Annotated in this window: 56 protein-coding genes, 1 tRNA gene and 1 riboswitch (2 of these 58 running past the window's edge); of the genes, 31 read left to right on the forward strand and 26 right to left on the reverse strand. The window is 72.0% G+C overall.

All coding sequences use genetic code 11. From position 1 onward, the window contains the following. A protein-coding gene (locus tag AUC44_RS13620; RefSeq protein ID WP_062159211.1) for an SLC13 family permease crosses the window boundary here: on the forward strand, positions 1-1,128 show its 3' portion. Its footprint begins 609 nt before the window's first position; only the last 1,128 of its 1,737 coding nucleotides appear in the window; its start codon lies beyond the left edge, outside the window; the stop codon is at positions 1,126-1,128. 64 nt (positions 1,129-1,192) lie between these two features. Here the strand turns inward: AUC44_RS13620 and AUC44_RS16870 are convergent, their stop codons facing one another. Both AUC44_RS16870 and AUC44_RS13625 read right to left on the reverse strand, forming a co-directional pair. After that, positions 1,193-1,351, reverse strand: coding sequence for a hypothetical protein (locus AUC44_RS16870; protein WP_189062537.1), 159 nt, complete (start codon positions 1,349-1,351; stop codon positions 1,193-1,195). Between the two features lie 82 nt (positions 1,352-1,433). Continuing rightward, positions 1,434-2,717 carry an MFS transporter gene (locus tag AUC44_RS13625; protein WP_062159212.1) on the reverse strand — a complete coding sequence of 428 codons (1,284 nt, stop codon included), beginning with the start codon at positions 2,715-2,717 and terminating at the stop codon, positions 1,434-1,436. A 176-nt stretch (positions 2,718-2,893) separates the two neighbouring features. On the opposite strand from AUC44_RS13625, the gene AUC44_RS13630 reads away from it, so the two are divergent. Beyond that, positions 2,894-3,895, forward strand: coding sequence for a C40 family peptidase (locus AUC44_RS13630; protein ID WP_082689074.1), 1,002 nt, complete (start codon positions 2,894-2,896; stop codon positions 3,893-3,895). A gap of 151 nt (positions 3,896-4,046) precedes the next feature. Here the strand turns inward: AUC44_RS13630 and AUC44_RS13635 are convergent, their stop codons facing one another. Continuing rightward, the gene (locus tag AUC44_RS13635; RefSeq protein WP_062159213.1) at positions 4,047-4,271 is read right to left on the reverse strand and encodes a hypothetical protein; all 225 of its coding nucleotides are present in this window, start codon (positions 4,269-4,271) and stop codon (positions 4,047-4,049) included. 281 nt (positions 4,272-4,552) lie between these two features. Between AUC44_RS13635 and murA the strand changes: the two genes are divergently transcribed. Beyond that, positions 4,553-5,836 (forward strand): UDP-N-acetylglucosamine 1-carboxyvinyltransferase, encoded by a 1,284-nt coding sequence (gene murA, locus AUC44_RS13640; protein ID WP_062159214.1) that lies wholly within the window; start codon positions 4,553-4,555, stop codon positions 5,834-5,836. A 139-nt stretch (positions 5,837-5,975) separates the two neighbouring features. Here the strand turns inward: murA and AUC44_RS13645 are convergent, their stop codons facing one another. Genes AUC44_RS13645 through AUC44_RS13660 form a run of 4 tightly spaced genes read right to left on the reverse strand, consistent with a single transcriptional unit; the run spans position 5,976 to position 9,189 of the window. Next, positions 5,976-6,989, reverse strand: coding sequence for a 4Fe-4S dicluster domain-containing protein (locus AUC44_RS13645; protein ID WP_062159215.1), 1,014 nt, complete (start codon positions 6,987-6,989; stop codon positions 5,976-5,978). A 9-nt stretch (positions 6,990-6,998) separates the two neighbouring features. Further along, the gene (locus tag AUC44_RS13650; protein WP_062159216.1) at positions 6,999-7,421 is read right to left on the reverse strand and encodes a YbaN family protein; all 423 of its coding nucleotides are present in this window, start codon (positions 7,419-7,421) and stop codon (positions 6,999-7,001) included. 41 nt (positions 7,422-7,462) lie between these two features. Further along, positions 7,463-7,993, reverse strand: a complete 531-nt coding sequence (gene rraA, locus AUC44_RS13655; protein ID WP_157445386.1) for a ribonuclease E activity regulator RraA — start codon at positions 7,991-7,993, stop codon at positions 7,463-7,465. Between the two features lie 35 nt (positions 7,994-8,028). Then, complete coding sequence (locus tag AUC44_RS13660) at positions 8,029-9,189, reverse strand: XdhC family protein (RefSeq protein WP_062159217.1); 1,161 nt, start codon at positions 9,187-9,189, stop codon at positions 8,029-8,031. Positions 9,190-9,297: 108 nt separating this feature from the next. On the opposite strand from AUC44_RS13660, the gene AUC44_RS13665 reads away from it, so the two are divergent. Beyond that, positions 9,298-10,002 (forward strand): hypothetical protein, encoded by a 705-nt coding sequence (locus tag AUC44_RS13665; protein ID WP_062159218.1) that lies wholly within the window; start codon positions 9,298-9,300, stop codon positions 10,000-10,002. Positions 10,003-10,061: 59 nt separating this feature from the next. Here the strand turns inward: AUC44_RS13665 and AUC44_RS13670 are convergent, their stop codons facing one another. Continuing rightward, a complete protein-coding gene (locus tag AUC44_RS13670) occupies positions 10,062-10,847 on the reverse strand; it encodes an enoyl-CoA hydratase-related protein (protein WP_062159219.1) in 786 nt (261 codons plus the stop codon). Positions 10,848-10,903: 56 nt separating this feature from the next. On the opposite strand from AUC44_RS13670, the gene ruvX reads away from it, so the two are divergent. The 3 genes from ruvX (at position 10,904) to AUC44_RS13685 (ending at position 14,418) form a co-directional block, all read left to right on the forward strand. Continuing rightward, positions 10,904-11,323 carry a Holliday junction resolvase RuvX gene (gene ruvX / locus AUC44_RS13675; RefSeq protein WP_058975067.1) on the forward strand — a complete coding sequence of 140 codons (420 nt, stop codon included), beginning with the start codon at positions 10,904-10,906 and terminating at the stop codon, positions 11,321-11,323. A gap of 238 nt (positions 11,324-11,561) precedes the next feature. Continuing rightward, positions 11,562-13,265, forward strand: coding sequence for a long-chain fatty acid--CoA ligase (locus AUC44_RS13680; protein ID WP_062159862.1), 1,704 nt, complete (start codon positions 11,562-11,564; stop codon positions 13,263-13,265). 148 nt (positions 13,266-13,413) lie between these two features. Beyond that, positions 13,414-14,418, forward strand: coding sequence for an alpha/beta hydrolase (locus tag AUC44_RS13685; protein WP_062159220.1), 1,005 nt, complete (start codon positions 13,414-13,416; stop codon positions 14,416-14,418). A gap of 63 nt (positions 14,419-14,481) precedes the next feature. Here AUC44_RS13685 and AUC44_RS13690 read toward each other — a convergent pair whose 3' ends face one another. The 3 genes from AUC44_RS13690 to AUC44_RS13700 form a co-directional block, all read right to left on the reverse strand. Then, positions 14,482-15,480, reverse strand: coding sequence for a TerC family protein (locus AUC44_RS13690; RefSeq protein ID WP_062159863.1), 999 nt, complete (start codon positions 15,478-15,480; stop codon positions 14,482-14,484). Positions 15,481-15,794: 314 nt separating this feature from the next. Then, entirely contained in the window at positions 15,795-16,463 is a 669-nt protein-coding gene (locus AUC44_RS13695; RefSeq protein ID WP_046843357.1) for a response regulator transcription factor, read from the reverse strand. 168 nt (positions 16,464-16,631) lie between these two features. Beyond that, positions 16,632-16,934: a hypothetical protein gene (locus AUC44_RS13700; protein WP_062159221.1), complete on the reverse strand. Its 303-nt coding sequence runs from the start codon at positions 16,932-16,934 to the stop codon at positions 16,632-16,634. Positions 16,935-17,021: 87 nt separating this feature from the next. Here AUC44_RS13700 and AUC44_RS13705 point away from each other — a divergent pair, with 87 nt between their 5' ends. The 4 genes from AUC44_RS13705 to AUC44_RS13720 all read left to right on the forward strand — a co-directional run bounded on the left by AUC44_RS13705 (position 17,022) and on the right by AUC44_RS13720 (position 20,215). Next, entirely contained in the window at positions 17,022-17,966 is a 945-nt protein-coding gene (locus AUC44_RS13705; protein ID WP_062159222.1) for an alpha/beta fold hydrolase, read from the forward strand. Positions 17,967-18,083: 117 nt separating this feature from the next. After that, complete coding sequence (locus AUC44_RS13710) at positions 18,084-19,121, forward strand: sugar phosphate nucleotidyltransferase (RefSeq protein WP_062159223.1); 1,038 nt, start codon at positions 18,084-18,086, stop codon at positions 19,119-19,121. Between the two features lie 83 nt (positions 19,122-19,204). Next, positions 19,205-19,402, forward strand: a complete 198-nt coding sequence (locus tag AUC44_RS13715; protein WP_062159224.1) for a hypothetical protein — start codon at positions 19,205-19,207, stop codon at positions 19,400-19,402. 84 nt (positions 19,403-19,486) lie between these two features. Next, positions 19,487-20,215 carry a YebC/PmpR family DNA-binding transcriptional regulator gene (locus AUC44_RS13720; protein ID WP_062159225.1) on the forward strand — a complete coding sequence of 243 codons (729 nt, stop codon included), beginning with the start codon at positions 19,487-19,489 and terminating at the stop codon, positions 20,213-20,215. A 67-nt stretch (positions 20,216-20,282) separates the two neighbouring features. On the opposite strand, the gene AUC44_RS13725 is transcribed toward AUC44_RS13720, so the two are convergent. Next, positions 20,283-21,791, reverse strand: coding sequence for an amidohydrolase (locus AUC44_RS13725; protein ID WP_062159226.1), 1,509 nt, complete (start codon positions 21,789-21,791; stop codon positions 20,283-20,285). Positions 21,792-21,879: 88 nt separating this feature from the next. On the opposite strand from AUC44_RS13725, the gene AUC44_RS13730 reads away from it, so the two are divergent. Both AUC44_RS13730 and alaS read left to right on the forward strand, forming a co-directional pair. Next, positions 21,880-22,914, forward strand: coding sequence for an AfsR/SARP family transcriptional regulator (locus tag AUC44_RS13730; RefSeq protein ID WP_062159227.1), 1,035 nt, complete (start codon positions 21,880-21,882; stop codon positions 22,912-22,914). A gap of 142 nt (positions 22,915-23,056) precedes the next feature. Continuing rightward, on the forward strand, positions 23,057-25,729 hold the full coding sequence (gene alaS, locus AUC44_RS13735) for an alanine--tRNA ligase (RefSeq protein WP_082689075.1): 2,673 nt from the start codon (positions 23,057-23,059) through the stop codon (positions 25,727-25,729). A 196-nt stretch (positions 25,730-25,925) separates the two neighbouring features. On the opposite strand, the gene AUC44_RS13740 is transcribed toward alaS, so the two are convergent. After that, positions 25,926-30,872, reverse strand: a complete 4,947-nt coding sequence (locus AUC44_RS13740) for a DUF5724 domain-containing protein (protein WP_062159228.1) — start codon at positions 30,870-30,872, stop codon at positions 25,926-25,928. Positions 30,873-30,874: 2 nt separating this feature from the next. Next, complete coding sequence (locus AUC44_RS13745) at positions 30,875-31,279, reverse strand: hypothetical protein (RefSeq protein ID WP_231724453.1); 405 nt, start codon at positions 31,277-31,279, stop codon at positions 30,875-30,877. Between the two features lie 192 nt (positions 31,280-31,471). On the opposite strand from AUC44_RS13745, the gene AUC44_RS13750 reads away from it, so the two are divergent. Further along, the gene (locus tag AUC44_RS13750; protein ID WP_082689076.1) at positions 31,472-32,515 is read left to right on the forward strand and encodes an extracellular catalytic domain type 1 short-chain-length polyhydroxyalkanoate depolymerase; all 1,044 of its coding nucleotides are present in this window, start codon (positions 31,472-31,474) and stop codon (positions 32,513-32,515) included. A gap of 36 nt (positions 32,516-32,551) precedes the next feature. Beyond that, the gene (locus tag AUC44_RS13755) at positions 32,552-33,433 is read left to right on the forward strand and encodes a carbohydrate kinase family protein (protein WP_062159229.1); all 882 of its coding nucleotides are present in this window, start codon (positions 32,552-32,554) and stop codon (positions 33,431-33,433) included. Here the strand turns inward: AUC44_RS13755 and AUC44_RS13760 are convergent. The 6 genes from AUC44_RS13760 to AUC44_RS13785 all read right to left on the reverse strand — a co-directional run bounded on the left by AUC44_RS13760 (position 33,415) and on the right by AUC44_RS13785 (position 37,171). Further along, positions 33,415-33,903, reverse strand: a complete 489-nt coding sequence (locus AUC44_RS13760) for a MerR family transcriptional regulator (RefSeq protein WP_062159230.1) — start codon at positions 33,901-33,903, stop codon at positions 33,415-33,417. The two genes, AUC44_RS13755 and AUC44_RS13760, sit on opposite strands and share 19 nt — an antisense overlap. A 78-nt stretch (positions 33,904-33,981) precedes the next feature. After that, positions 33,982-35,187, reverse strand: a complete 1,206-nt coding sequence (locus AUC44_RS13765; protein WP_082689077.1) for an MFS transporter — start codon at positions 35,185-35,187, stop codon at positions 33,982-33,984. A gap of 114 nt (positions 35,188-35,301) precedes the next feature. Beyond that, positions 35,302-35,871 (reverse strand): hypothetical protein, encoded by a 570-nt coding sequence (locus AUC44_RS13770; RefSeq protein WP_062159231.1) that lies wholly within the window; start codon positions 35,869-35,871, stop codon positions 35,302-35,304. Positions 35,872-35,956: 85 nt separating this feature from the next. Beyond that, the gene (locus tag AUC44_RS13775; protein ID WP_231724454.1) at positions 35,957-36,532 is read right to left on the reverse strand and encodes a methyltransferase domain-containing protein; all 576 of its coding nucleotides are present in this window, start codon (positions 36,530-36,532) and stop codon (positions 35,957-35,959) included. Beyond that, positions 36,529-36,897, reverse strand: a complete 369-nt coding sequence (locus AUC44_RS13780) for an MmcQ/YjbR family DNA-binding protein (protein WP_062159232.1) — start codon at positions 36,895-36,897, stop codon at positions 36,529-36,531. Before AUC44_RS13780 ends, AUC44_RS13775 begins: the two co-directional genes overlap by 4 nt. Before the next feature lie 16 nt (positions 36,898-36,913). Then, positions 36,914-37,171: a hypothetical protein gene (locus AUC44_RS13785; RefSeq protein WP_062159233.1), complete on the reverse strand. Its 258-nt coding sequence runs from the start codon at positions 37,169-37,171 to the stop codon at positions 36,914-36,916. A gap of 35 nt (positions 37,172-37,206) precedes the next feature. Here AUC44_RS13785 and AUC44_RS13790 point away from each other — a divergent pair, with 35 nt between their 5' ends. Then, on the forward strand, positions 37,207-38,217 hold the full coding sequence (locus tag AUC44_RS13790; RefSeq protein WP_231724455.1) for a metallophosphoesterase family protein: 1,011 nt from the start codon (positions 37,207-37,209) through the stop codon (positions 38,215-38,217). Positions 38,218-38,268: 51 nt separating this feature from the next. Here AUC44_RS13790 and AUC44_RS13795 read toward each other — a convergent pair whose 3' ends face one another. Then, on the reverse strand, positions 38,269-38,838 hold the full coding sequence (locus tag AUC44_RS13795; RefSeq protein ID WP_062159235.1) for a DinB family protein: 570 nt from the start codon (positions 38,836-38,838) through the stop codon (positions 38,269-38,271). After that, positions 38,835-39,839: a tRNA dihydrouridine synthase gene (locus AUC44_RS13800; RefSeq protein WP_062159236.1), complete on the reverse strand. Its 1,005-nt coding sequence runs from the start codon at positions 39,837-39,839 to the stop codon at positions 38,835-38,837. The genes AUC44_RS13795 and AUC44_RS13800 overlap by 4 nt, the downstream gene beginning before the upstream one ends. Before the next feature lie 170 nt (positions 39,840-40,009). Here AUC44_RS13800 and AUC44_RS13805 point away from each other — a divergent pair, with 170 nt between their 5' ends. The 8 genes from AUC44_RS13805 (at position 40,010) to sugE (ending at position 46,285) form a co-directional block, all read left to right on the forward strand. Then, on the forward strand, positions 40,010-40,513 hold the full coding sequence (locus tag AUC44_RS13805) for a GNAT family N-acetyltransferase (protein WP_062159237.1): 504 nt from the start codon (positions 40,010-40,012) through the stop codon (positions 40,511-40,513). Between the two features lie 105 nt (positions 40,514-40,618). After that, positions 40,619-40,693 (forward strand) — tRNA-Asn (locus tag AUC44_RS13810). Positions 40,694-41,012: 319 nt separating this feature from the next. Then, positions 41,013-42,149, forward strand: coding sequence for an ABC transporter substrate-binding protein (locus tag AUC44_RS13815; RefSeq protein WP_062159238.1), 1,137 nt, complete (start codon positions 41,013-41,015; stop codon positions 42,147-42,149). Between the two features lie 86 nt (positions 42,150-42,235). After that, positions 42,236-43,102 (forward strand): branched-chain amino acid ABC transporter permease, encoded by an 867-nt coding sequence (locus tag AUC44_RS13820; RefSeq protein ID WP_062159239.1) that lies wholly within the window; start codon positions 42,236-42,238, stop codon positions 43,100-43,102. Beyond that, positions 43,099-44,076, forward strand: coding sequence for a branched-chain amino acid ABC transporter permease (locus tag AUC44_RS13825; protein ID WP_062159240.1), 978 nt, complete (start codon positions 43,099-43,101; stop codon positions 44,074-44,076). The genes AUC44_RS13820 and AUC44_RS13825 overlap by 4 nt, the downstream gene beginning before the upstream one ends. Continuing rightward, complete coding sequence (locus AUC44_RS13830; RefSeq protein WP_062159241.1) at positions 44,069-44,875, forward strand: ABC transporter ATP-binding protein; 807 nt, start codon at positions 44,069-44,071, stop codon at positions 44,873-44,875. Before AUC44_RS13825 ends, AUC44_RS13830 begins: the two co-directional genes overlap by 8 nt. Next, entirely contained in the window at positions 44,868-45,575 is a 708-nt protein-coding gene (locus tag AUC44_RS13835; protein WP_062159242.1) for an ABC transporter ATP-binding protein, read from the forward strand. Before AUC44_RS13830 ends, AUC44_RS13835 begins: the two co-directional genes overlap by 8 nt. Before the next feature lie 303 nt (positions 45,576-45,878). Next, positions 45,879-45,947: riboswitch (guanidine-III (ykkC-III) riboswitch) on the forward strand. Positions 45,948-45,964: 17 nt separating this feature from the next. Beyond that, the gene (gene sugE, locus AUC44_RS13840) at positions 45,965-46,285 is read left to right on the forward strand and encodes a quaternary ammonium compound efflux SMR transporter SugE (RefSeq protein ID WP_062159243.1); all 321 of its coding nucleotides are present in this window, start codon (positions 45,965-45,967) and stop codon (positions 46,283-46,285) included. A 59-nt stretch (positions 46,286-46,344) separates the two neighbouring features. Here sugE and AUC44_RS13845 read toward each other — a convergent pair whose 3' ends face one another. Then, positions 46,345-47,430 carry a quinone-dependent dihydroorotate dehydrogenase gene (locus tag AUC44_RS13845; RefSeq protein ID WP_062159244.1) on the reverse strand — a complete coding sequence of 362 codons (1,086 nt, stop codon included), beginning with the start codon at positions 47,428-47,430 and terminating at the stop codon, positions 46,345-46,347. Between the two features lie 83 nt (positions 47,431-47,513). After that, positions 47,514-47,972: an RrF2 family transcriptional regulator gene (locus AUC44_RS13850; protein ID WP_062159245.1), complete on the reverse strand. Its 459-nt coding sequence runs from the start codon at positions 47,970-47,972 to the stop codon at positions 47,514-47,516. A gap of 95 nt (positions 47,973-48,067) precedes the next feature. On the opposite strand from AUC44_RS13850, the gene AUC44_RS13855 reads away from it, so the two are divergent. The 5 genes from AUC44_RS13855 (at position 48,068) to AUC44_RS13875 (ending at position 52,358) form a co-directional block, all read left to right on the forward strand. After that, on the forward strand, positions 48,068-48,547 hold the full coding sequence (locus AUC44_RS13855; protein ID WP_062159246.1) for a GNAT family N-acetyltransferase: 480 nt from the start codon (positions 48,068-48,070) through the stop codon (positions 48,545-48,547). Between the two features lie 73 nt (positions 48,548-48,620). Then, entirely contained in the window at positions 48,621-49,559 is a 939-nt protein-coding gene (locus AUC44_RS16875) for a hypothetical protein (protein WP_062159247.1), read from the forward strand. Next, a complete protein-coding gene (locus tag AUC44_RS16880; protein WP_062159248.1) occupies positions 49,535-49,744 on the forward strand; it encodes a hypothetical protein in 210 nt (69 codons plus the stop codon). The genes AUC44_RS16875 and AUC44_RS16880 overlap by 25 nt, the downstream gene beginning before the upstream one ends. Next, positions 49,741-51,648: a chorismate-binding protein gene (locus AUC44_RS13870; RefSeq protein WP_062159249.1), complete on the forward strand. Its 1,908-nt coding sequence runs from the start codon at positions 49,741-49,743 to the stop codon at positions 51,646-51,648. The genes AUC44_RS16880 and AUC44_RS13870 overlap by 4 nt, the downstream gene beginning before the upstream one ends. Then, on the forward strand, positions 51,645-52,358 hold the full coding sequence (locus AUC44_RS13875; RefSeq protein ID WP_231724456.1) for an aminotransferase class IV: 714 nt from the start codon (positions 51,645-51,647) through the stop codon (positions 52,356-52,358). Before AUC44_RS13870 ends, AUC44_RS13875 begins: the two co-directional genes overlap by 4 nt. A 57-nt stretch (positions 52,359-52,415) precedes the next feature. Here AUC44_RS13875 and AUC44_RS16885 read toward each other — a convergent pair whose 3' ends face one another. Together AUC44_RS16885 and AUC44_RS16890 are read right to left on the reverse strand one after the other, a co-directional pair. Continuing rightward, positions 52,416-52,568 (reverse strand): hypothetical protein, encoded by a 153-nt coding sequence (locus tag AUC44_RS16885; RefSeq protein WP_197408545.1) that lies wholly within the window; start codon positions 52,566-52,568, stop codon positions 52,416-52,418. A gap of 34 nt (positions 52,569-52,602) precedes the next feature. Next, entirely contained in the window at positions 52,603-52,782 is a 180-nt protein-coding gene (locus AUC44_RS16890; RefSeq protein WP_197408546.1) for a GNAT family N-acetyltransferase, read from the reverse strand. 262 nt (positions 52,783-53,044) lie between these two features. Here AUC44_RS16890 and AUC44_RS16895 point away from each other — a divergent pair, with 262 nt between their 5' ends. Continuing rightward, complete coding sequence (locus AUC44_RS16895) at positions 53,045-53,677, forward strand: hypothetical protein (RefSeq protein WP_062159252.1); 633 nt, start codon at positions 53,045-53,047, stop codon at positions 53,675-53,677. A 96-nt stretch (positions 53,678-53,773) separates the two neighbouring features. Beyond that, a protein-coding gene (locus AUC44_RS13890) for a phytoene desaturase family protein (RefSeq protein ID WP_062159253.1) crosses the window boundary here: on the forward strand, positions 53,774-53,884 show its 5' end (the start). It continues 1,425 nt past the right edge of the window; 111 of the gene's 1,536 nt are visible here — the first part of the coding sequence; its start codon is at positions 53,774-53,776; the stop codon falls past the right edge of the window.

Raw genomic sequence — 53,884 nt, forward strand, 5'->3', positions numbered from 1 at the left:
GCGCAGCTGGAGGACTCGCTGCGCGCGTACCTCGCCGACCTGACGGTCGCGCCCGGCAGCGCGCTGGAGGGCGTCACGCTGCGCGAGAGCGGGCTGGGCCGCGATCACGGCCTGACCGTCGTGGCGGTGCGCCGCGGCGAGGAGACCGTGTACGCCCCGCCCGCCAGCTTCCGGCTGCTGGAGGGCGACACCCTGACCGTCGAGGGGCCCACCGAACGCATCCTGGCCGGGAAGAACACGCTGGGCATCGTCAGCAAGAGCGAGCAGAAACTCCAGACCGGCGGGGACGTGCGGCTGGTCGAGGTGGTCGTGATGCCCGGGTCGCCGCTGCTGGGCCGTACGCTGCGTGAGGCGCGCTTCCGCGAGCGCTACGGCGCGTCCGTGCTGGCGCTGCACCGCCGCGCCCGGCAGGTCGAGCGGCTGGGCCGCCTGCGGGTGCAGGTGGGGGACGTGCTGCTCGTGCAGGGCGGCGCCGAACGCATCGACGCACTGGGCGACCATCTGGTCGTGCTGGGCGACCTGACCGAACGCCAGAGCGACCTGCGGCGCGCGCCGCTGGCCGTGCTGCTGTTCGCGGGCGCGGTCCTGCTGGGCGGCCTGGGCGTCGTGCCCCTGGGTGTGGCGGTCGTGGTGGCCGTCGCCCTGAGCCTCGCCCTGCGCCTGATCACCCCCGAGGAGGCGTACGGCGCGGTCGAGTGGCCCGTCATCGTGCTCGTGGCCTGCATGCTGGCCTTCGGCACGGCCTTCGAGGCGACCGGCGCGGCGAAAGTCCTGACCGGCGCGCTGTCCGGCGTGCTCGAACCGCTGGGGCCCTACGGGCTGCTCGCGGCACTGTTCGTGGTGACGGTCGCCCTGACGCAGCCCATGAGCAACCAGGCGGCGGCGCTCGTGATGCTGCCGCTCGCCATCGGCACCGCCAAGGCGCTCGGCTACGATCCCCGGCCGTTCATCATCGGGATCACGGTCGCGGCCAGCAACTCGTTCGTGACGCCGCTGGAGCCGTCCTGCATGCTGGTGTACGGCCCGGGCCGCTACACCTTCCTGGATTTCGTGCGGGTCGGCGCGGGCCTGACGGCAGTGACCTTCGTGGTGTCGCTGCTGATCATCCCGCGCATCTGGCCGTTCTAGCACCTGTGAAGGCCAGCGGGGCACCACCTCTGACGTAGAGGGGTGCCCCGTTCAGGTGCCGCGTTCAGATGAACAGCGGCGCGTCGGGATCGTCGGGCAGCGGGCGGTCCTTGCGGGCCAGCAGGGCGGCGGCGGTGCCAATCCCGATGATCGCGCCCAGGGCAATCACGATCAGCGCCCAGGTCAGCGCGTGCGATTGGTCAGGATTGCGGTCTGAAGCCATGCGCGCAGGATACCAGCCTCCCGCCGGCGCGGCCCTTACACCGCGTTCAGGGTTCCGCGTGGGCGGACGGCCGCGCCGGCGCTCAGTCGTCCCCGGCGGGTTGCTCCAGCCGGCGGGGCAGGCGGGTCCACAGGAGCAGCACAGCGATCAGGCCCAGACCCGCGAGGGTGATCAGGCCCAGGCGGGGGCCCAGCAGCCAGTCGCGGCTGATCAGGGTGCTGGCGATCAGCGCGCCGGGGGGGCCCATGCCGACGAGCACGAAGGAGTACAGGCTCATGACCCGCCCGCGCAGCTGATCGGGAATGGTGAGCTGCACGGTGCTGTTGGCGCTGACGAGCAGACTGAGCATGCCGAAGCCGCACGCGGCGAGAACCGGGAAGGCCAGCGTGGGGCCGGGCGTGAGGGCCAGCAGCACCGCGCTGACGATCAGGATGATCGCGCCGAGGCGCAGGTTGCGCAGCGGGTTGGGTTTGCTGGCCTGCCACAGCGCGCCGGCCATCGCGCCGATGCCGAACGCGGCCGACAGCGCCCCGAAGGTCGCCTCGCGCGCGCCGAACACCACGCGGGCGTAGTAGGGGATGATCACGTTGAAGTTCACGATGGTGAGGCTCAGCGCGCCCACGAGCAGCATGACGTTGCGCACGGCGGGTGTGGCGCGCACGTAGCGCAGCCCCTCCTGCACGTCGCCGAGCATGCTGCCGCGCGGCCCGAAGTCGCGGGCTGGGAAGGGCAGCGTGGCGATCACGTACAGCACCACGAAGAACGACGCGACGTTCAGGTAGAAGGGCAGCGCCAGCCGCGAGATGTTCTCGGCGTTCCCGCCGGCGAGGAGCGTCACGCCCAGCGCGGCGACCACGCCGAACAGCGCCTGCCCCAGCGTGCGGCTCACGTTGAACGACAGGCTGTTCAGCGCGACAGCGTTCGGGACGTCGCTCTTGGGCACGAAGTCCACGACCATGCTCTGGCGGGCGGGCATGTCGAAGGCGTTCGCGGTGCCGCTGATGAACGCGATCAGCATGACGAGCGGCAGGGTCACGACGCCCAGGTGCGTGGTGACGGCCAGCGCGGTCGCGGTGCCCAGCAGCGTGAGCTGCGTGGCGAGCAGCACGCGCCGGCGCGGCACGCGGTCAATGACCGCCCCCGCGAACAGCGAGAGCAGCAGGCTGGGCATGAACTGCGCGACGGTCACCCAGCCCAGCGCGGCGCTGCTGCCGCCCGAGAGTTCCAGCACGAGGTACTGCTGAGCGGTCGCCTGCATCCAGGACCCGACCAGCGAGAGCAGCTGCGAGAACCAGTAGCGGCGATAGGCGGGGTGGCGCAGGGCGCTGAAGGTGCGCGTGCCCCACGCGCGGGTGCGGACGATCACCCGCCCACCATACGCCCGCGTGCTGGCCGGGCCGTGTGAGCGTTCGTACCGGCGGGACTGCACGCGGCGGCCCCGGGGCCGGTGGGGGCGTTCTTGCACCGAAAGGGAACGCGTGTTACGGTGCGCGGTGACCCAGACTTCCTTCACCGCCTTCTCACGGTGAGGACCCTCCATTGATGCCTGAATCCCGTCTCCTGTCCGTCTGTCTGCTGCTCGGCGCGCTCCTCGTGGGCGGCGCGGGCGCCCAGACGGCCGCCGGTCCGGCCGGGCAGGTCAGCGTGACCGTGCAGCCCGGCGACACCGCCTTCAGCCTGGCGCGCCGCGCAGGACTGAGCGTGCAGGAACTGCTCACCCTGAATGGACTGAGCAGCCCGGACCTGCGGGTAGGGCAGGTCCTCACGCTGCGCGTGGTGCCGCTCACCTACGTGGCGCAGCCCGGCGACACGCTCTACGCCCTGGCCCGCCGCTTCGGCGTCAGGGTCGAGGCCCTGCTGGAGGCCAGCGCCCTGCCCCCCGGCGCGGTGCTGAAGGCCGGGCAGGTCCTGACCCTGCCGGTGGGCGCCACTATGCCGGTGGGAACAAGTGTGCCGGCGGGTGCGAGTGTGCCGGTGGCGCCGGTTCAGGCGCAGTCGTTCACCCCCCCGGCCCCGGCGGTCGGCGCAGCGGGGGCCGCGTCGCCCTTTCAGCCGCTGACGCCCACCCAGACCGCCCCGGTTCTCCAGCCCGGCAGCCCCATGCCGCGCTCGCAGACGACCGACACCCCGTCTCCCCTGGCGGGCGCGGGCGACTGGCGCGCCGCCGCCCTGAGCCTGCTGAACACGCCGTACGTGTTCGGGGGCACCACGCGCGCAGGCACGGACTGCAGCGGGCTGGTACTCCAGGTGTTCACGCCGCTGGGTGTGCCGCTGCCCCGCACGAGCGCCGAACAGGCCCGTGCGGGGCAGCCCGTGGCGCCCGAGGCGCTCGAGGCGGGCGACCTGGTGTTCTTCGACACCGAGGGCGCGGGGCGGGTCTCACACGTGGGCATCTACCTGGGCGAGGATCAGTTCATCAGCGCGAACTCGTACCAGGGCCGCGTGACCGTGGATCACCTGCGCGCCGACCGGTACTGGGGACCGCGCTTCGTGGGTGCCCGGCGCGTCCTGCCGGGCGCCGCCCCGCTGGCAGTCAACCGCTGACCTTCAGGCCCGGGCCGAATCCGGAGCGGCCCAGGCCCCCCGCTGGAGATCGGTGCGCGGGGGTGTCCGGGCTCCCCCGGCGGCTGCGCCCACCCCCCAGGCAGTAAGCAGCGCACCGGACGGCGGCGTCCGGTGCGGTCAGGGCTGAGGGTCAGGCGTCGTCAGCGACGGATTCGTGGTCGAGGATGGAGCGGTACTGTTCGAGGTTTTCGCCCTCGCCCAGTTCACGCGCGATCTTCTCGATGGCGAGGCGCACGACCTCGCTCTTGCTGATCAGGCGTTCGGGGCTGGACAGTTCGTAGGCGGTGCGGGTCAGCAGGGCGTCCTGCTCGTCGCTGATCACCACCTGGAGCCGTTTGCGTTCCTTCTTGGGCATGCCTCTCCTGAAACGGGGCCACGCCGCGCCGCGCGGGGGCAGTGGTGTGGCCGAGTCCGTGCAGGCAGCCTATCACGCCTCGGAGAAGCCCCTCAACATGAGCTGCACGTAACCCGGGGCCGCCCCCAGCGCTCATCCACCACGCCGGGGTGACCTGTATGGTCAGTATGGACGACCGGTGAGCACGATGTGTAACATGCACCCATGCCGCGCGTCGGTCGGCTCACCCCCCTCACCCACCCCGGCGTGGCCCGCCCGCCCCGCCCGCTGAAAGGAACCCCATGCACCTGACCCCACTGCACGTCCAGGGCGGCCGCCCGCTGAGCGGCCAGATCACCGTTCAGGGCAGCAAGAACGCCGCGCTGCCCGTCATCGTCGCCACCCTGCTGACCCGCGAGAAAGTCACGCTGCACGGCATTCCCCGCCTGAGCGACGTCCGCACCATCCTGGACCTGATGGCGCACCTGGGGACCCAGCACGCCTGGGTGGGCGAGAACAGTCTGGAACTGCACACCCCGGAGATCCTGCACACCGACGCGCCCTACGCGCTGGTCAGCAAGATGCGCGCCAGCTTCATCGTGATGGGCGCCATCCTGGCCCGCACCGGGCGCGCGACCGTGTCCATGCCCGGCGGCTGCGCCTGGGGGCCGCGCCCGGTCGACCAGCACGTCAAGGCCCTGCGCGCCCTGGGTGTGGACGTCCATGAGGACAACGGCAACTTCGACGCCCAGCGCAGCGGCAGCCTGAATGGGCAGTTCATCTTCGAGCTGCTCACCGTGGGCGGCACGCACAACGCCATCCTGGCCGCCACCCTCGGGGACGGCGTGGTCACGCTGGAAAACGCCAGCATCGACACGGACGTCGTGGAACTCATCGAGTTCCTGAACCACCTGGGGGCCGACATCCAGGGTGCCGGCACCCACACCCTGACCATCCGGGGCGTCGCGTCGCTGCGCGGCGGGGAGTACCGCGTGATTCCCGACCGCATCGAGGCCGGGACGTTCATGCTGCTGGCCGCCGCGACCCGCAGCCGCTTCACCGTGAACAACGTCCGCACGGATCACCTGCGCGCCGTGATCGGCAAACTTCAGGAGATCGGCGCCGACGTCAGCGAGGACGGTCTGAGCGTCACGGTGGACGCCACCAACCGTGACCTGAAGCCCGTGAACATCACCACCCAGAGCTACCCGGGCTTCCCCACCGACCTGCAACCCCAGATGAGCGCGCTGCTCGCCACGATTCCCGGCACCAGCGTCGTGCAGGACCCCGTGTACCCCGACCGCCTGACGCACGTGGCCGAACTACACCGCATGGGCGCGACCATCACGGTCAGCGGGTACACGCAGATCATCCAGGGCGGCGCGCTGCGTTCCGCGCCCGTCAAGGCCGCCGACCTGCGCGCGGGCGCCGCGCTGTTCATCGCGGGCCTCACCTGCGAGGGCGATACCGTCATCGACGGCGTGCAGTACCTCAACCGCGGCTACGAGCGGCTGGCCGAACGCCTGCAGGGCCTCGGCGCGAACGTCACCCAGCGCGAACGCGAACTGGTCCCGGCGGCCGACTGAGGCCCGACTGAGACACAGCGGAGCACGCCGCCCCAGGTCAGCCGGGGCGGCGTGCTTCGTTGATGGGTCATGGCCGGCCGGTGGGCCGCGCTGAGGCCGCCCACGTCCGGGCACCCCCCATGCCGCCCAGCCTTTGCATCTACATGATCGTGTCGCTCTCACGCAGGAGCAGCGGCGCGCCGAACGCGGCGGGACGCCAGTGGGTCTGGGCGTGGATGGCCTGCGGCGGGCAGGAGTGCAGGCAGCCCATGCAGCCGGTGCAGGCACTGAGATTCAGCAGGAGTTTCACGCCGCCGTCGGGTTGCAGGTCGCGGGTGATGGCGTCGGTGGGGCAGACGTTGGTGCACACCGGGCAGTCAATGCAGGTGTCGTCCACGAGCGGCGCGGGCCAGGGGATCGCGGCGTCCTCGGGCGGGGTGGGTTTGAGGCTGCGGGCCCGCCACGTCCACTCCTGGGGGGTGCGGTCCTCGGGCACGCTCCAGTCCACGAAGGGCAGGGGGCTCTCGGGGATGCTCTGCGCGAGGTGCTGCTTGCCCACCCGGAACAGGGCGCCGAACGCGCCGCGCCGCGAGACGGTCAGGGAGCGGCTGGCGTCCTCCGGCGTGGCGGGGCGGACGGTGACCTGCGCGGGTTTGCCGGTGGGGGCGCGCAGGGCCTGCGCGGTGTCGAGTACGCGTTCCACCCGCTCGGGCACGTCGGGGGCGCCGACCGGGCACGCGGCGCAGTCCCCGTGGATGAGGGTCAGCGGCACCCCCCACGCGCCGGCCGCCGAGAGGAGCGCGGGGGTGACGCGGCCCAGGCACGGCAGGCTGGGCCCGCCCGCGCCGCTGCGGCTGCAGGTGAGGCTGGCGTCCGGCGCGGCGCGGCTCGCGGCGTCCTGCTGGTCGCGCACGCTCTGGAGGGCCGGTTCGAGGTTGTATTCGAGCGCCCCGCTGGGGCAGACCTGCACGCACAGGCCGCAGCCGGTGCAGAGGTCCGGGTCGATCTGGATGCTGTCACCCAGCATGCCGAGCGTGATGGCGCCGTGCGGGCAGGTTGCGTGGCAGGCGTCGCAGCCGCCCACCGCCTGCCGTTCGAGGAGGCAGCGGGGCGCGGTGAAGCGCGGTACGTGGTTCCCGGCGTCGTCCAGCCGGGCGAGGACACCCTGAAGCATGCGCGGAGTCTACGCGCCCGGCGTGGGCGGGCGCCGGGTGGGAATCTTCATTGTGATGTAGGCCACGCCCGCCAGCCCCACCAGCACCCACGCCACCTGCCCGATCAGGACGGGAATGCGCCCCACGCTGAAGGCCACCGCCGCCACGATGCACAGGCAGGCGATCCATTTGGCCCGCAGCGGCATGCCCAGCCCCGCGCGGTAGTCGCGCACCAGCGCGCCGACGACGGGCCGTGACAGCAGCCACGCCTCCCACCGGGGGTCGCCCCGGGAGAACGCGGCGGCGGCCAGCACGAACCACACCGTGCCGGGAAAGCCGGGCAGGATCAGGCCCAGCACGCCCAGTCCGGTCAGCAGGAACCCGGCGGCCACCCACAGCGGGCGGCGGCGGGGCGGCGCGTCGGGACGCGGGGCGGGGTCGGGGGCGGTCATGCCCGGCAGCGTACCGCGTGGCGCGCCCCCGGGTGTCCCCGTCAGGCCGGGAGGATCAGGATGCCGTCCTCGTCGGCGTGCACGGCGTCGCCGGGGTGGATGGTCACGCCCGCGAGGGTGACGGGCACGTCGCGTTCGCCGAGGCGCTCCTTGCCGCTGCGGCGCGGGTGGGCTGCCAGGGCGCGCACGCCGAGGTTCAGCTGGGCGAGTTCGCTGGTGTCGCGCACGCAGCCGTTCACGATCACGCCCGCCCAGCCCCCCGTGACGGCCAGTTCACCCAGTTCCCCGCCCAGCAGCGCGCAGTCCAGCGCCCCGCCGGCGTCCACGACGAGGACGCGGCCCTCGCCGGGCTGAGCGAGCACCTCGCGCACCAGCGGGTTGTGGCCGGGCACGCGCAGGGTCACGGCTGGGCCGTTGAAGCGCGGGCGGCCCCCGAATTCCCGGAACACGGGGGCGAGGATGGGCGCGTCGGGCCGCAGGTCGCTGAGGTCCGTGACGGGCAGGTCCTCGGTGGGCAGCGTCTCGGTGGGCAGGTCCAGCTCCGGGGTGGTGTCACTGGTTGTGCGGGTCATGCCGCAGTACAGCAGCCTCCCGGCAGGCGGGGTGTTTACCGCGTGGGGGACGTTCCCGCGCCGGTGACGGGTTCCGGCCCGGCATCCAGGGGCGGCGTGACCGGGTGGGTGGGTTCGTGGTGGATGCGGCCCGCGTGCCCGCTGAGGAACGACCCGTCGTACCCGCGCCGCCACGCCATGAGTTCCGCCAGGATGCTCAGCGCGACCTCCTCGGGGGCCTCGGCGCCCAGGCGCAGGCCGATCGGGGAGCGCAGGCGGGCCAGCTGCGCGGGCGTGAAGGTCACCCCCTCCTCCTGCAGGGCGTTCAGGAGGTCCAGCGCGCGGCTGCGCGGCCCCAGGACGCCCACGTACGGCGCGCCGGAATGCAGCGCGTGCGCCAGGCACACCCGGTCGCGGTCAATGTGGTGGTTCATGACGATCAGGTGCGCCCGCTCGCCCGGCGTGAATGCGCCCAGTTCCTCGGGGGCCAGGGCGTGCAGGGTCGCGCCGGGAAAGCGGCCCGGCGTGAGGTACGCGCCGCGCGGGTCGATGACGTGCACGTCGTAGCCCAGCGCGTGCGCCTGCGCCGAGAGCGGCATGGCGTCGTGCCCGGCGCCGTACAGCACGAGCTGCGGCGGCGGGGTGCTGACGTCCACGAACACCGCCGAGCCGTCGGGGGCGGTCAGGGTCGCGGCGCGCGGCTCCAGGTGCGTGAGGCGCTCGCGGGCGGCGGCCAGCGCGAAGGGCCGCAGGTCGGCCCGCAGGTCCCCCAGCGCCTCCCCGTCCGGCGTGACCAGCAGCCGCCCCGCGCCGGGGCGCAGGGGCACGATCAGCGCGGCCTTCTCCCCGGCCTCCAGCGCCGCGAGCCACGCGGCGGTCACCGGGTCGCCCGGGTCCACGCGTTCCACGCGCACGTCCACGCTGCCGCCGCAGCCGATCCCTAGGCCCCAGGTGGCGTCCTCGGAGAGGTCGTAGTGGGTCAGGGCGCTGTCCCCGGTGCGGATCACGTCCAGCGCGACCTCGACCACCTCGGCCTCCAGGCAGCCGCCGGAGAGCATGCACACCTGCGCGCCGTCGTCGAGGATCAGCATGCGGGTGCCCTCGCGGCGGTAGGCGCTGCCCCGCACGCCCACGACAGTGGCGATCGCGGCGCGCTGGCCCCGGGCGTGGGCGGCGCGCAGGGCGCCCAGCAGCGCTCTGGTCTCGGCAGCGTTCATGGTGAGGTCACTGTAGCAACGCGCAGGTTGGCAGAAGGTGGAGGGACACCCAGGGTTCCCTAAGCCGCGCCTCACGCCCCTGCCGGCCCGACCGTGCAGACTGGGGGCATGCTGGACAACATCCTGAACACCGTCAAGCGCGGCGCCGAACGCGTGCAGCGCCGGGGCGAGGAGGTCGCGTCCGCCACGCGGCTGCGCGTGGAGATCTTCAGCCTCAGCCGTGAGCTCGACGCGCTGTACGGGCGCTTGGGCCGCTCGTATCACGCCGGCGCCGACCGGGACGTCCTGAGTGGCGTGCAGGAGGACATCCGCCGCGTCGAGGAGGAGATCAAGGCCCGCGAGCGCCTGATTGAGGAACTGGGCGAGCACGAGGACGAGACCAGCGGGCCTGCCTCGTCCGCCGCGACCGCGCCGGCCAGCAGCGGCCCGTCTGGCGCGGCGCCAGCGGCCACGGGTGTCACGGCGCCCGCTCCCTCCAACAGCCCGGCGTTCACGTCCAGCCCGACCAGCCCGGCTCCGACGGCCCGCACGGAACCCACCGTGCCCGCCAGCGTCCCTCACCCCGGCCAGGAGGCCCGTATGCCCGACAACGATCCCTACCGCACGCCCGCCGACCAGACGCCCGACCAGCGCCCCGCCGGGACGCCCACCTCGCCCGACCCGACCGTGCAGCACAGCGACGAGCGGCTGCAGCCCGGCGACGACCGCGCGGGTGTGGCCCTGGAAGCCGAGCGCGACAAGGTCTTCCGCCATGACAACATGATCGAGGAAGGCAAGGCGGCCAGCCGCAACCCCGACCCCCTCGACAAGTAAGCCACTGAATCAAGCACGCGGGCAGCCCTGATCGGCCGCCCGCGTGCTCGTGCCGACTGTTACTCCCCGTCGCGGATGAACTGCGCGGGGCGCTTCTCCTTGAAGGCCGTGACGCCTTCCTCGTGTTCCCAGTGGTCCCCGGCGAGCTGTTGCAGCGCGGCCTCCTGATCCAGGGCCTCGTCCAGGGTGCTGGTCTGCGCGAACACCAGCGCCTGCTTGGTGAGTTTCAGGGCGTTCGCGGGGCGCGCGGCGAGCCGCTCGGCATAGGCCTGCACGTCCTGCGCGAAGGTCTCGTCGGGGAACACCTGCTCGCACAGGCCCAGGCGCAGGGCGTCGTCCGACCGGACCCGCTCGGCGAGCGCCATGAGCTCGAAGGCGCGGTGGTACCCGACGAGGCGCGGCAGGAACCACGTGCTGCCCGAGTCCGGCACCAGGGCGATGTTCGAGAACACCTCGATCAGGCTGGCGCCCTGCGCCCACAGCCGGATGTCCCCGGCGAGGGCGAGGCTGGCCCCGGCGCCCGCCGCGACGCCGTTCACGGCGCTGATCACGGGTTTGCCCAGGCTGCGGATGGTGCGGATCAGGGGGTTGTAGGTGTGGTTGAGGTGCTCGGTGAAGGTCATGTCGCGGCCCGACACGTCCCCGAGGTCCTGCCCGGCGCAGAAGCCCCGCCCGGCCCCGGTGATCACGACCACGCGCACGCTGTCGTCCGCGTCGGCGCGGCGCAGGGCGTCTGTCAGGGCCAGCAGCAGGGCGTCGTTCGCGGCGTTCAGTCGGTCCGGGCGGTTCAGGGTCAGGGTGCGCACCCCGGCCCGGGTGGTTTCGGTGATCACGGCTTCGCTCATGCCCATCAGCCTAACGCGCGTTTGGCCGCCGGGGGGCTTTTGCTACACTCCGGCGCATGAGCGCCCCCACCCCCGACGACGCGCAGGGTCCAGCGCCGACCACCGTGCCGGTCACGCTGGCGCTGGACGTCAGCAAGCACCGCATCGGCTTCGCGGTCAGCGCCGGGCGGCTCGCGTTCGGGCGCGGCAGCGTGGACCGCAAGCGCCTCCCACTGGACCTGAAGGCCGTGCGGCTGAAAGTCGAGGAGACCGGCGCGCAGCAGCTCGTGCTGGGGCTGCCGCTGCGGACCGACGGCGCGCAGAGTCCCAGCGCGGACCGCGTGCAGGCCTTCGGGCGCGTCCTGACCGAGAAGGGCTACCGCGTGATCTACCAGGACGAGCGCTTCACCACCCGCCGCGCCCGTGACCTCGGCGCGCAGGACGAGGACGAGGCGGCCGCCGTGCAGATCCTCGAACTGTACCTGCTGGGCCAGTAGCCCGAGAACGCCGACTCGGTGGTCCGGGCAGCGCCGCAGGGGCACCCTGGAGGCGGGGGGCCCGGGTACGGGTCACGGACATGGACGGTCGCCGGAGCCGCCGCCCCGTTCGTGGCACCCCGTGGGCCTGCTGACTGAGCCGGGTTCAATTTTGCCTATACTTCCGGCATTCACAGTGAACCGGTGGGCCCGGCGGTGAACCTGTCACCGCGTTCTCGGGCGCATCACGGAGGTGTTCATGCAGGGCAACATGATGGACGTTCAACTGACCGTGCCGACTATTCTGGAACGCATCCGCACGCAGTACGCCGGACGCGAGGTCGTCAGTCTCCTCGTGGCGGGGCGCGACGAGCAGGGCAACCCCGTGCCGCACAAGCACCGCACGACGTACGGGCAGGTCGCTGACCGCGCCCGGCGCCTCGCGGGGGGCCTGCTGGGCCTGGGCCTCGGGAAGGGGGAGCGGGTGGCGACGCTGGCCGTGAACTCCTTCCGGCACCTGGAGGCGTACCTGGGCGTGCCCAGCGCCGGGCTGGTGCTGCACACCGTGAACATCCGCCTGCACCCCGAGCAGATCGCCTGGATCCTGAACCACGCCGAGGACCGCGTGCTGCTCATCGAGAACGTGTTCGCCGCGATGATCCCCGCGCTCAAGTCCGCGTGCCCGCAGCTGGAGCACATCCTGGTGCTGGGGCCCACGCCGCAGCCCATCCCGCTGCCGGGCGTGCAGGACTACGACACCTTCGTGCAGGAGAGCGAGCCCCTGACCCGCTACCCCGACCTGGACGAGCGGGACGCGGCCGCCATGTGCTACACGAGCGGCACCACCGGCAACCCCAAGGGGGTCGTGTACACGCACCGCTCGACGGTGTTGCACTCGCTGGCCAGCGCGCCCAAGGACGCCCTAAACGTCGGCGAGGCCGACAGTGTCCTGCCCATCGTGCCGATGTTCCACGTGAACGCCTGGGGGCTGCCGTACACCTGCGCCATGTACGGCGCCAAGCAGGTGTACGCCGGGGTGTTCGCGGACGGCCGCAGCGTCGCCACGCTCCTTCAGGACGAGGCGGTGACGATCACGGCGGGCGTGCCCACCATCTGGATGGGCCTGCTGGCCGAACTCGACCGCGCCGCACAGGCCGGAGAGCCGTACCGGCTCGGCGGCCTGGAGCGCCTGATCGTGGGCGGCAGCGCCGCGCCCGAGGCGATGATCCGCGCCTTCCAGACCCGCCACAATCTGGCGCTGCTGCAGGCCTGGGGCATGACCGAGACGCACCCGCTGGGCACCGCCAGCGGCGTCCCGCACGGCGTGGACCCCGCCAGCGACGAGGGGTTCACCCTGCGCGCCAAGCAGGGCCGCACCGTGCCGCTGATCGAACTGGACGTCCTGGACGACCAGGGCCAGCGCCTTCCGCACGACGGGAAGACCATGGGCCGCCTGATCATCCGTGGGCCATGGGTGGCCAGCAGCTACTTCAAGGGCGAGGGTCAGAGCAACTTCTTCGACCTGGACGGCCAGCAGTGGTTCGACACGGGCGACATCGCCACGCTGGACGACCGCGGGTACATGCACATTCAGGACCGCGCCAAGGACCTCATCAAGAGCGGCGGCGAGTGGATCAGCTCGGTGGACCTGGAAAACGCGATCATGGCCCACCCGGCCGTGAACCTGTGCGCCGTGATCGCCATGGACGACCCCAAGTGGGACGAGCGGCCCCTGGCCGTCGTGACGCCCAAGCCCGGCCAGAGCGTCACGCACGACGAACTGATCAGCTTCATCGCGCCGCGCTTCGCGAAGTGGTGGCTGCCCGACGCGACCGTCCTGACCGACAGCATCCCCATCGGCGCGACCGGCAAGATCCTCAAGCGTGAACTGCGCGACCAGTACCGGGGCTACAGCAGCACCCAGGGCCTCGTGACGCCCGCCGCACCCGACCGGAGCGAATAAGTAGGGAGTGGGAAGTGGGCTGGCGTGCCGGGCACGTCGGCCCGCTTCCTTTGTTGTGCGAGTCAGGGGCGCCGCGTCACCTCCATCGCGTCCGAATCCACTGCTCACGACCCACTGCCCTCAACCCCCTCGCCGTACACTTGCGGGCATGGCTGTTTCGGTGGATGGGCAGTGGGTGACGTTCTCGCCTCCGGCGGGCGCCGTGGGGTTGATCGGGGACGTGACGGACTGGCGCAAGCGTGAGCCGATCCCGGTGATGGACGGCGCGCCGCTGCGCCTGAGGTTGCCGCGGGGGGCGTGGGTGGAGTACGCGTGGGTGGACGCGGCGGGTGAGGCGTTCGCGGACCCGGACAACGCGCAGCGGTCCCTGAATCCGTGGTGGCCGTACCCGCGCGCGGCGGTGGTGGGCGAGTACGCCCGGCACCCGCTGTGGCAGGCGCCGGACGCGACCCGGAAGGGCACGGCGCACCGCCTGACCTGGGAGGGGCAGGTGTTCCCGGGGACGCGGCGGGTGATCGTGTACACCCCGCACGGGTACGCGGGCGGGCCGCTGCCGGTGTACTACGTGCAGGACGGCGTGGCGTTCTACCGCACCGGGAAGCTGGGGGACGTGATGGACCGCGCCGTAGAGGCCGGGCTGGCGCCGGGCGCCGCGCTGGTGTTCGTGGAGCCGGGGGACCGGAACGAGGAGTACTACCTGAACCCCCGCTACCTGGAGTTCCTGACGACCGAGGTCATGCCACGCGTGGAGGGCGAACTGGTCACGGCGTCCGTGCGGGGGCTGTGGGGCGCGAGCCTGGGCGGATTGATCAGTCTGTTCCTGGGCGCGCGACACCCGGAGCTGTTCAGCCGCGTGGCCGCGCACAGCGGGGCGTTCATCGCGCGGCCCGGCGCGACCCGGGACGGCGTGATCGACACGACCACGGCCGGGGAGTGGCTGCTGGACGAAGTGCGCGCGAATCCGCCCACGCACCTCACGACCAGCCTGGATACCGGGACGCTGGAGTGGCTGACCGGCCCGAACCGCCGCATGGCGGGCCTGTTCGCGGACCTGGGCCTGGAGTACCAGTACCGCGAGTATCCCAGCGGGCACAACTGGGTGACGTGGCGCGAGGCGCTGCCCGAGGCGTTCCTGTACCTCCAGGGCGGGTGAGGGAAAACAGGAGCTGGAGGATGGATGCAGAGTCCATCCTCCAGCCCTGCTGTGCGGTCTGCGTCAGTCGGCGGCCTGGGCCGCGGTGCGGGTGCGCCACAGGCTGACGAGCACGCCGCCCGCGAGGATCGCCAGGGTCACGCCCAGGCTGACGGCCGGGTCGAGCTTGCCGTAGAACTGGCTGTAGAAGATCTTGCCGCCGATGAACACCAGCACCAGCGCCAGCGCGGGCTTCAGGGCGCTGAAGCGGTGAATCAGGGCGTCCAGCGCGAAGTACAGGGCGCGCAGGCCCAGGATGGCGAAGATATTGCTGGTGTACACGATGAACGGGTCCTGCGTGATCGCGAAGATCGCGGGGATGCTGTCCACCGCGAACACCAGATCCGCGAACTCGACCATCAGCAGGGCCAGCAGCAGCGGCGTGGCGTGTACCCGGACGCGGCCCTGCGCGTCGGGCTGGCGGGTCAGGAACTTCTGCCCGTCCAGGCGCGGGCTGATGGGCATGACGCGCCGCAGGGCCCGCACGACCGGGTGACGCTCTAGGTCGGGCGCCTGGTCGTGCCCGCCCTTCGTGAACAGCAGTTTCACCCCGGTCAGGAGCAGGAACGCGCCGAAGATCCACATGATCCAGTCGAACTGCGTGACGAGCGCCGCGCCCAGGCCGATCATGATGCCGCGCAGGACGATGACGCCCAGGATGCCCCAGAACAGCACGCGGTGCTGGAGGTGGCGGGGGATGGCCAGCGCGCCGAAGATGACGCTGATCACGAACACGTTGTCGAGCGCCAGGGCCTTCTCGACGGCGAAGCCGGTCAGGTACGCCATGCCGCTCTCGGCGCCGAGGGTGAACCAGATCCACCCTCCGAAGATCAGGGCCAGGGCGATGTAGAAGCCGCTCAGTTTCAGGCTGCTGGCCACGCTGATGGTCTGCTCCTCGCCCTGCGCGGCGGCGCGGCGGGCACGGCGGCGGGTCAGGACGCCCAAGTCGAAGGCCAGCAGCGCGGCCACGACGGTCAGGAACATCAGCCACATCCAGGCGGGCGTACCGAGCCAGGGGGTCATCAGGATCTCCACGGGGAACCTCCGGGGGCCACCCGTGCGGCGCGGCTCAATGCATGAAGACCGGCAGCGCGCACGTGGTGGCGACTGCCGGGTCTGGCCCTTTGCTGCTCCTGACCGGGTTCCCTTTGGGTTCCGGACTGACGATCAGGTGCTCCCTGTGCGGGCGGCGTACTCCCCCGGTATGACGATCAAGATGCCGCAGCCTCCCTCACAGGCTGATGAGGGCAGTGTCAGGGGACATTCATGATTCAGGCAAGACGGTGCCGGGCCCGCCTCCACGACTGGCGCAGAGACAGGCCCGGGACCTGAGAGGGTCAGGGCGTCTTCAGGGCGTACCCGATGCCGCGCACGGTGCGGATGATGCCGTACCCGTCGAGGTCGCGCAGCTTGGCGCGCATGTTCGCCATGTGCACGTCCACCACGTTGCTGTTGCTGGGCAGCTCGCCGTTCCAGACCTCACGCTCAATCTCCTGGCGGGAGTACACGCGGCCCGGCTGGCGTGCCAGGAAGGTCAGCAGGTCGAATTCCTTGGGGGACAGGCGCACCTCGTGCCCGTTGTAGTGGCACAGGCGTTTCTGCGGGTGGATCTCCAGCGGCCCGATGCTGATGACCTCGCCGTGCTGCTGGTGGCGCAGCTGCACCTTCACGCGCGCCACGAGTTCCTCCGGGTGGAAGGGCTTGGTCATGTAGTCGTCCGCGCCCGCCTCAAGCAGGTTGACCTTGCGGTCCACGGCGTCCATGGCGGTCAGGATGATGATCGGCACGCTGCTGGTCTTGCGCAGGCGGCGGGCGATCTCCGCGCCGTCGAAGTCCGGCAGGCCCAGGTCCAGGATCACCAGATCGGGGGTGTGCTCGCGGGCGGCGGTCAGGCCGGTCACGCCGTCGGGGGCGGCCAGCACGCGGTACCCGGCCTGTTCCAGTTCGTACTGCACCACGCGGGTGATGTCCGGGTTGTCCTCGATCAGCAGAATGCGTTGCTCCATGTGACTGTCTCGTCTCCTCAGCCCCGGTGGGCGGGGCGCTCGGGGCTCCCGGGGCGGGGGCCTTGCGCGGCGCGGGGGCCAAAGTGCGCCTCTGTACTTGCGGCCCATCGTAGGGTGCGCGGTGTCCAGTTGGGCAAATGCCGCTGTTTATGGTTCATTAACAGCCCGTCAGACTCCCGGAACGTGCACGGTGTCCACCTGAATCCCGAAGCGCAGAAGCACGGTCTTCAGGCGCTGCGTGGCCTGCGCGGCCCGCTCGCGGTCGGCGGGACGGAACACCAGCGTCAGGCGGGCGCTGTGACCGGGCCGCGGCTCCTGCGCCTGCACCTGCAGGGGCCGCGCGAAGGCCGGGTCGGTCCGCAGGTCGCGCAGGATCTGCGTAAAGGTGGGGCCGTCCACGCCCTCCAGGGTGAAGGCGATGCCCTGCACGCCAGGATCGCCCGGCGGCGAAGAGGAATCCGATTGGGTCATGCGCGCAGGGTCGTGCATGCTGCACGTGGCGCGCAACCGTGCGCTGCATCCGCCGCCCCCGCACGCGCGCCCCCTAGAATGGCGCGCATGACGGGCCTGAACGCAGACGATCACGACTTCACGGACTTCGAGGACGAGGGCGGCGTTCACTTCGAGCACCTGAACGGCGCCGACCTGCATTTCGAGGTGCAGGGCGACCCCACCTCCGAGCCGCCGGTCGTGTTCCTGCACGGCGGTCCCGGCTACAACAGCTACTCCTTCCAGGCGCTGTTCGGCGAGCGGATCGAGCGCCCGGTCGTGTACCTCGACCAGCGCGGCTCCGGGCGCAGCGGCGCGCTGGAGGACACCGAGCAGGGCGCTGACACCCTGGACCTCGACACCCTGGTGGGCGACGTGGAGGCCCTGCGGGACTTTCTGGGCGCCGAACAGATCGTCCCCATGGGCCACGGCTTCGGCGCGCTGGTCGCGCTGGAATACGCCCGCCGCTACCCGACCCGCACCGCGCGCGTGATCGCCGTGAACCCCTGGGTGCACTTCCCGGACCTGGCCCGCACGCTGCTGGAGGAAGCCAGCGCCCGGCGCGGCGTGGCCTTCACCGACCCCGCCGACGACCTGCGCGCCGCCACGCCCGACGGGGAGTACCCGGCAGTGGGCGGCGCGCGCATCGAGGCGGCGTTCGCGCTGCTGAACGCGCGCGACCTGCTCAACGCCCTGCAGTTCCGGGATCAGGCCAGCCGTATGCGCCTGGAATTCGCCGACGCCGAGGGGCAGCTGATCGGTGGGGGCGAGGTGCAGGAGGCGCTCGTGAACCAGGGCCTGTGGGAGTTCGAGTACCCGCAGTTCCTGACCGAACTGCGCCGCCCGGTGTTCGTGATCACCGGCGCGCACGACCGCACCAGCTACCCCGAGCAGGTGCAGTGGGTAGCGGACCTGGCCGACGCGGACGTGACGGTGCTGGACGCCGGGCACTACCCCTGGCTGGACGACGAGGACGCGTTCGCCGAGGCGTTCGAGGACGCCCTGACCCGCTGATGCCGGGTCGCGCCGTCCTCACCTCGTCCACCGTCCTCATGGGACGCCCCGTATACTCCCCGCACCTCCCATGACGCCCGCTCCCTGTCTTCCCTCCCTGCCCGCCGCGGGGCGCCCGTGAAAGGCCTGATCCTGGCCGCCGGACGCGGCAGCCGCCTGCTGCCGATCAGCGCCACGCGCCCCAAGCACGCCGTGCCGGTCGCGGGCGTGCCGATCATCGCGCGGGGCGTGCAGGCCCTGCGCGACGCAGGCGTGCAGGACATCGGGATCGTGACCAGCCCGTCGAGCGAGCAGGACCTGCGCGACGCCACGCAGCACAGCGGGCACCTGACCTTCATCCGCCAGTACGATCCGCTCGGCACCGGACACGCCGTCCTGACCGCCCGGCACTTCCTGGAGGGCAGCCCCACCCTGCTGTACCTGGGCGACAACCTCTTCGAGGATTCGCTGTCACCCATGATCGGCGCCCTGCGGTACGGGGACGCCGCGATCGGCGTGAAGGAGGTGCCCAACCCGCAGGCCTACGGGGTGGCGGTCGTGAAGGCGGGGCGCCTGCTGCGCCTCGTGGAGAAGCCGCGCACGCCCGAGAGCAACCTCGCCTCGTGCGGGGTGTTCAGCTTCAAGCCGGGCCTGATCGACCTGCTCGAAGACCTGCCGCACAGCACCCGCGGGGAGATCGAGTTCCCGCAGGCCCTCACGGCGCTGCTCGCGCAGGGCGGGCAGGTGCGCGCCGTGGAATTCCAGGGCTTCTGGAGCGACGCGGGCGCGCCGGACGACCTGCTGAGCGCGAACACCCACTACCTGCGAGGGCTGAGCCCGCGCGTGGAGGGCCGGGTGGAGCGCAGCGCCCTCCAGGGCCCGGTGGTGATCGAGGCGGGGGCACTGGTCGAGGACAGCGTCATCCAGGGCCCGGTGTGGATCGGCCCGCACGCCGTGGTGCGCGGCGCGACCCTGGGCCCCTTCGTGAGTGTCGGCGCGCACGCCCGCGTGGACAGCGCCCAGGTGAGCGGCGCCCTGATCGACGAGTTCGCGCGCGTCCTGCACCCCACCCGCCCCATCCACCGCAGCCTGATCGGCCGCCACGCCCTGGTGACCGCGCCCAGCGACACGGGCCTGCAGATGGTGATCGGCGACCGCAGCGTCATGCGGATGTGACCCCGGGCGCCGGGCCGCTGAGCGCACGGACCTTGAGCGTCCGCACACCCGGGGCCGCGCGGCCCGGGCGTACGCTGGACGGTATGACACAGCCTGACCGCACGGCCCACACGCCCGCCGGCTCCACGCCAGCCGCCGAGCCGGCGGGCGAGGTGCTCATCAGCGGCCTGGACACCGGCCCCCGGGTGACCGAGCGGGAGAACCTCTCCCCCACCGACGCCCAGGCCCGCTTCCGCCCGCAGGATCACCCGGCGCAGGAACCCACCGACGAAGACGGCTGACCGCGCCCCCCTGCGCTAGAATGATCCCTGCACGCGCCCCCGACTTACCGAGTGGGCGCAGTTTCACGCAAGGAGACTTTGAACATGGCCGGTCACAGCAAGTGGTCTCAGATCAAGCGCAAGAAGGGTGCCAACGACAGTAAACGCAGCGCGATGTACAGCAAACACATCCGCGCCATTCAGGCCGCCGTCCGCTCCGGCGGCACCGGCGACCCCGCCGGGAACCTCAGCCTGAAAAACGCCATCGCCGCCGCGAAGGCCGCCACGGTCCCCGTCGACAACATCGACAACGCCATCAAACGCGCCGTCGGCGCGGGCGAGGGCGCCGCCGACTACAAGGAACAGACCTACGAGGGCTACGGCCCCGGCGGCACCGCCATCTTCATCGAGACGCTGACCGACAACGTCAACCGCACCGTCGCCGACATCCGCGCCGTGTTCAACAAACGCGGCGGCAGCCTCGGCACCAGCGGCTCCGTCGCGTGGCAGTTCGAGAAGAAAGGCGTCCTGCTGCTGACCGACACCAGCGAACAGGCGCAGGAAACCGCCATCGAACACGGCGCCGAGGACATCCAGGAATCCGACGAGGGCCTGGAGATCAGCACCGGCCCGGCCGACCTGTACGCCGTGCAGGACGCCCTGACTGCCGCCGGCTTCGCCATCGAGAGCGCCCAGATCACCATGATCCCCAGTAACACCGTGGCTGTGGGCAGCGACGACGCGAAGAAACTCATGACCCTGATCGACGCCCTCGAAGACCTCGACGACGTGCAGAACGTCTACAGCAACGCCGACCTCCCCGACGAGGAATAAAGGTCGACAGTTGAAAGTTGATGGTTGATGGAGGACACACCCTCTATCAACCATCAACTTTCGACCATCAACCCTCCAGCACCAGGGCCTGGGCGTTGCCGCCGAGGCGGTCCCAGAGGGTGAAGGCGGCGCGGGCGCCGGGGCGGATGATGCCCTCGTCATCCCAGCCGGCGGCCAGGGCGGGGCCGCGCGTGTGGGCCCACAGGACGTCGTGTTCGGTCAGGGCCTCACCGGGCGCCAGGCGCTGTCCGCTGTCGTCCACGCGGGTGATCGCGGCGGCGAAGTTCGCGCGGTACTCGGGCGGGGCGACCGGGGCGTCGCTCCCGAACGCGAGGACCGCTCCGGCGTCCCGCAGGGACCGGAAGGCGTAACTGAGGCCCTCCAGATGCGGCATGAGGTCGCGGATCATGGGGCCGTCCGCCTGGAGGTGGATGGGTTGCACGCTGGCGGTCAGGCCCCGGAAGCGCGGGAGGTCCTCGGCGCGCAGGTGCTGGGCATGCTCGATCCGCAGTCGGATGCCGCGCGCCTCGGCGTGGGGGCGCAGGCGGTCGTAGGCGTTCAGGACCTCGGTGTTCGCGCGGTCCCCGATGGCGTGCGTGACCGGCGTCAGGCCCAGCTCGATCGCCTCGCGGCCCAGCGCCGCGATGAGGTCCGGCGGATCCAGCGGCATCCCCGTGCCGGAGCCGTCCGCGAAGCCGGGCGCGTGCAGCCACGCGGTGCGGCTGCCGAGCGCGCCGTCCGCGAAGAACTTCACCCCACCCCACTGGAACAGGCCGCCGGGCGTGCGGGCCAGCCCCAGCGCCTGCGCGTGCCCCAGCCGGTCGTGCGGCAGGCACGCCCACACCCGCAGCGGCAGTTCGCCCTGCTGCGCGAGGGTCTGGATGGCGCGGGGCGCCTCGGGCGACTCGAAGGCCATGGTGTGCGCACTCACGTACCCCCGCGCCGCCAGGTCGTCTGCGCCCGCCCGCGCCGCCGCGAGGTACTCCGCCCCGGTCGGTTCCGGAATCACGCGCGCCACGAGATCCGACGCGTGCTCCAGCAGGCAGCCCAGGGGCCGCACGATCCGCCCGCCCTCCGGGTCCGGCGTGCCCTCGTGAATCCCGGCCAGCCGCAGCGCGGCGCTGTTCGCCCAGCTCAGGTGCAGGTCCCGCGAGTACAGCAGCACCGGGTGGTGCGGGCTCACCTCGTCCAGCAGGGCCGCCGTCGGGTACCCGTTCAGCCCCAGCTCCGAGAGCAGGAACCCCCCACCGCGAATCCAGGTGCCGGGCGGCGTGTTCATCACCTGCTGCGCCACGCGCGCCTGCACCTCCGCCACACTCCGCGCGCCGTGCAGGCCCACCTGCGACAGCGAGAAGCCGTACGTCACGAGGTGAATGTGCGCCTCCGCCAGCCCCGGCGTGAGGAGCAGATCCCGGTGGTCCAGCACCCGCGCGCCCGGCGCGAGCGCCGCCACGTCCTCGCGCGAGCCTGCGGCCAGCACGCGCCCGCCCCCCACCAGCACCGCACCCGCCTCGGGCCGCGCGTCATCCAGCGTCACCACGCGCGCCAGCACCACTGTCAGTTCCTGAGTTCCCATGCCCGCCCAGCCTACGCCACCCACCCGGGCGGGGGACACAATCCGGAACCCACGCCCGGGGCGCACACGCGCCTGTTAGACTCTGCGCATGCCCCGCATCCTCGTGGTGGATGACGACGCCGCCATCCTCAAGCTTGTCAGCGTGATCCTGTCCCGCGCCGGACACGAGGTGCGCACCAGCACTCACCCCGTCGAAGCCCTCGACCTGCTGAAAGTCTTCACGCCCGACCTCGTCATCAGCGACGTCGTCATGCCCTACATGACCGGCCTGGAATTCCTGGAGAAGATCCGCGCCAACGACCAGCTCGCCGGCCTCCCCTTCATGCTGCTCTCCAGTCACGCCGAACGGGGCGACGTGCGGCGCGGCATGAACCTTGGCGCGGACGACTACCTGCCCAAACCCTTCACCCCGCAGGACCTCACCGGCGCCATCGACGCCCGGCTGCGCCGCGCCGGCCTGAGCCAGCAGAACGAGAACCAGATGCAGGCCAAGGGCCTCGGCACCGCGCAGGTCATCTGGAAAGGCAGCCCCGTCACCTGGGTCAGCCGCAAGGCGCTCGAACTGTTCTTCTACCTGCTGGAACACAAGGAAGTCACCAGCTGGGAAGCCGCCGAGGCCCTGTGGCCCGAAAAGGACGAGGCGCGCGCCAGCAGCCTCTTCCACACCACCCTGCACCGCCTGCGCCGCAGCCTGAGCAACGAATCGGTCGTCAGCACCAACCGCCGCTACGCCCTGGCCAGCGACCTGAACCCCGAATACGACGTGCAGCGCTTCGAACTGCTCGCCGCGCAGGCCGAACAGGGCAGCCTGGGCCTCGAGGAACTCCGCGAACTCGTCGCGCAGTACGGCCACTACCTCCCCGGCACCGACAGCCCCTGGGCCGACGACGTCCGCGCCCGCCTCGAACAGAAGCAGCTCACGCTCCTCGGCATCGCCGCCCGCGCCGCCACCGCCGCCGGACGCGACCGCGACGCCGCCCAGTTCCACCAGCGCGCGCTGGCCATCGACCCCATGAGCGAACACGACTGGCAGGGCCTCGCCAAGGCGCTCGACACCATCGGCGACCCCCGCGCCCGCCTCGCCGCCCAACGCGAGGCGTGGTGGGCCGTCGACCTCGACTGACACAGAAAAACAGCAGGCCCGGCACACCCGTGACCGGGCCTGTTTTTTCTCATTTGGCACGATAGGTAGGCCGGTCGGCGTGCGCCCGGGCCGGCTGTTTCGCGGTGTGCCCGGTCTGGGTGGGCGCGCTAGACTTTGCGTTATGACGGTTTCGCTGACGACGGCGCAGATTCGGGAGAAGTACCTGCAGTTCTTCGAGGGGAAGGGGCACCTGCGGTTGCCGAGCTACAGCACAGTCGCGCCGGATCCGACGACGCTGTTCACGGTGGCGGGCATGCAGCCGTTCAAGGATCAGTTCATGGGCGCCCCGGCGGTGTTCGACGGCGTGGCGAACAGGCGCGTGACGACGGCGCAGAAGTGCGTGCGCGTGGGTGACATCGAGAACGTGGGGCGCACGCGGCGGCACCTGTCGCTGTTCGAGATGATGGGCAACTTCAGCTTCGGGGATTACTTCAAGCGCGACGCGATTCACTGGGCGTGGGAGTTCCTGACCGGGGCCGAGTGGATGGGCATGGACGCCAGCAAGATGTACGTGACCATCTACAAGGACGACGAGGAGGCGTTCACGTACTGGACGCAGGAGATCGGCCTGGATGCCAGCCACATCCACCGCTTCGACGCGGATGAGAACTTCTGGCCGGCGAACGCGCCGCTGGAGGGACCGAACGGGCCGTGCGGGCCGTGCAGCGAGATCTATTACGACCGTGGCCCGAAGTACGGGGAGGACACCTGGGGGGATTACTTCCAGACGCGCGAGAGTGCGCGGTTCCTAGAGGTGTGGAACCTCGTGTTTCCGCAGTTTGACCGGCAGGAGCCGCTGGCGGACGGCACGCCGGTGCTGCGGGATCTGCCGTTCAAGAACATCGATACGGGCATGGGCCTGGAGCGCGTGGCGAGCGTGGTGCAGGACGTGCCGGACTTCTACAGCAACGACGTGTTCGCGCCGATCGTGGCGCGGGTCGCCGAGCTGAGCGGGAAGCCCTACGAGGGTGAGGTGAGCGTGTCGCACCGCGTGGTCGCGGAGCACCTGCGGTCGGTGAGCATGATCCTGGCGGACGGCACGCCGTTCAGCAACACGGGTCGCGGGTACACGCTGCGCAAGATCATGCGCCGCGCGATCCGGCACGGATACCTGCTGGGCTTCCGCGAGCCGACGCTGTTCCAGCTGGTGCCGCTGGTGGTCGAGGGCATGAGCAGTGCGTACCCCGAGCTGCGCGACAACCAGGCGAAGGTGGAGGCGTCCGTGAAGGCCGAGGAGGAACGCTTCCTGAAGACGCTGGAGGGCGGCATCCAGCGTCTGGGCGGGCTGCTGTCGGGCATGGAGCGCGGCGCGGTGCTGTCCGGGCAGGACGCGTTCGTGCTGTACGACACCTACGGCTTCCCGGTGGACCTGACGCTGGAGATCGCGGAGGAGTACGGCATCACGGTGGACGAGGCCGGGTACGCCGAGAGCCTGGAGAACGCGCAGGAGATCGCGCGGGCCGGGAGCAAGTACGGCAAGAGCGAACTGTTCGGCGGGAACCAGGAGGCGCTGGAGGGCCTCGCCCGCACGGAGTTCGTCGGGTACGACGAGCTGAGCGTGCAGGCGGACGTGGTGGCGCTGGTGGGCGCGGGCGAGCGCCTGAGTCACCTGAGTGCCGGGTCGGAGGCGACGGTGGTGCTGTCCCGCACGCCCTTCTACGCCGAGGGTGGCGGTGAGGTGGGCGACACGGGCCGCCTGGAGTGGGAGGGCGGCGCCGGGATCGTGCGCGACACCCGCAAGACCCCGCAGGGCGTGTTCCTGCATGACGTGCTGGTCGAGCAGGGCGAGCTGCGCGAGGGCGTCAGCGTGCGCGGCGTGGTGTCCGGCGAGCGGCGCGCCACCGAACGGCACCACACGGCGACGCACCTGCTGCACGCGGCGCTGCGGGCGGTGCTGGGGGACGGCGTGGCGCAGAAGGGGTCGCTGGTCGCCCCGGATCGTCTGCGCTTCGACTTCTCGCACGGGTCGGCTCTGACCGCGCAGGAGATCGCGGCGGTGGAACTGCTCGTGAGCCGCTGGGTGAGTGCGAACTTCCCCGTAACGTGGCAGGAGATGCCCATCGCGGACGCGAAGGCGGCAGGCGCGACCGCGCTATTCGGCGAGAAGTACGGCGAGACCGTACGCGTCGTGCGGGTGGGCGGCAGCGTGGAGTACGCCGGGCAGCCCGTGAGCAGCATGGAACTGTGCGGCGGGGCGCACGTGCGCCGCACCGGGGACATCGGCGCGTTCGTGATCCTGGGGGATGAGAACGTGGCGGCCGGGGTGCGCCGCATCGAGGCGCTCGCCGGGGACGCCGCGACCGCCTGGGTGCGCGAGCGGCTGAACGCCGCCGCGAAGGTTGCCAGCCTGCTGAACACCGGTGTGGACGGCCTGGAAGCCCGCGTGAGCGGCCTGCAAACCCAGCTGAAAGCGGCTGAGAAGGACGTCGCGGCCGTCAAGCGGCAGTTGGCCGAGGCGCAGATGGGCGGCACGGGCGGCGCGGCGCAGACGCGCGAGCTGGGCGGCTTCCGGGTCGCCGCGCTGAAACTCGCGGGCCTGGAAGGCAACGAGCTGCGCGGCGCGGCCGACAAGCTCCTCGACCAGAGCGGCGCGGACATGGTGGTCGTCGCGGGCGACAAGGGCCTCGTGGTGAAGGCCACGAAGGACGCCGTGACCCGCGGCGCGCACGCCGGTCAGCTGATCGGCAAGCTCGCCGCGGCGGGTGGCGGCAAGGGCGGCGGCCGCCCCGACATGGCGCAGGCGGGCGTGACCGACGCCGACGCCGCGCTGGGCGCGCTGGACACTGCGTTCTGAACTGACGGCAGAATTCAGAGGTATCGAAGGGCTTGCTCGATACCTCTGAATCGAGCAGAGCGAGGACCTGAACAGGACAGCGGTTGGAAGTGGAGTGGAGGGGCGTGCCCTTGGCCCCCCAATGGAACTGGAAACCGCTGTGAACAGCACAACAGCAGAGGCGGGAGCGTGATGCTCCCGCCTCTTCCCTGTCGGGTTACCTGAGCTGTTCGAGGATGGTGGGGTCCTGAATCTCGCGGTCCTGGGCGAGCAGAAGGGCCTTGCTGATCACTTCGGCGGTGCGGGGGTCGGGGTCGGCGAAGGGCAGGAAAATCCGGCCCTGATGCCCGTTGTGGACGGGGATGATGCACAGGTACCCGCCGGGCTGGCGGTGGACGGTGCCGCTGCCGAGGTGCAGGGTGTAGCGGGCGTGGTGGCCCTCAATGAGGGCGTGATCGTTCTGGATGCGGACGTTGCCCAGTTTCAGCAGGCGCAGGGTTTCGCGCAGCAGGGCGGCGCGCATCTCGGTGGTGCTCTGGGTGGCTTCGGGGTCGACGCCGCCGACGTGGGCGACGGAGACGATCAGGTCGAGGTCGCGCAGCGTCTCGCTCAGGAGGCGGGGAGGGACCTCGCTCAGGAGCATAGGTTCGGTGGCGTCGCGGCGGATGAAGTACGCGGCGTTGACCGGGGTCCCCTCGACCTCGTTGGGTGTGCCGTAACCGACGCTGGTGTCGAGCCAGACGTTGATGCCCTCGGCGTGCCAGGTCTTGCGGACGCCTTCCTCGGGGACGGTGATCCAGCCGCGCGTTTTCAGGAGGGCGGCGGCCTTGCCGGGCTGGACGTGCTGGTCGGCGTAACGGGTGACGCGCCGGGCGTCCCGCTCAGGCGCAGTGAGGGGGTAGTACTCGCGGAACACCTGCTTGAAGGGCTGCGTGAGCTGGCGGTCCATGACCTGCGCCTGGAAGGCGGGCCAGTGGCCGCTGCCAAACAGGTCGTGCGGGTGCGCGAGGCGCAGCGCGTGGTCGCCTATGGGGTGCGGCCCGCCGGGCGTGTCGAGGGTGTCGCCGGTCCACCAGCCGAGGTGCGTCTCGTTCAGCACCCACACGAGGCTGCGCAGCATGGGGGCGATGACGGGGTGCGCGGCGAGGTCCGTGAGTTCCTGCGGCTGGAGGTGGTCGCCGCGGATCATGGTCTCCTCCAGCGCGGCGCGCATGCGCTTTCTCGTGGCGCCCAGTTCCTTCGCGGCGGCCTGGATGGCCTGCACGTCCGGGCGTTTCTTCAGGGCGGGCGGCAGGGCCTTGAGGACCCGGTCGCCGCGCGTGACGGTCAGGCTGGCCTCGCCGTCCGGGCTGAGGTGAATGCCCACGCGGAGGTCACCCTCCGTCACGGTCTGCGTCCAGTCGGGGGCGGTGCGGGCCTCCATGGCCCACATCAGGCGCTGCGGGTCGGCGTACCCGGCGCTGCGGGCGAGGTTGAGCAGACCGATGTCCGCCGCGCGGCGTTCACTGGCCTGCCGCTGCGCGCCGAACTGCCGCGCGCCGATGCGGAAGTCGCTGATCAGGCGGTACCGGCCTTCCAGTTCCCGCGCGGCCTTCCCCTTCGCGCGGGCGAGGGGCAGCAGGCCCAGGGCGCGCACGGCGTCCTGATTGCGTTTCTCGGTGATGCGGGTGGTCAGGTCGTCTTCCTTCAGTTCGCCCAGGATGGCGCGGGCGTACGTCTCGGCGCGTTTGTGTCCGCCGCTGCTGCTGGCGTACTTGGCGGCGTCCAGCAGCGCGCTGAACCTCGCCCCGCCGAGTGCCTTGAAGGTCTGGCGGAACCACGCGACGTCCACGGCGCCCTCGGTCAGGTCGGCGGGGCTCAGGGGGGTACGCTCGCCGATCTCGGCCTCCCAGGCGTCACGGACCTCCTGCGGGACGCTCCAGTTGCTGTCGCGGGTGTGGGCGTGCAGCCAGTACACGCCGTCCTTCAGGCCGCGCCAGTCCAGCGCATCCGCGACCAGGGGCGCCCACTGCGGGGCGAACATGGCGAGGTCCAGCAGGCGCGCGTCCGGAATGCCCAGCGCGGCAGCCTGCGCGCGGAAGGTCTCGGGCGTGTCGGTGGGGAGGGGGAACGCCACGCGGATCAGGTGGCTGAAGGTCACGTCACGGCTCTCGTTGCGGCCCTGGTAGCCACGCTTGAGGGGATTCTTCCCCAGGCCCGCCAGCAGCCGCAGGGCCAGGGCCGCGCCGTGGATGCTGCGCAGCGCCAGGGCGGGTGCGGTGGCGGGCGTTTCCAGGTCACCGCGGGCCAGTTCGATCTCCAGCACACGGTCGCGGACGCGGTTCACGGCGGCCTCCCAGTCGGGGTGGGTGGGCCACTCGGGTTTCAGGGTGCGGCGGGTGTAGGTGCCCAGGTCGTCGAAATCGTGCCCGTAGTAGTGCCGGCCGCGTTCCGGGCGCGGGCCGATCAGCGTGTCCAGCAGGTCGTCGGTGGTGGCCCAGCCCTGCGCGTGGGCGTGCAGCAGCAGCGCGGTGTTCACGCGCTGGCGGGGCAGGTTCGGGTAGCCCGCGCCCCGGTGCAGGTGCAGCGCCCAGAAGCGCCGCTGCTGGTCCGGCGTCCAGGTGCGCCAGTCACCGCGCGGCGTGATCGGGTTCAGCAGGTCGCGGGGGTCCTCCTGCCACCAAGAGCGCAGCGGGTCGGTCTGCATCTGCACGTCCCGCGGCAGGTAGACAAGCGCGGTCTCCCAGGCGTCCAGGGCGAGGTCGGTGTCCAGGGGCGTGGCGTGCGCCCCGTACAGGGCGTCCACGATCACGCGCGCCAGGTCCGGGTGTTCCAGCCGCAGGGTGACCAGCGGTCCCAGCGTGCGGTGCAGGGTGCGGCGCAGCAGGTCCTGCCGCGTCTCGGCGGCGGTGCGGGCGGCCTGATGCTCGGCGAGGTCGTCCTCGTCGGCGTCCGCGAGTAGGTCTTCCAGGCCGTCCTGATCGAGGCCCAGCAGGTCCAGAACGGCGTCGTCCAGCGCGGCGGCGTCGGACGCGGCGGTCTGCGCGCCGTTGCCGTCCAGTTCGTCCTGAAGTTCCGTGTCGGTGGTCGCGGTGCGGTTCACGAAGTGGCTGAGCGCCCAGTGCAGCCGGGTCAGGTCACCGTCCTGCGCGTCCGGGCGGCCCTGCCACCAGCCGGTCCAGAGGTCCCACAGCGGCATGGGCTGTCCGTCCCTGCCCGGGCGGAGTTGCCAGGGGCGCACGTTGCCGAGCAGTTGCGTCTCCTGGCCGTCCCAGCCGGGGCCGGTCAGCGGGGTCTCGCGGTGGGCGACGAGCAGGGCGTCCAGGTCGCGCAGCAGGGCCGCGCCGCGCGTCACGTCCGCGGGGTAGTCGCGTTCGCGGGGCTGCGGGGCCTGCGGCCGGGTCAGGCGCGTGGGGTCGAACAGGCCCAGGCCATCGGCCAGGGTCAGCTGCGTGTCCGGTTCGGTCAGGCGGGCCAGCAGGGTCGCCTCGGTGACGTTCTTCGCGTTGAAATCGGCGGGCGGGGTGCCCCCGGTCTCGATCAGGAGCTGCAGGCCCGCCTGCCGCTGATCGGTGTTGGGGCCGCTCAGCAGGGCGGCGGCGCTGCGCTGCGCCTGCGCGGGGTCGCCCGCGAGCAGGCGGATCAGGCCGCGGCGCAGGTCGGCACTCTTGCGCCTGAGCAGGCCGTGCACCACCTCGACCTCGGTGGGGTCGGGGTTCAGCTGGCCGAGGGTCAGGACCTCCACAGCGGTCTGCGACACGCTGCTGTTGCGGTCCTGAAGCAGTTGCACGATCAGGGCGCGGACCTGCGGACTGACCGGCTCGTCCGGGGCGGTCACGGCACTCTTCAGGCGTCCAAGCAGGTAGGTCTTCCCGGAGCTGCTGAGGTGCTGGAGGTGCGGCTGCATGCGCGTCAGGGTTCGCCAGTCCAGCAGGGCGGGCAGGGCGTCGAGTGCGTCGGCGCGGGCGGGCACGTGGCCCAGCCAGGGGAACAGCAGCGGGTCGTGCCGGGCGCTGTCCGGGAGGCGCAGGGCGTACGCCTCGAACTGCTCGAAGGTGTACGGGAACGAGCCGATGCCCCAGCGGTTCACGGCATTGCCCGCCAGCGCGGCCACGCGCAGGTCGGCGTCGGTCAGCAGGGCGCGGCGGTCGTCGTCGGTCAGCAGCTCGGCGGCCGTCAGGAACTGCGCGGCGGCCATGCGGCGGGCCGGGTCAGTGTCCGTCAGGACCGTGCGGGCCAGTTCGGCGGCCTGCACGGCGTCTCGCATGCCCAGCGTGAACAGCGCGAGGTACGCGTCCACCCCCTCGCCGCCCTGCACGGCCTCCCGCGCGGCCTGCGGGTCGTCCAGGAAGGTCAGCGCGCGGGTGAGGTGCGCCCGGACGACCTTCAGGTCGGTCACGTCGTAGTTCAGGCCAAACCACACGCACGCGGCGCGCAGGGTGGCGGCGAAGCGCAGCAGGTCCTCCCCCAGGATCAGGCGCAGCGTGCGGGTGAAGGCGTCCACGCTGGCCTCGTCCACCGTTTCGAGGATCACCTGCCGCAGGCCCTCCTGCCGCTGCGCGGCGAGCAGCAGGCCCTCGGCGAGCGTCCAGGCGTCCCCTCTGGTGCTGCTCAGCAGGGCCAGCGGCACGTGGCGGCCCATGCGGGCGACCGGGTGCTGCGTGCCCGCCGTGTCGCGCAGGATCTGGTAGACCTCCTCGTCCCCGTCGCTGATCGCCTGCCCGAGCAGCAGGCCCAGACCCTGGGATTCCCAGGGGTTCAGCAGGCCCGCGTGCACCGCGAACCACGAGGCGGGCTGCGGGTAGTCGCGGGTGGTGTGCCACGCCTGCCACAGCCAGTGGGTGGCGTGCGCGGCGGCCAGCCGGTGTCCGGGGGCGCGGAAGGCGCGGCGGGCGTAGCCCAGCGGGTACGGGTGGCGGGTCAGCAGGGCATCCAGCGTGCGGGCGGCCAAGGCGGGAAACTGCGGGAAGAACGCGGCGGCCAGGGCGTCGCGTTCGGCCGGGGTGCTGGCGTGCAGGGCGTCCGTCAGTTCGTCCTGAAGGCGCTGGCGTTCCTGGTGGTCGCGGCCGCCCTTCACGTGCGCCCCGATCAGGGTGGGCCACGGCGCGGGCAGGGCTGCCACGCGCGCGTCGAAGCCGGGTGTCCAGGGCTGCTGGAAGGTCCGCAGGTGGTCCTGAATATCCATGGTCAGCCGCCTGCCAGGGCGGTGAGGCGCAGCAGCAGCAGGGTGCTGTCCGGACGCAGGGTGACGGGGGCCGAGAGGTCGGTCAGCTGCTCGTCGTTGAGGAACACGTAGTACAGCCCGTCGCGGAAGGCGGTCAGGGCGGTGCGGGTGGCCTCGTCCGGGGTGACGGTCGCGGCGCGGTCCTGCGGGCCGACGGCCACGCGGCCGGTCAGGGCGGCGTCCTCCAGTTCGCGTTCGGTCAGGACGCGCAGGACGCCCACGCCTGATTGCCGCTCGTGGTACGCGGCGAGTTCGTGTTCGACCAGCGCGGTCAGCAGCTGTTCGAGGGTGTGGGTGTCGCCGGTCAGGGGGATGGGGCGGCGTTCGAAGGGCGTGCGGCGGCCGAGGAGTTTCGTTTCGACGATCATGCGGGGGTGACCTCCCGTGGAGTGGGGCGGGGGTGGGAATGGTGCTTTGTTCACCTTCGACTCTACCCTGCCCGAGGCGTTATGTAAAGGGCGTAATTAATCGGGTGGCTTTCACCCACTGTTCTCCCGGCGTGACACCCCTCCCCTACCCTGAAGGCGTCCCACAACCCAGCCCCCCCGGAGGTCACCCCCATGCGCCCAGCCCGCACCCCCGCCCGCCACCTGACCGGCCTGCTGCTCCCGGCTCTGCTCGCCGCCTGCACGCAGCCCGCCGCGCCCACCCAGCCCACCACCCGAACCACCACACAGTCCCCCGCTGACCCCAACCTGCACGCGCAGGCGACCGGCAGCTGGGTCAGCGGCACGTACAGCAGCGCGTACGGCGCGCGCTTCTACCGCCTGTGGGTGCCCGCCGGGTACGCAGGCACGCCCCGCCCCCTGATGGTCATGCTGCACGGCTGCCTGCAGGACGGCTACGACTTCGCCGCCGGGACCCGCATGAACACCCTGGCCGACACGCGCGGCTTCCTCGTGCTGTACCCCGAACAGGGCACGCTGTACAACAGCGCCGACTGCTGGAACTGGTACCTGCCCGGCAACCAGTACCGCGGCGCGGGCGAACCCGCCGTCATCGCCGGGATGATCGGCTGGGTGAAGAGCACCTACGCCGTGGACAGCGCCCGCGTGGCCGTCGCGGGCCTGTCCGCCGGGGCCGCCATGGCGAACATCATGGGCTGCACCTACCCCGACCTGATCCGCGGCGTCGCCAGCGTGGCGGGCGTCATGTACCAGGGGGCCACCACCGCTGCGGGCGGCGTGAACGCCATGTCGTACGGCAGCGTCTACGACCCCAACGGGCGCGGCGCCACCTGCGCGGCCGAGATGGGAAAGAGCCGCCACGCCATGCCCACCCTGGTCTTCCAGGGCAGCGCCGACCCCACCGTGAACCCCGTGAACGCCACGCAGACCCTCACCCAGTGGGCGCAGGCGAACGACCTCGCCGACGGCACCGACAACAACGATCCGGACGACACGCCCGACGCCACCGTGAGCGGCACCGCCTGCCGCGCCTACACCCGCTTCGACTACCGCACGGCGGGCGGCACCACGCGGCTCCAGCGCTACTCGGTCACGGGGATGGGGCACGCGTGGCCCGGCGGGAGCAGCGCCGGGACGTACACCGACCCCTGCGCGCCCGACGCCAGCACCCTCATCCTGAACTTCTTCGGCTTCTGAACGACGTCAACCGGACCGTGTGCTGAACTGTGCCCCATGACCTCGCCCCTGCTGGTGTGCGGACACGCGAATGTCGAGACGGTGCTGCGTCTGGACGCTCCGGCGCTGGACCCGGCGGGGAGCGTGATCCCGGACGGGCTGAGCCTGAACGTGAGCGGCGTAGGAGTGAATCTGGTGCGGGGGCTGCGCGCACTGGGCAGCCCGGTGCGGCTGCTGACACTGCTGGGCGACGACGTGGCCGGACGCGCGGTACGCGCCGAGCTGCGCGGGTGCGACCTGCGGGTGGTGCCTGTGCGGGCCACCGCACAGACGCTGGCCGTGACCCGCGCGGACGGCACGCACGTCTTTCACTGGGATCCGAAGGCGCTACCGGACGCCCCGGCTCCGATCGAGGCCTTCCGGGCGGCGCTGCCCGGGTGCCGCGCGGCCCTGATGACGAACATCGGCTGGACACGCGACCTGCTGCCCCTGGCGCGCGCGGCGGGCGTGCCGGTCCTGACGGACGTGCAGGAGCTGCGCGCGCCGGATCACGCCTACGATCAGCCGTACCTGCGCGCCGCAGATGTGCTGCTGTTCAGCGCCGCGCGGCTGGATGATCCGGCGGCGGCCCTGCGGGCCGTGGGGGCGCGTGCCCGCGCGGACGTGATCGTGGCCGGGCTGGGCGCAGGCGGCGCGCTCCTCTGGACGCGCGAGACCGGCGAGGTGCGGCACCAGCCGGCCTTCCCTGCCCGGGTGCGGCACGCGGGTGGCGCGGGGGACGCGCTGGCGGCGGCCTTCGCGCACTTCCTGTTCACGCGTGGCCGGCCGCCACAGGAGGCGCTGCGGCTGGCGTGCGCCGCTGCCGCCCTGAAACTGCGCGGCGCGGGCAGCGGTGAGGGGCACGCGGCGGAGGCGGAAGTCTACGCGCGGCTGGCCTGATCCCCGTCCAGCAGGTCCCCGACGCGCACGCCGCCCAGGCGTTTTTCGACGTAGGCGAGGTCGCGCTGGAGGTCGCGGCGCAGCGCGCGGGCGTCTTTCAGTTCGCGTTCGGCGGCGGTGATGCGGGCGCTGAGAACGTCGAGTTGCCCGCTGAGGTCGCGGCGCAGGTCGGTCAGGGCGCCCTCCGTGAGGACCTGCCGGCCGTCCGGGTCGAGTTCGAGCGGCTGGCTGAACGTGGCCCCAATGGTGCCGAGGCTGAGGCCCAGAGCGCGCATGCGGCGGACGCGGTCCAGCCGCGCGACGTCCGCCTCGCTGTACAGGCGGTAGCGGCTGCCCGTACGCTGCGGGGTCACGAGGCCCAGTTCCTCGTAGTACTTCAGGGTGCGCAGGGTCAGGCCCAGGCGCGCGGCGACCTCGCCCACGCGGTGGCGGGGCGTGTCGTCCGGGGGGGTGGGGTCTGTATGGGTCACGGGTGCCTCCAGGGTAACGGCTGGGGCCGGGCGCGGCCGGAGGTGACCCCCCAGCCGGCGCCCGGCCCTGGCCGGTGCTCAGTGAACGTGGGGGTCGCTGGCGCGGGCGGCGTCGATGCCACGGGCGGCCAGGGCGGTGATGACGACAGCCAGGGCGACGGCGGCGGCGCCGAAGGCGTACGGGACGGGCGCGCCGAGGTGTTCGGCGATCAGGCCGCTGCTGACCGGGGCGAGGGCCGCGCCGAGCCAGCGCAGGAAGTTGTAGGCGCTCGTGGCAGTGGCGCGGGGCATGTGGCTGACCTCCACGCTGAGGGTGGTGAGGGTAGCGTTCATCAGGCCGAACAGGGTGCCGCTGAGGATCACGAACGTGACCTTGACGGGCACGGTGACGGGCGCGAAGCCGATCAGGAAGAACAGGGCGGTCAGACCGGCCAGGGCGCCCAGCACGACGCGGCTGGCGGGCAGGGCGTGCAGGAGGCGTTCGGCGAGGACGGTGCTGCCCAGGCCCAGCAGCAGGCCCCAGCCGAAGAACGTCAGGCCCAGCCCCAGGGTGCTCAGGTGCAGGAAGAGCGGCGTGTAGCCCAGCAGCAGGAAGAACCCGAAGTAGTACAGCAGGCCCGTGAGGCCCACGGCGAGGAAGGCGGGCTGGCGGTAGGCGCGGAACACGTCGCTGACGGGGCGGACCGGTTCACGCGCCTCGGGGACGCGCACCAGGGTGGCGACGCTGGCGAGCGCGAGCAGCATCAGCGCGGCCGCGCCGAAGAACGGGAAGCGCCAGGAGTGGCTGCCCAGCAGGCCGCCCAGCAGCGGGCCCATGCTCATGCCCAGGCCGATGGCGGCCTCGTAGCGCATGATCGCCTTCTCGGCGTGGCCGATCAGGGCCAGCAGCAGCACCAGGGCGGTGGGGGTGAACAGGGCGCTGCCCAGGCCCCAGCCGCCCCGGAAGAGGGCCAGCGCGGGGATGCTGCCGCTCAGGCCGCAGGCGAGGGCAAAGGCGGCGATCAGGCCCAGGCCGATCAGGGCGACGCGGCGGCGGCCCAGCCGGGCGCCGATGTTCCCGGCGAACAGGGTCATGACGGCCATGACGCCCAGGTAGGTAGTGAACAGCAGTTCGACCTGGGTGGGGGTCGCGCCGAGCTGGTGGCCGATCTCGGGGAGGATCGGGTCGACGACGCCGACGCCCATGAAGGCGATCAGGCAGGCGGCGGTGACGGCCCAGCCGGCCAGTGTGCGGCGGGTGTCGGGTGGGGCGTCCGTGGTGGAGGTGAGAGCAGGGCTCGACATAAACCTGAACGTACGCGTATAGGTTGCGAGTATTTGTGACCTGTCCTGCCTGTTGTTCCCCGGCCGGGAACGGACTGCGCAGCCACAGGCGACAGCCGGACAGGTGGGGGCTGGTCAGCGGTCCGGGCGGCTCAGGCGGATCAGGGCCAGCTGCCCGGCGGCGAACCACGCGCACAGCAGGGTCAGCAGGGCCGCGCCGCCCACCGTCAGCAGGGTCAGGCGCGCCGACAGGGTGCGCAGCTGCGCCTGCCACCCCTGGACCTGCGCGCGGGCGTCGGCCAGGGCGGGCCACGCCGCGCGGTCCTCCAGCGCCGCGCGCCAGTCGCGGGCGGCGTCGGCGCCGCGCGCCAGGGCGCCGTTCGGGAACAGCGTGGTCAGCAGCGGCACGCGCCCGGCCGCCTCGCTGAGCGCCTCCAGGGTGCGGGCGGCCTCCAGCGCCTCGGGACGGGCCAGGACATCCAGCGGCGCGAGGGTCGCCTGCACGTCCGCCAGCTGCCCGTCCAGCCGCGTCAGGGTCGCCTGCGCGTCGCGCAGCGTCGCCCGCGCCGGGGCGAGGGTCGCCCAGACGCCCAGCCACGCGCCCAGCGTGAGCAGGCCCGCCAGCCACAGCCCGGTCAGGCCCAGTCGGCTCAGGCACAGTCGGCTCAGGCACAGGCGCCGCGCGGCCCGGTCACGCCGCCTCATCCGGTCACCCGCCCCGTGGTGCGCGGTCGTCGCGTAGCCTGAATCCCGGCGGGCGCGGCGGCGTACACATTGGCCGGCCTCCGGCTCATGCGTCCGGCCGCACGCAGTCGAGGATCAGGCTGGTGAAGCCCGGCCCGCCTGTCCCGGCGCGCCACGCGGCGTTGCGGTGGTCCAGCGCTCGGCTGCGGTACACCGGGCCGTCCTCCACGCGCCAGGCCTGCTGGTGGAACTGGCCCGCCGCGTCCCACCACTCCAGGGGCCGCACGTCGAAACCCGCCTGCGTGAACACCGGCACGAAGGTCTCCAGGGTGTACACGACCTGATGGTCGTGCGCGGGGCCGGGGCCGCCGACCGCGACGAGCGCCTGATACGCGGGGTCCGGGTGATGGCCGTCGGGCACGGCGACCCGCAGGCGTCCCCCGGGCGTCAGGTAGGCGAAGACCAGTCGCGCGGCCGCCTCGCCCTGGGGAACGCTCAGGTGCTCCCAGACGTGCTCGCACAGGAAGGTGTCTGCCCGCGCCGCGCCGAAGTGGGCCGCGAACGTGCCGGGGTCCAGCAGGTCGAGGTCCGCCTGCTGGGTGGGGGTCCAGCCGTCCCACTGCTGCTCGCCCGCGCCGATCATCACGCGCGTCCGGCGGCCCGCCGTCAGGTTTCCCGTCACAGGCCCAGGTCCTGACGCTGCGCGCGGGTCAGGCCCTCCACGACGAGCGCGTGACTGCCCGCGATCAGCTCACGGATCAGCTCCGGCGGCACGCGGCCGTCGAGTGTCACGGTCACCCAGTGCCGTTTGTTCAGGTGGTACCCGGGCGTGATGGCCGCGTGGGCGGCGCGCAGCTCCTCGCCCCGTTCGGGCCGCACCTTCAGCGACACGCTGACGGGATCGGCCTGCACGTCGGTCAGGGCGTACATCTTCCCGGCCCCGGCGGGGCCGACCTTGAACACCAGGGTCGTCGCGGCGAACGGGAACGTCTCGCGCGAGTGCGGCAGCTCGGCGCACAGGGCGCGCAGATCGGCGATGGACTGCATGCCTCCAGGGTACGCTTCAGCGGTCCTCCGGGTCGCCCAGCCCCTCGGCGTTCGCCAGGGATTCGTTCGTCTCGGCGCGGCTGGCGTCCCCGCCGCCGACCAGGGTGGTGACCTCCTGCGCGTTCAGGCCGTCCGTGCTGGGCGTGGGAACGGGCGGGGCGTCCGGGAGGGTGTCCGGCAGGGGGCCCGGCCCGGCGTGGGTGTCCGGCGTGGTGGGCGGCGTGTGGGGGGCCAGGGTGGGGTTCAGGGGCAGGCGCTCGTCGCGGTCGGTCATGCCCCAGCGTGACGCGGCCCGGTCGGGGGCGGCTGATGATTTCCTCAAGAAGCCGTGATGAACTGCGCGGCATGCGCCGCTTCGCGTTCCTGCTGCCGCTGCTGCTCTCGGCGGCCCCCCTGCCCACCGGACTGCCCAGTGGGCCCGCGCCGGACCGCCCGGTGCGGCTGGCGGTCCTGGGGGACTTCAACGGCCCGTACGGGGGTACCACGTACCCCGCGCCGCTGGCCCGCAGCGTGGCGCGCATCGTGAACGAGTGGCGGCCTGACGCGGTGCTGTCCCCCGGCGACCTGATCGGCGCTCAGAAGGCCAGTCTGGGGGACGCGCAGGTGCGGGCCATGTGGGCGGCCTTCGACCGGGAGGTGCGCGCGCCCCTGAGCCGCGCGGGCATTCCGTTCGCGTTCACGCTGGGCAACCACGACGCCAGCCCCCGCAGTCCCCGCGACCGGCGCGAGGCTGCGGCGTACTGGGCCGCGCACGTGCCGCCGCTGGCGTTCGTGGACCGCGCGGCGTTCCCGTTCCGGTTCAGTTTCACGCTGGGCGGCGGGGCGGTGTTCGTCGCGTCGCTGGACGCGAGCGGGCCGGACGTGAGTGCCGCGCAGCGCGAGTGGCTCTCGGCGCAGCTGGCGTCCCCGGCCGCGCGGGCGGCGGGCGCGCGGCTGGTCGTGGGGCACCTGCCGCTGGCCGGGGTGAGCGCCGAGAAGAACCGCTCCGGGGAGGTCGTGCGCGCCCCCGGCCCGCTGCGGCAGGTCATGGAGGCCGGGGGCGTGCTGGCCTACGTGCACGGGCACCACGCGGCGTTCTATCCGGCGCGGCTGGGCCGCCTGAACGTCCTGTCCGCCGGGGGCATCGGCGGACGGGACTACGTGGGGCACCCGGGCACGGCGCGCAGCACGGTGACGCTGCTGACCGTGTGGCCCGCGCAGGGCCGCGCGACCTTCGAGACGGTGGACGCCGCGACCGGACAGCCCGTGGACCCGGTGAGGCTGCCGGCGCGGCTGGACGGCCTGAACGGCCCTCTCGTGCGCGTGACCGACTTCCGGTAGGACAGCCGGAGGCCGCGCGCCCGCAGGCGGCGGCCTCCGGCCCACGTCGCGTTACAGCTCGTCGCTGTCGTCCGGCTCGTCGTCGGGGTCGGGCGCACCGGCCTGCGCGGAGGTGTTCTGGGGCCGCACGAAGCGCATGTAGTCCAGCCAGGGCGGCGTGTGACCCAGCTGGCGGATCATCAGCGCGATCTGCGCGGTGTGCCGCACCTCGTGGGTCATGACATTCCACATGAGCTGATCGAGCGTGACGGTGTCGCTGGCCGGGTCGTCCTGCACGAGCTTCACGCTGCGGTGCAGATCGGGTTCACTGTCCAGGAAGGCGCAGGTGCGCCGCGTGACCTCGCGGCTGTAGTCGAGGATCCACCCGAGGTCGTACTGCTGCGCCTGGGGCCGCACCCAGTCGTGCGGGTAGAGGCCCTGCACGCCGTCCCCGAGCACGATGCCGTGCACCCAGTGATCTTCGACGTCCGTGACGTGCAGCAGCAGGTCCTTGATCGAGTGGAAGCGGTCGGCGTCCTCGATCAGGTTGCGGTCCAGATCAGCCTGCGGCAGGGCGCGCAGGTAGTTCCAGAGCTGCTCTCGCGCGGCGGTCAGGTAGGCGTAGTACTCGCGGACGTTCATGAATGACTCACAGCATACCCCGCCGGGCGGGCCGGGGTGAGCTCGGCCCCGCCATCACCCAGCAGGGGGGCCAGCACCTGCCTCACGTCCCCGGCGGTGAGCACCTGGGTCAGCGGGCCGCGCAGCTCCGGGAAGTCCGGCAGGTACTGCGGGAGCACCTTGCGTAGCGGGCGCAGCGTCAGGCGGCCCGTGTCGTCGTCGTAGAACTGTTCCTGCAGCTCGGCGTGGCGCAGCGCGGTGCGGGCACGTTCCCGCGCGTCGGGCCAGGCGTCCTGACCGCTGGCGAGCGCGCGGAAGATCCAGGGGTTCCCCACCGCGCCGCGCCCGATCATCACGGCGGCCACGCCGGTGCGCTGGCACTCGCGGGCGCGCCCGGGCGTGGTGATGTCCCCGCTGCCCACCACAGGGACCTTCACCGCCGCAGCCACGCGCGCGATCGCGTCCCAGTCGGCCTCACCGGTGTAGCGCTGGGCGCTGGTGCGGCCGTGCACAGTGACCAGGGCGGCGCCGGCGGCCTCCAGGCCCTGCGCGACCTCCACGCTGCGGTCGTGATCCCAGCCCAGGCGGATCTTCGCGCTGACGTCCAGTGCGGTCGCCGAGCGCATGGCCCGCACGAGGTCGTACGCCGTCTCGGGCGTCTGGAGCAGGCACGCGCCGCCCTTCCCGCGGATCTTCGGAACGGGGCAGCCCATGTTCAGGTCGATCGCGGCCGGGGCGAACCACGCCTCGGCGCGCGCCACCGCACCGGCCAGCACCTCCGGCTCCGCGCCGAACAGCTGCACCACGCGGCCCTGCTCGCCGGGGTAGGGGCGGCCCAGGTTCAGTTTCTCGGTGTCGCCGCCGCCCATCAGGCCGCGCGCGCTGATCATCTCGCTGACCGTCCACAGCGCGCCCTGTTCGGCCGCCAGCTGGCGCATGGGCGCGTCGCTGTAGCCCGCCATGGGGGCGAGCACCGCGCCGGGGCGCTGCAGGCGGGACTGGTAGAAGCCGGGGCCGTTCATCCCGGCAGGGTAGCGCACCCCCCCTCCCAGCGGGTGAAGCGGGTCTGAAGCCCACCCGGCGGCGGCATTCATGGCGTCCGGGCGGGGCAGCGGGTATGCTCAGGGTCAGTCCGGCAACCTGCGCCTGCATCCTTCTTGCCCACCTTCGCCGGACGGGGGAGGCCCCTACTTTGAACGCCACGCCGCTGGCGCTGCACCACGCGCCGCTGCTTCATCAACTCTACGCCGCCGCACCGGGCTACTTCTCCCTGCTGGGCACCCGGGTCCCCCACCACAAGGACGTCGAACGCGACGTGGAGATTGCCCTGCTCGACCCGCGCCGCAGCCTGGAACTCCTGTACGACGAGCGCGGCGAACTGTTCGGCAGTCTCGACTGCAAGCACGACTACCCCGAGCGCGGCGACCTGACCATCAACCTGCTGCTCATCCGCGAGGACCGCCAGTCACAGGGCCTGGGCGAACAGGCGGTGCGCCACCTGGAGGCCCGCGTGCCCCCCGGCACCACCCGCATCCTGGCGAGCGTGCTGGGCGAGAATCCACGCGGCGCGCGCTTCTGGGAACGGCTGGGGTACACCTTCACCATGGACGCCCGCCCGGTCATGAGCTGGTACGCCCGGCCGCTCACGCCGCCGCGCACCCAGCCCGCGCCCGGGGTGCCCATCGCCAGCGACTGAGCGGGGTCCGCGCGCCCCGCTCCGGCCGGGCGCGGCGGGACTTGCGCGGTATGGGGGAGCGTGCTACTATCCCTCTCGCGCCGGAAACGGCCACAGGCTCAGTATTCGGCAGTAGCTCAGTGGCAGAGCATCCGACTGTTAATCGGACGGTCGTTGGTTCGACCCCAACCTGCCGAGCCAGATCAGCCCCCTCCCCGGAGGGGGTTTTTTCGTGCGCTGTCATTCGTGTCGTGGGGCGCCGTGACGGGGTGGCGGCGCCGGCCAGCACCGCGCTCACCCGGGCGCGCGCACCGCTGATCTGCCAGCCGGTCTACCCGGTTCCGGCCGCACGTGGCAGGTGCGGCCGGCGCCGGACCTGGCGGCTGCCGGGGGCATGTGTGGGAAAGCGGATTGACACCCCCCGGGGGGCATGCCAGCATGAACGGCACGCACAACTTGAACTGTGTTCAGCGAGGCCACCGGCACCGGGCCTGGGCGCGCTGGATTTGTGGGAGGTCGTATGAAGAAACGGTTCCTCTTCCCCACCCTGCTCGCCCTGGCGGGCAGCTCCGCGCTGGCCGACAAGGTCGTGAACATCGGCTTTTCCGGGCCGCTCTCGGGCGGCGCGGCGTTCTACGGCAAGGACGTCCAGAGCGGCATCGACATGGCCATCGCGGAGCTGAACCGCACGGGCGTGACCGTCAAGGGCGAGAAGGTCACGTTCAAGCTGGTCGCGCTCGATGACCGCTACCTGCCCAACGAGACCGCCACGAACGTCAAACGCCTGACCAGTCAGGGGATCGACGTGGTCTTCGTGCCGCACGCCGGGGGCATCCTGACCGTGCAGCCCATGACGACCCGCGACCCGGAATTCCTGCTCGTGGCGTACTCCAGCGAACCCAAGATCCTGGAATCCCGCAACCCCCTCACGTTCATGCTGCCGCCCCGCTACGACAACTACCTGCAGCCCTTCGCCGCCACGCAGATGAAGGCGTTCGGCAAGCGCCTGGGCCTGCTGGGCACGAACAGCGCGTACGGCAAGCAGTGGACCGACGCGATCAGCGACGAGTGGAAGAAGCAGGGCGGCACCGTCCTGGCGAACAACAGCGTGGACTACAACACCACCGTGGACTACTCCAGCGCCGTCACGAAGGCCTTGGCGGAGAAACCCGACGTGCTGTTCATCGGCGGGCCCAGCCAGCCCACCGCGCTGGTCGTGAAGGCCGCGCGCGAGCAGGGCTTCAAGGGCGGCTTCATCGTGATGGACCAGGCGAAGTTCGAGCAGATGGATCAGGTCGTGCCGCGCAACTACCTGGACGGCAGCGTGGGCGTGCTGCCCACCAAGGAGTTCCCGGGCACGCAGGTGTTCGTGACGCTGTACCAGCGCCTGTACAAGAAGGTGCCCACCAGCGAGGCCGCGCTGAACTACATGGGCATGAACATCATCGCCAAGGCGATGGAACTGGCGGGCACCACCGACAACCCCGAGGCGATCCGCGCGCAGCTGGACGCCGCCGCCAAGGCCCTGCCGCAGAACAAGACGGTCTTCAAGCTGTACGGCGTGACCGACAAGGGGCACGTGGACGCGCAGTTCCTGGTCGCCAGCGTCAAGGGCGGGCAGTACACCCGCCTGCGCCTGATCAAGACGTTCAAGTAAGCGCGGGGCGTCACTCGACGAACTGATCACTGTGCGCGCCGGGCGAACGTGTGCCCGGCGCGCCGTTTCACAGGGGGGAATGGGTTGTGTCGACGGTGCTGCAACAACTGTTCAACGCGCTGGCGCTGGGCGGCGTGTACGCCCTGGTGGCGCTGGGGCTGACGCTGGTGTACGGCGTGATGCGCGTGCCGAACTTCGCGCACGGCGGGCTGTACATGCTCGGCGCGTACCTGACGTACGCCGCGCTGACGGGCCTGAAGGTGGGGTACGTGCCCGCACTGATCCTCTCGGCGCTGGGCGTGGCGCTGCTGGCCGCACTCATGGAACGCGTGATCTTCCACCCGCTGCGCAACGCCCCGCACGTGCATCCGATGATCGCGGCGATCGGGGTGCTGTTCTTCCTGGAGGCGCTGATCTCGCACCCGAGGGTGTTCGGGCCGGACTTCAAGCAGATCACCGAGCCGCTGCCCGGCATCGTGAACCTGGGCGGCGTGACGCTGACGTGGCAGAGGCTGCTGATCATCGCGGCGAGCGTGCTCGTCATGCTGGGCCTGAACTACTTCCTGAAACGCACCCTGACCGGCGCGACCATCGAGGCGATGAGCCAGAACCGCGAGGGCGCCCGGCTGGTGGGCATCAACACCAACCGCGTCGGGATGCTGACCTTCGCGATCAGCGGGGCGCTCGCGGCGGTCGCGGCGAGCCTGATCGCGCCGATCAACGCGGTGACACCCAGCATGGGTGAGGTCATGAACCTGAAGGTGTTCGCGATCATCATCCTGGGCGGCATGGGCAGCGTGCCGGGCGCCATCGTGGGCGCCTTCCTGCTGGCGTTCACCGAGGTCTTCGGCGGCTTCTACATCAGCCTGGACTTCGCGGACGTGATCGGCTTCGCCATGCTGGTGCTCGTGCTCGCGCTGCGCCCGCAGGGGCTGTTCCGGAGGGGGACGTGAGCCGCTTCGTCTGGCCCGCGCTGTTCGTCCTGGCCGCCGTGGTGCCGTTCCTGCATCCCAGCGGCTACCTGCTGGATGTGGGCGTGAACATCATGATGTGGGCGGTCCTCGCGTACGGCCTGAACGTCATGCTGGGCTACACGGGGCTGCTGCCGCTGGCGCACGCTGGTTTCTTCGGGATCGGGGCGTACACGACCGGCATCCTGACCCTGAAGGCCGGGTGGAGTTTCTGGCTGGCGTGGCCCGCCGGAATCGCGCTGGCCGCGCTGGCGGGGCTGCTGCTGGGGCTGGTGGCGTTCCGCACGCGCGGGGACGCCTTCTCGATCTTCACGCTGGGCGTGGGCGTGATCATCACGCTGGTGATCAACAAGTGGGACGCCCTGACCGGCGGGAACGACGGCCTGAACGGCATCGCGCCTCCCGCCGGGCTGGAGGAGGCGTCGCGCGCCATCGGCCTGAAGCTGTCCGGGGGCTTCTACCTGCTGGCGCTCCTGACGCTGGCGCTGACCGTGCTGATCGTGGCGCGCGCCCGCGCGAGCAGCTTCGGGCTGTCCCTGCTCGCTATCCGCGGCGGGGAGGACCTTGCGCGCAGCGCGGGCGTGAACGTGTACACCCACAAGCTGCGCGCCATGATGCTCTCCACGGCGCTGGCCGGACTGGCGGGCGGCCTGTACGCCACGTACGTGGGCTTCCTGGGCTCGGCGGTGACCGGGCCCACCACGACCTTCACGGTGCTGCTGTACCTGCTCGTCGGGGGCCTGGGCACGCTGGCCGGTCCGCTGCTGGGCACCGCGCTGATCTACAGCCTCACGCAGACGCTCAAGGGGCTTCAGGACTACCAGTACATCGTGTTCGGGCCGCTGCTGGTGCTGCTCGTGATGTACGCCCCGCACGGCCTGGCGGGCCTGTGGGCGCGACTGCGCGCCGCCCGACCCGCCCGCGCGGCGAAGACCAAGGAGGTCAGCGGTGCTTGACGTCGAGAACCTGGGCATCCGCTTCGGTGGGCTGCACGCCGTGCGGGACGTGACCGCCAGCATCCCCGCCGGGCAGATCACCGCGATCATCGGGCCGAACGGGGCGGGCAAGAGCACCTTCTTCAACCTGATCAGCGGCTTCTACCGTCCCACCACCGGCGCTGTCCGCTTCCAGGGCGAGGACCTCACCCGCCGCCCCACCCACGAGGTCGTGGCGCGCGGCGTGGCCCGCACCTTCCAGACGACCACCATCTACCGCGAACTGAGCGTGCTGGAGAACGCCATGATCGGGCACCGCGTCCGCACGCGCGCCGGCCTGCTCGACGCGCTGCTGCGCACGCCCCGCGAACGCCAGGACGCCAGGGGCAGCCGCGACGGGGCGCTCCGCGCCCTGGAACGCGTGGGGCTCGTCCGGCAGGCGCACCTGCCCGCCGGGGCCCTGACGCAGGAGGGCCAGAAACGCGTGGGGATCGCCATGGCGCTCGCCAGCGAACCCAAGCTACTGCTGCTGGACGAACCGGCCGCCGGGATGAACCCCGAGGAGACCGTGAACCTCATGGCCCTGATCCGTGAACTGGTCGCGGGCGGCCTGACGGTCGCGCTGGTCGAGCATAAGATGAGCCTCGTGATGGGCCTCGCCGATCACATCCTGGTGCTGCACCACGGGCAGCTCATCGCGCAGGGCACCCCGGCGCAGGTCAGCCGCGACCCGGCCGTGATCGAGGCGTACCTGGGCTCGCACGCGCACGGCGGGCAGATGGGCCAGGGCGCGCAGGGCGGGGAGGCCGCGCATGCTTGAGATCCGCGACCTGACCGTCCGCTACGGGGCCTTCACGGCGCTGCACGCCCTGAACCTCAGCGTGCAGCCCGGTGAGATCGTCGTGCTGCTCGGCGCGAACGGCGCGGGCAAGAGCACCCTGTTCCGCACCCTGAGCGGCCTGCAGCGCCCCGCGGGCGGCACCGCCACCTGGAACGGCACCAGCCTCACGACCGGGCGTCCGGAACTCAACGTCGCCAGCGGCGTCGCGCAGTGTCCCGAGGGCCGCCTGCTGTTCCCGGAACTGAGCGTCGAGAAGAACCTGCGCCTCGGCGCGTTCGTGCACCGCCGCGACCCGGCCGGGACGGCCCGCGAACTGGAGCGGGCGTACGACCTCTTCCCTGCCCTGATCGAGAAACGGCACGCGCCCGCCGGGAGCCTGTCGGGCGGGCAGCAGCAGATGGTCGCCATCGCCCGCGCGCTGATGGCGCGCCCGCAGCTGCTGCTGCTGGACGAACCCAGCCTGGGCCTGGCGCCGCTGGTCGTCGAGCAGGTGTTCAGCGCCGTGCAGCGCGTCAACGAGACCGGCGTGACCGTCCTGCTGGCCGAACAGAACGCCTTCGCGGCGCTGAGCATCGCCCACCGCGGCTACGTGCTGGAAGGTGGGCGCCTGACCCTGGAAGGCACCCAGAGCGCCCTGATGACCGACGACCGCGTCCGCAGCGCCTACCTGGGCGTGTAGAGAGACGGACTTCACGCGAGGGGCCGCCGACATCGCGTCCGGCGGCCCCTCCTCCTTTCGGCGGACGGAGGCCTCCCCTGAGTGCCGTACTGTCCTGAGTATGCTCAGCCCAGAGGAGCGCCGCGAGATTGAGGCGCAGGAGGCGCGCGCCGCCGCGCAGGACCGCGCCGCGCGGCTGGACCGGGCCCGCCAGCGGACGGCGGACGACTAATCGCCGCCCGGTACCGCGTGTACACCCGTACCTGAAGCCATAGGCAGGCCACTGCTCAGCGGGTGCTTACACCGGTCCGCTACACTGGGTCTCAGTCGCCCCTCAGGGGCTGAACTCCGGACGAGAGCACCGCCGTACCCGGTCACGACAAGACGGCGAGACACTGGAGGTGTCCCGTATGGCATGGACTCTGCTCGTCATCGCCGGACTGCTGGAAGTCGGCTGGGCCATTGGCCTGAAGTACACGGAAGGTTTCACCCGCCCCGTCCCCACCGCCCTGACCCTGCTGAGCATGATCGCCAGCATGGGCCTGCTGGGCCTCGCCGCCAAGACCCTGCCGATCGGCACCGCGTACGGCGTGTGGGTCGGCATCGGCGCGGTCGGCGCGGCCATCCTGGGCATCGTGCTGTTCCACGAGAGCGTCACACCCGCCCGCGTCGCGTTCATGATCCTGATGATCGTGTCCATCATCGGCCTGAAAGCCACCAGCGGCCACTGACCCACACCATACGCAGGGGGCAGAGGATTCACTCCTCCGCCCCCTTGCCGTTCAGACATTCAGCCCGCGGTGCCCACAGCCTCGCGGACGTGCGTGAAGCCGTCGCGGGCGAGCAGCCGGGCGAGGCCGGTGTTCAGGTCGCGGACGAGGCCGGGCCCCTCGAAGATCAGAGCGGAGTACACCTCGGTCAGGGTGGCCCCGGCGCGGATGCGGTCATAGGCGTCCTGCGCGGTGAAGATGCCGCCCACGCCGACGATGGGGACGCGCCCGGCGGTCTGCCGGTACGCGGCGCGCACGAGGTCGGTCGCGCGGCGCGTGAGGGGCCGTCCGCTCAGCCCGCCCGCCTCCTGCCGGTTGGGGTGGGTCAGGCCGTCGCGGGAGAGGGTGGTGTTGCTGACGATCAGGCCCGCCGCGCCGGCATGCACGGCGGCGTCCACGCTGGCCTCGAAGTCGGCGGGGTGCAGGTCCGGGGCGAGTTTCACGAGGACCGGGGGGGCCTTCAGGGTCCTTACCCGCTGCGCCTCGACCTCCTGCAGGACCTCGCGCACCAGGGCGCCCAGGTCGTCCGCACCCTGCAACGCGCGCAGGCCGGGCGTGTTGGGACTGCTGACGTTCACCACGAAGGCGTCCGCGACGTCCTGGAGCGCGGCGACGCAGCGGCGGTAGTCCTGCGCGGCGTCCTCGTTCGCGGTGACCTTATTCTTCCCGATGTTCACCCAGACCGGCGCGGGCCGCGCGCCCAGCGCGTGCAGGCGGGCGTGCAGGTCGGCCATTCCCGCGTTGTTGAAGCCCATGCGGTTGATCAGCGCGCCGTCCTGCGGCAGGCGGAACAGGCGCGGGCGGTCGTTGCCGGGCTGCGGCAGGGGCGTGACGGTCCCGACCTCCAGAAAGCCGAACCCCAGCGCCGTGAACGCCGGGACGGCCACGCCGTTCTTGTCCAGGCCCGCCGCGAGACCCACCGGGGACGCGAAGCGCTGCCCCCAGAGGGTCTGCTCCAGCATGGGGGACGCGGGCGCCGTGACGCGCCGCGCCAGGGCAGGCCAGGCGGGCACGCGGGACGCGGCGTCCATCAGGCCGATCGTGAGGTGGTGGGCGTCCTCCGCGTCCAGGCGGAACAGCAGCGGCTTGATCAGCGAGCGGTACACGGTTCTCCAGCATAGGCCACACACCACCGGAGGGGGAGGACGGCAGGCCCGGCCTGTCCATCCTCCCCCTCCGGCGCGGCGCTTCAGCCCAGGTGCGGGTAGCTGGGGTCGATCTGCACGAGGCGGGCGTGCTGCTGGCGGTTGCTGTCCTCGATCAGGTCGGCGAGGGTGGTGCCGCCCAGCACGTCGCGCAGCGCGGCGTCCACGCGGTACCAGAGGCTCTGGGTGCCGCACACGTTCTGGCTGTCGCACACGTGGTCGTCCTCGACGCAGGAGACGGGGGCGATGCTGCCCTCCATGGCGGTGACGACGTCGTACGCGCTGATGTCGCGCGCGGCCCGGGCGAGGCGGTAGCCGCCGTGGGCGCCGCGGATGCTCTTGATGAACCCGGCGCGGCGCAGGTTGCTGGCGATCTGCTCCAGGTAGTGCTGACTGATGCCCTGGCGTTCGGCGACGTCCTTGAGGGGCACGGCGTCACCCTCGCCGCGCGCGATCTCGATCAGGGCGCGCAGGCCGTACTGTGCTTTCGTCGACACCCACATGAGGGGCATTCTACCCCGCAATTCCGGGTGCAGTGTAAGGAATTCGGGAGTTATTGAGAACTGTTCCCAGGAGTGAGGCCGTGTCAGACTCCGCTATGGCCGTCCAGCTCTGCCCGTTCCGACCGGAACATGCCGCCGCCCTGCGCGCCCTGACGCTCCCCGCCGCCCAGGCCGAGTTCACCACCCACCCGGCCGGGCTGCTGGACAGCGTGCCGGGCGACCCGCAGCGGCAGCTCGTCACGATCCTGCGCGGGGGCGAGGTGGTCGGCGCGTTCGTGCTGGCGGTCGGCGAGCACCGCGACCGGTACCTGACGGGACCCGACCCGGACGCCGTGGCCCTCTCCTCGCTGAGCGTGGACGCGGCGCAGCAGGGGCGCGGCGCGGGTACAGCCGCCATGCGGGCCCTGCCGGGACTCGTACGGGCGCTGTACCCGCTGGCGCGGCGGGTGATTCTGGTCGTGAACCAGCGCAATCCTGGCGCGCGGCACGTGTACGGGAAGGCAGGCTTTCAGGTGACCGCCACCCGCGAGGGCCGCATCGGGCCGCAGTGGGTGATGACCCTTCCCCTCAACTGACGGCCAGCGGGGCGCACACCACCCCCTGCCCTCCCGGAGGCGCCGGACCGGCGGGGACCGTAGGATGGGCGGCATGCCGGTTCTGTTCGTGCATGGGGTGGCCGTCCGGGAAGAGGGCGATCAGGGCTGGGAGGATCTTCACCGCGCGACGCAGGGGGTGGACTGGCCGGGCGTGCAGCGGCTGCTGCGCGAGCACGTGGCGCCTGGCCTGAACCCGGCCGCGCCGGATGCGGTGCATATCGAGCGGGTGTACTGGGGGGACCTGGGCGCGCATTTCACGCAGGGCGGGCAGTTCCGCGCGGCGCGCGAGCGCGAGGTCGCCCCGGAGCCCGACCCGCTGGCGCTGGATGCGGACGCGCTGGGTGAGGCGCTGGAACGCCGCCTGCGCGCCGCGCATCCGGTCGCGGAGTGGCCGGGCGTGATCCGCGTGGCGTGGGGCGTGGCGCGCGACGCGCGGGTGCGGGCGCTGCTGGCCGACCTGCCGCCCGCCGAGCGCTGGGGCCTGCTGGACGCGGCGGCGCAGGCGCGCCTGCCGGGCCGGACGCGGCGGCTGGAACCGCACCTGCCGCCTGGGCTGATGCGGGCGCGGCGGCGGAACGTGAAGCGCGCCATGCGCGAGGTGCGCCGCCCGCTGGAGGCGTTCGTGCCGCTGTTCATGGGGGACGTGCTCGCGTACCTGAACGGGCGCGGCACGCCGGAGCGCCCCGGCGCGATCCCGCAGCGGGTCCTGGCTGGGCTGCGCGCGGCCCACGCGGCCCGCACCCACCCGCACGAGCCGCTGGTGGTCCTGACCCACTCGATGGGCGGGCAGCTGATCTTCGACGCGCTGCACGCGTTCCTGCCCGCCGATCCGGACGGCGCGGGGGTGCGGGTGGACTTCTGGTGCGCGTGCGCCAGTCAGGTGGGCGCGTTCCACGAGCTGGGTTTCACGCTGGGCGGCCCGCACCCCGACCCCCACGCGGGGGACGGCTGGGGTACTTCTGGAACGTGTGGGCGTACACGGACCTGCTGAGTTTCCGCGCGCAGGGCATCGCACCCGGCGCGCACGATACGGCCTTCCCGCTGTCCGGGCTGGTCCGGTCGGATCACCTGGCGTACCTGCAACAGCCGGACTTCTACCGCACGCTGGCCGCGAAGGTCGCCGTGCACGCGGGGCCGCGTGATCCCGCAGCGCCCCCGCTAGAATCCGGCGCGTGACCGCGAGCCCCGCCTCCACCGCCTCCCCTGCCCTGCCCACGCTCAGTCCGGCGGAGGTGCTGCGGCGGGTGCGCGCGGCGGGCCTGCCGGGCGCCGTGCTGCTGGAGTCGCTGGGGCCGGTCGTGGCGTACGGGGCGCGGTCGTTCCTGAGTGCCGCGCCGGTGCGGGTCACGCATGACCTGCCAGACCGGCCTGCGGGCGACGCGGTGTTCCCGGCGTGGCTGGGCGGCCTGAAGTACGAGGCGGCCCGGACGTTCGGGCTGGCCACGCACGTCCCGCGCGGCGAGGCGATGTGGTGGGGCGAGTACCCCTCGGGCCTCGTGTGGGACCGCGTGGCGGGCACCCTGAACGTGGTGGGCGAGCCGCATCTGGACTGGGCCGCGCTGCTGGGCGCGCCGCTGCCGCCGGAACCGAGCCTGAGCGTGGGCGCGTTCGGCGCGGACGACGTGGACTACCCGGCGGGCGTGCGGGCCGTGCAGGAGCTGATCCGCGCGGGCGAGGTGTATCAGGTGAACCTCTCGCGCGGCGTGCAGGCCGCCGCGCAGGGCGACCCGCTGGCCGCGTACCTGCGCCTGCGCGACGTGAACCCCAGCCCGTTCATGGCCTTCGCGGACCTCGGGTCGGAGGTCGTGGTGTCGTGCAGCCCGGAACGGCTGGTCCGCTGGGCCGGGGACGACCTGAGCGCGCGGCCCATCGCGGGCACCCGCCGCCGCGGCGACACGCCCGCCGAGGACGCGGCTTTCGAGGCGGAACTCCGCGCCAGCCCGAAGGAGGTCGCCGAGCACACCATGCTCGTGGACCTCGTGCGACACGACCTGGGCCGCGTGGCCGCGCCGGGGAGCGTGACCGTGCCGGACCTGATGCTCGTCGAGCGCTACAGCCACGTCATGCACCTCGTGTCCGAGGTCCAGGCCCGCGCGCGCGGGGACGTGACGCTGCGGGACGTACTGGCCGCCACCTTCCCCGGCGGGACGATCACGGGCGCGCCGAAGGAACGCGTGATGGAGGTCACCCGCGACCTCGAACCCGGCCCGCGCGGCTGGTACACCGGCGGGCTGGGGATCGTCAGCGGGCCGCTGGTGGACGTGAACATCCTGATCCGCACCGCCGCGTTCACCCGCACGCCGGACGGCTGGACGGTGGAGGTCCGCGCGGGCGGCGGCACCGTCATCGACGCCGACCCCGCCCGTGAGGCGCAGGAAACGGTGCACAAGGCGCAGGCACTCCTGAGCGTCCTGGCGGGCGTGCCGGGCCGCCCCGCGCAGCCGCCGCAGCCCCCGGTGCCCGGCACGCCCTGGGCGCCGCCCCCCGCCACGTCCCATACGGGCGCGCGGGTGCTGCTGCTGGACAACCGCGACTCGTTCACCTGGAACCTCGCGCACGACCTGCTCGCGCTGGGCGCGCGGGTGGACGTGCGCGGCCAGCACGAGGCGCTGGACGACCTGCTCGCCACCCAGCCCGACGCCGTCCTCGTCGGCCCCGGCCCCGGCACGCCCGACACCAGCGGCGTCACGCTGGCCCTGACCCGCTCGTGCCTGGAGCGGCGTATTCCGCTGCTGGGCGTGTGCCTGGGGCATCAGGCGCTCGGGCAGGTGCTCGGCGGGCGGGTGGAGCGCGCCCAACCCGTCCACGGCCGCCCCGAGTACGCCCGGCACGACGGCACCGGCCTCTTCCGGAACGTGCCGCCGGACGCACCGTTCGGGCGATACCACTCGCTGGTCGTACGCGGCCTGCCCGCCGGGCTGGTCACCGCGACCAGCCAGGGCGGCGAGGTCATGGCCCTGGCCGTCCCCGGTCAGCCCGCCTGGGGCGTGCAGTTCCATCCGGAGAGTGTCCTGAGCCCTGCCGGACGCACCCTGCTGGGCAACTGGCTGCGCCTGAGTCAGGAGTGGCCGCAGCCGTGACCCGGCTGCCCGCCGCCCTGAACGACCCAGCCTGGAACGACCCCGCGTGGCTGCACGGCGCGACCGCCTTCACCACCGTCCGCACCCGCCGCGGGCAGCCGCTGCTGTGGGCCGCGCACCTGAAGCGGCTGCGCGGCACCTGCGTCTTCCTGGGCCTCCCCCACCCCGATCCTGCCGCGCCCGCGCTGGACCCGCACCCCTGGGGGCTGCTGCGCGTCACCGTCACCGCGCACGGCACCCTGCACACGCACCGGCCCCTCACGCCCGGCCCCCGCCCCGCTCAGGGCGTCACCGTATGCGTCACTGACCTCCAGATCCACCCGCAACTCGGCGTGCACAAGACCGGAAACTACCTCCCGTACCGCCTCGCCGCCACGCAGGCCCACCCGCACTTCGAGGGCTGGCTACAGGACGTACACGGGCACGTCGTGGACGGCAGCCGCACCTCACCGCTGCTGGAAATCGGCGGAGAGCTTGTCGTGCCCGCAGGGGGCCTCCCCTCCGTCACCCGCGCCGCGTACCTCACGGATCGCCCGCACGTCACGCGACCCGTCCACACCCGCGACCTCGCGCACGTCACCCGCGCGTGGCTGTGCGGCAGCGGCACCGGCCTCGTGCCCATCCGCCGCATCGACGGCCGCACGGATGACCTCCCCATCCACTGGCCCGCGCCGGACGATCCTGTCTTTGGCTGGCCGGATTGGGATTAAGGGCTGACGAGCGGTCCGGCAGGTGCTGCCTGGACCCTCAGCCCCCTCGACCTCGGTTCAGGTCGGGCCGCCCACCTGCGCGCCCACGTACCCGGCGTCCTCGCCCTCGCCGATTTCTTTCATGGCGCGGTTCACGCGGTCCTGGCGGCGCGCGGCGACGAACATCACGGCGAGCAGCGGCACGAACACACCCAGCATCATCAGACCCATGGCGACCTCCTGCCCGCAGCGTACGCCCGCCGCGTCAGGCGGGTGTGTCGATCCGCATGGCCCGGCTGAGGATCACGCCCTGCAGATCGTCGAGTTCGTACCCGCAGGCCTCGTAGAATGCCCGCGCCTCCTCGCTGTCTGCTGCGACCCACACGCTGCCGATGCCCTGCCCGCGCATCTGGGCATGCAGGGCGTCCACCAGCGCGCGACCCACACCCTGCCGCCGCCCGCGTCCTCGGCGTGCCAGTGCCACACCCCCGGGTCGCTCAGGTACGCGTGGGCGGCGTCCGGGGTCAGGGGCGGGCTGGGCGGCTCGCCCGTGAAGTCGGTCTCGTCGTGCGCGACCTGCACGAGGGCGGCGGCATCGTCCGGGCCCAGGCGTCTGATCCGAAAGGAGGTCATGGCCCATCATGCACCCGCCGGGGGCGCGGGCACCTGAGGCAGCATGGCGCCGGGGTAGCCCGTAGCTTGGCGGGGTGACCTGGCCTGAAGACACCCTCCCCCCGACCGCCGCGCCCACGCCCCGGAAAGCACCGAACCTCGCCATTGGGTACCTGCTGAACGTGCTGCTGCCCGGCGCGGGCTTCACGTACATCGGGCTGGTGGGGTGGCACATCGGATGGGTCGGCATTCTCATCGTCAGCTGGATGATCGGTGGGGTGGCGGCTGGTACCACAGCTTCACCCCTGGGCATGGTGATTCCGGGATTGGCCTTCGTTGCACAGCTCCTGCAGTTCAAGGATGCCTACGCCACACGTCAGGCGCAGCAGTTCCGCCCGGATCTGGCGGACGGCGTGAAGATCGGCCTGATCGCCGGTCACGCGGTCCTGAACGTCGCCATGGTGGGTCTGCTGGCGGCGGTGCTGATTCCGGGCCTGCTGGGGGCGCGTGAGCGGGCCAGCGCAGCGGGTGAGCGGGCGGCGGCCATGTCGGCGTACACCATGGTGATCGCGGCGCAGTCGGGCGGCACGCTTCGCGACGGGCCGTGCCCGCTGGAGAACGTGGTGGGGCGCGACCGGATCGCCAGTTGCACCGTCTCGGACGCGGCGACGGACGATCCGCAGGTGACGGTGACGTTCACGAACGGGAAAACGGTACAGCTGCCCTGACCGGCCCTGCGGCGCGGCCTGTTCCCGGTGGGGGTGGGCCGCTTCTGCGTGCGGGGTGACGCTCCGGGGGCGGGGTGGCGTGCGAGACTGCGCGGGATGCCGGATTTCGACGTGATCGTGATGGGCGCGGGCCACAACGCGCTGGTGACCGCCGCGTACGCCGCGAAGGCGGGCCTGAAGGTGGGCGTGTTCGAGCGGCGGCACATC

Source organism: Deinococcus actinosclerus (genome assembly GCF_001507665.1).
In the GTDB taxonomy this organism is placed as follows: Bacteria; Deinococcota; Deinococci; order Deinococcales; family Deinococcaceae; genus Deinococcus; species Deinococcus actinosclerus.

What these genes read in the sequence shown, in the direction of transcription:
- AUC44_RS16870 (WP_189062537.1), bottom strand. Translation starts at nt 1,351, where the DNA reads ATGGCTTCAGACCGCAATCCTGACCAATCGCACGCGCTGACCTGGGCG.
- AUC44_RS13630 (WP_082689074.1), top strand. Translation starts at nt 2,894, where the DNA reads ATGCCTGAATCCCGTCTCCTGTCCGTCTGTCTGCTGCTCGGCGCGCTC.
- AUC44_RS13635 (WP_062159213.1), bottom strand. Translation starts at nt 4,271, where the DNA reads ATGCCCAAGAAGGAACGCAAACGGCTCCAGGTGGTGATCAGCGACGAG.
- murA (WP_062159214.1), top strand. Translation starts at nt 4,553, where the DNA reads ATGCACCTGACCCCACTGCACGTCCAGGGCGGCCGCCCGCTGAGCGGC.
- AUC44_RS13645 (WP_062159215.1), bottom strand. Translation starts at nt 6,989, where the DNA reads ATGCTTCAGGGTGTCCTCGCCCGGCTGGACGACGCCGGGAACCACGTA.
- AUC44_RS13650 (WP_062159216.1), bottom strand. Translation starts at nt 7,421, where the DNA reads ATGACCGCCCCCGACCCCGCCCCGCGTCCCGACGCGCCGCCCCGCCGC.
- rraA (WP_157445386.1), bottom strand. Translation starts at nt 7,993, where the DNA reads ATGACCCGCACAACCAGTGACACCACCCCGGAGCTGGACCTGCCCACC.
- AUC44_RS13660 (WP_062159217.1), bottom strand. Translation starts at nt 9,189, where the DNA reads ATGAACGCTGCCGAGACCAGAGCGCTGCTGGGCGCCCTGCGCGCCGCC.
- AUC44_RS13665 (WP_062159218.1), top strand. Translation starts at nt 9,298, where the DNA reads ATGCTGGACAACATCCTGAACACCGTCAAGCGCGGCGCCGAACGCGTG.
- AUC44_RS13670 (WP_062159219.1), bottom strand. Translation starts at nt 10,847, where the DNA reads ATGAGCGAAGCCGTGATCACCGAAACCACCCGGGCCGGGGTGCGCACC.
- ruvX (WP_058975067.1), top strand. Translation starts at nt 10,904, where the DNA reads ATGAGCGCCCCCACCCCCGACGACGCGCAGGGTCCAGCGCCGACCACC.
- AUC44_RS13680 (WP_062159862.1), top strand. Translation starts at nt 11,562, where the DNA reads ATGCAGGGCAACATGATGGACGTTCAACTGACCGTGCCGACTATTCTG.
- AUC44_RS13685 (WP_062159220.1), top strand. Translation starts at nt 13,414, where the DNA reads ATGGCTGTTTCGGTGGATGGGCAGTGGGTGACGTTCTCGCCTCCGGCG.
- AUC44_RS13690 (WP_062159863.1), bottom strand. Translation starts at nt 15,480, where the DNA reads ATGACCCCCTGGCTCGGTACGCCCGCCTGGATGTGGCTGATGTTCCTG.
- AUC44_RS13695 (WP_046843357.1), bottom strand. Translation starts at nt 16,463, where the DNA reads ATGGAGCAACGCATTCTGCTGATCGAGGACAACCCGGACATCACCCGC.
- AUC44_RS13700 (WP_062159221.1), bottom strand. Translation starts at nt 16,934, where the DNA reads ATGACCCAATCGGATTCCTCTTCGCCGCCGGGCGATCCTGGCGTGCAG.
- AUC44_RS13705 (WP_062159222.1), top strand. Translation starts at nt 17,022, where the DNA reads ATGACGGGCCTGAACGCAGACGATCACGACTTCACGGACTTCGAGGAC.
- AUC44_RS13715 (WP_062159224.1), top strand. Translation starts at nt 19,205, where the DNA reads ATGACACAGCCTGACCGCACGGCCCACACGCCCGCCGGCTCCACGCCA.
- AUC44_RS13720 (WP_062159225.1), top strand. Translation starts at nt 19,487, where the DNA reads ATGGCCGGTCACAGCAAGTGGTCTCAGATCAAGCGCAAGAAGGGTGCC.
- AUC44_RS13725 (WP_062159226.1), bottom strand. Translation starts at nt 21,791, where the DNA reads ATGGGAACTCAGGAACTGACAGTGGTGCTGGCGCGCGTGGTGACGCTG.
- AUC44_RS13730 (WP_062159227.1), top strand. Translation starts at nt 21,880, where the DNA reads ATGCCCCGCATCCTCGTGGTGGATGACGACGCCGCCATCCTCAAGCTT.
- alaS (WP_082689075.1), top strand. Translation starts at nt 23,057, where the DNA reads ATGACGGTTTCGCTGACGACGGCGCAGATTCGGGAGAAGTACCTGCAG.
- AUC44_RS13740 (WP_062159228.1), bottom strand. Translation starts at nt 30,872, where the DNA reads ATGGATATTCAGGACCACCTGCGGACCTTCCAGCAGCCCTGGACACCC.
- AUC44_RS13745 (WP_231724453.1), bottom strand. Translation starts at nt 31,279, where the DNA reads ATGATCGTCGAAACGAAACTCCTCGGCCGCCGCACGCCCTTCGAACGC.
- AUC44_RS13750 (WP_082689076.1), top strand. Translation starts at nt 31,472, where the DNA reads ATGCGCCCAGCCCGCACCCCCGCCCGCCACCTGACCGGCCTGCTGCTC.
- AUC44_RS13755 (WP_062159229.1), top strand. Translation starts at nt 32,552, where the DNA reads ATGACCTCGCCCCTGCTGGTGTGCGGACACGCGAATGTCGAGACGGTG.
- AUC44_RS13765 (WP_082689077.1), bottom strand. Translation starts at nt 35,187, where the DNA reads ATGTCGAGCCCTGCTCTCACCTCCACCACGGACGCCCCACCCGACACC.
- AUC44_RS13770 (WP_062159231.1), bottom strand. Translation starts at nt 35,871, where the DNA reads ATGAGGCGGCGTGACCGGGCCGCGCGGCGCCTGTGCCTGAGCCGACTG.
- AUC44_RS13780 (WP_062159232.1), bottom strand. Translation starts at nt 36,897, where the DNA reads ATGCAGTCCATCGCCGATCTGCGCGCCCTGTGCGCCGAGCTGCCGCAC.
- AUC44_RS13785 (WP_062159233.1), bottom strand. Translation starts at nt 37,171, where the DNA reads ATGACCGACCGCGACGAGCGCCTGCCCCTGAACCCCACCCTGGCCCCC.
- AUC44_RS13790 (WP_231724455.1), top strand. Translation starts at nt 37,207, where the DNA reads ATGATTTCCTCAAGAAGCCGTGATGAACTGCGCGGCATGCGCCGCTTC.
- AUC44_RS13795 (WP_062159235.1), bottom strand. Translation starts at nt 38,838, where the DNA reads ATGAACGTCCGCGAGTACTACGCCTACCTGACCGCCGCGCGAGAGCAG.
- AUC44_RS13800 (WP_062159236.1), bottom strand. Translation starts at nt 39,839, where the DNA reads ATGAACGGCCCCGGCTTCTACCAGTCCCGCCTGCAGCGCCCCGGCGCG.
- AUC44_RS13815 (WP_062159238.1), top strand. Translation starts at nt 41,013, where the DNA reads ATGAAGAAACGGTTCCTCTTCCCCACCCTGCTCGCCCTGGCGGGCAGC.
- AUC44_RS13835 (WP_062159242.1), top strand. Translation starts at nt 44,868, where the DNA reads ATGCTTGAGATCCGCGACCTGACCGTCCGCTACGGGGCCTTCACGGCG.
- sugE (WP_062159243.1), top strand. Translation starts at nt 45,965, where the DNA reads ATGGCATGGACTCTGCTCGTCATCGCCGGACTGCTGGAAGTCGGCTGG.
- AUC44_RS13850 (WP_062159245.1), bottom strand. Translation starts at nt 47,972, where the DNA reads ATGTGGGTGTCGACGAAAGCACAGTACGGCCTGCGCGCCCTGATCGAG.
- AUC44_RS13855 (WP_062159246.1), top strand. Translation starts at nt 48,068, where the DNA reads ATGGCCGTCCAGCTCTGCCCGTTCCGACCGGAACATGCCGCCGCCCTG.
- AUC44_RS16875 (WP_062159247.1), top strand. Translation starts at nt 48,621, where the DNA reads ATGCCGGTTCTGTTCGTGCATGGGGTGGCCGTCCGGGAAGAGGGCGAT.
- AUC44_RS16885 (WP_197408545.1), bottom strand. Translation starts at nt 52,568, where the DNA reads ATGGGTCTGATGATGCTGGGTGTGTTCGTGCCGCTGCTCGCCGTGATG.